Here is a 44815-nt window from a genome sequence, read left to right on the forward strand (position 1 = left end):
TATTACCATCAGCCGAACTGTTAAGGCTTCACCGATATAGTGTCGTCCACTTTATAGGTTCTTGTTTCCCTATAAAGGCTCCTATTTTTCTTGAAGGCCGTTGCTCTATCCTGCTGAGCTACTGGGACATGGAGCGGGTGAAGAGAATCGAACTCTCGACCAGAGCTTGGAAGGCTCTTGTTTTACCACTAAACTACACCCGCATATGTTATTTTATTTTTCTTCGTTAGCGCCGTTGCCCTATCGACAATATTTATTATATGTATAACCATACATAAAGTCAACACCTTTTTTAAAAGAGGATAATTTTTCTTATCCTCTTTTAAAAACTGCTTGTTCAACTAGCTGTCCGTCTAGTGTTTCAAAACGAACTTCCATTTGATTTTCATCCATTTCTAATAAAGCAAATGTTTTTTCTACACGCTGACGCGGTAATAAAATACTGCCTGGATTAATAAATAAAACGCCGTCGATTAATTCCGCACCTAATACGTGAGAGTGTCCGAAGCATGCAACTTGCGCCCCTACCTCTTCAGCATGGTACGCTAATGTTTGTAACGTCATTTTCACGTTATGACGATGTCCGTGCACAACTATGAAACGAACACCATCTACATCAGTTACAATTTCGTCTTGAAAGTTAGCATAATCACAATTCCCTTTTACAACATGGAAACCTTGCAACTCTTCATGAGCAGGCGTTAGCTCTGAATCACCGCAATGAATCATGATATCTACTTTCCCTTCATACTTCTCTTTTAACTGCTGTAATTCCTTCACAGAGCTATGACTATCGCTTACGATTAAAGCTTTCATCAATCTCTCTCCCTTATTCTCCTAAAAACCATTCAGGGATTTTTTCTTCTAGCTTACGTAGAGCACGTCCGCGGTGACTAATAGCATTTTTCTCATCTGAACTTAGTTCCGCCATCGCTTTTTTATATTCTTCCACATAAAAAATCGGATCATATCCAAAACCGTTTTCCCCGCGGCGCTGTTCTAAAATATACCCTTCGCACGTCCCATTTACAATGACAGGCTTTTTATCCCCTTCAGGGAAAGCCACTGCTAATGCACAGTAGAAGCGAGCTTTACGCTTATCAAACGGTATTTCATTTAATTCTTGTAAAACTTTATCAATATTCGCTTGATCATCTTTCGGCTCTCCAGCAAAACGTGCTGAATATACACCTGGTTTCCCGTTTAAAGCATCTACAATAAGACCTGAATCATCCGCAATTACAATTGCATTCAATTGTCGACTCAAACTGTCCGCTTTTAAGATTGCATTTTCTTCAAATGTTTCACCAGTTTCTTCGACTTCTTCAATATGAGGAAAATCGTGTAATGATTTCACTTCTAAATCAAATCGCTCAAATAACTCAGCAAATTCACGTACTTTCCCCATATTTTTTGTCGCTACAACAACTTGTTTCATTTTTTCCACCTCTACTCTATATGAGATACGATGTCACCTAACGCTTCTTTTTGCATATCGATCAGTTGGAAAATGCCTTGTTCTGCAGCATCAAGTAATTCATTTAACTGCGCTCTACTAAACGTCGCTTCTTCTCCAGTTCCTTGCACTTCAACGAACTGACCTTTTCCAGTCATAATTACGTTCATATCAACGTCTGCTTTAGAATCTTCTGCATAGTTCAAATCTAAAACAACACCTTGCTCTTCAACAATCCCTACTGACGTTGCTGCTAAATAATCTTTTACTGGAATTTTAGATACTTTTTCTGCTTGTAATAACTTCTCAAACGCTAATACCATCGCTACGTATGCACCTGTAATAGAAGCAGTTCGCGTTCCACCATCCGCTTGAATAACATCACAATCAATCCAAACCGTTCTCTCACCAAGCGCTTCTAAGTCAACTACCGCACGTAATGCTCGTCCAATTAAGCGCTGGATTTCCATTGTACGTCCTGTTACTTTCCCTTTACTTGACTCCCTAATTGTACGTTGTTCTGTCGCACGTGGAATCATCGCATATTCAGCTGTTACCCAGCCCTTTCCTTCTCCACGCATAAATGGCGGGACGCGCTCTTCAATTGTCGCTGAGCAAATTACCTTTGTATCCCCAACCTCAATTAACACTGATCCTTCTGGATGTTTTAAATAATTCGTATGAATATGTATATGGCGTAATTCTGTTTTTTCTCTACCATCTACTCGCATAAAAATAACCTCCTCATAACTACTTGTTAGTATAGCCAAATTTAAATGTATGATATGTATACAATAAAAGAAGAGGAACCCAAAAAGCAATTCCCCTTTCTTACTTAAGTATATCAAATTATTGGCGATTAAAAACTACCTGTATTCACGTTTTCTGGACGATCTACAGGTTTTATTAACTTTCCGCCCTTTTCATCTATAAGATTTGCTTTACCATTTACTTCAATAGAAACGCTTTTCACGCCTTTCTTTTCTGTTAAAGATAAAACTAATGACTTCAATACGTAATTTGAAATCATATTTTTATCTGGGTTTATAAATATATTTTCATTAAAGTTTAATGTAAGATTTCCATCTTGTAATTTCGGATTCGTAATGAGCTTAACTCCTGGATTGAAATCGTTCAGAAGAGATTGATGAATCGGCCCTTTTACAAGTTCATCTACAATTGCTGCATAATCATTTTCTTTTCCTTCTACAACGCGGCGTGTTACTGGTACGTAGTATTGCTGTTTATTATTATTTTGTGCCATAAAATAAAGTGTTACTGGTTTTGTATTTGTTACATCCGCTACTTGCTCATCATCGAAGTTAATACCGTTCGCACGGCTCACCCCTTCACCAAGCGGTGTACCACCAACAGGCATCTTCGCTAATTTTTCACCATTTATTTGGAACTGCACTTGTTTTATTTCTTTAAATTGCGTCAACGTCCATGCAATAGATTCAACGATTTGACGTTCTTCCTCTTTTGCATAGTTTTTCATTTCTTTAGAAAAATCAATGACTGCCGTCCCATCTTTTTTCAAGTTTAGGGTCATCGATGTATTCGCCGGAATGACTGCACGGAACCCATTCGGTAACAAATTCGTTACCGGTCCATCTTTCACAAGGTACTCTAACGTTTGCTGAATAACCTCATTTGCTTTCGGAGTAGGTATAGCTAACGTTTGCGGTACAACATAGCCATTTTTATCAACAAGGTATAGTTCTCTATTCACCGTTTGTCCTTGCTTATCTTTCTTAGATACTTCTTTCTTTCCACCCTCTGTATACGTAACTTGTTTTGGCGGATCAATTTGCTCCGTTGCTTTCTCTTGATTTATAAAGCCACACCCTGTTAGTAAAACAGCGCTCACAGTAGCACCAACAACCCATTTAAAAGTGGATTTAGGCATGCCATTCCCCCCTAAAATCTAAGTTTGTACTATTATGTATACGAGCTGTTTCATGTTTTAGAACAAGCTGTGCTCCCTATAAACAAAAAAACTCCTGATTTCTCAGGAGTTCACTTATATGAATTCTATTATTATTCTTTTTCTAAATAAATATGTTTTACATTTTCAATCGGTTGACCGAACCATTTTGATGCAATTTCTTTAAATAGGCCTATTTTTCCTGTTGTTAAGAAGAGATGATCACTTTGTTCCTCTCCCTCATTCAACATTTTACTATGGTATAAAATGGTACTTACTTCACGTGCCGTTTCATCACCAGAACTAATGAGTTGCACTTTATCTCCCATTACTTGTTTAATAACAGGACCTAAAATTGGATAATGTGTACAGCCTAAAATAAGCGTATCAATATCAGTGTTTTTCAGCGGTTGCAACGTTTCTCTTACAACTTCATACGCCATTTCACTTTCGAAATTACCGCTCTCTACAAGCTCAACAAAAGGTGGACACGCTAAACTTTCTACCATAACACGATTATTAATAGACTTTAACGCTTCTTCGTATGCACCACTTTTCACCGTTCCAATCGTTCCAATAATCCCAACATGATACGTGTTTGTCATTTTTAAAGCTGTACGTGATCCTGGGTGAATAACTCCTACCACTGGAATTGGTAATTGTTTCTGCATCTCTTCTAATACAACTGCAGTTGCTGTATTACATGCAATAACTAACATTTTGATATTTAAATCTAGTAAATGCTCCGTCATTTCCCACGTAAATTGACGCACTTCTTCTCGAGAACGTGGACCATAAGGGCAACGTGCTGTATCCCCTAAATATATAATGCGCTCTTTCGGCAACTGACGAATTAATTCCTTCGCCACTGTTAAACCGCCAACTCCTGAATCGATAACACCGATTGCTCTATTCAACTTCATCACCCGTTTTCTCATTCATCATCTTATTTTATCATTATATTTTTCACACTTTAAGTTCGCTCACTTAAACTGCTTCTATATGAAAATTTTCATTTGTACCTGTATAGACTAGGACCTTTTTTATTTTGCTCCTTTTTTTCATAATTTGCAAGACAGAAAAACAACCGACCTTCTATATGAAAGTCGGTTTCTTCTATAATAAAGTACATCTTTAATGCTCCATCTTTTTTTGGAAAGAAGACATTCCTATTAATAAGAAGAAATGAGCAGAAATTAACATGACGATTAAAATAAAATTGAAACGATAACTATTTGTAGATTCCATAATTTTGCTCGCAACAGCTGGTCCAAATGCCATACCGAAAAAGTTAATTAAATTATATAAGCCAAGACCGACTCCAACTTTAGCTGCATGTAATGTTTTCGGTATAAATGTGTTCAATGATACTTGAATGGCAGAATAACTCATAAATGTCAAAATAATCGCCAATACAATAACGACTATACTTCCATTCGGAATAAACCCTAAAATTAAAAAGCCAACAATCATAATGACAGACGCTACATAAATCATATTCACATTTCCAAACGAAGGGACAATCTTTCCAGTAATAAAACTAGACACAATACCAAAGAGTGATGCAACAAATAATACAATTCCGATAACAAATGGAGACAATCCGTGCTCTCTTCCTAACAGTAATGGCAACAATAATAAATTAGCACATAACGCCACATTAATTATAAATCCGACTGTTATTAAACGAAGAAATGCTTTGTTCGAAAACAACTCAATATCGATAAATGGATGCTCCGCTTTCTTCATACGAACCGTGAATAAAAATAAAGAAATTATCGATAACACAAATAGCCAACGATTCATATCGATACCTAGTAAAACAGTCGTAATGAATGCAAATAGTAACGCCGCTCCAATATAATCAAAATGAAACGTTTCATCCGTATGCTGCATTTCTTCTGGCATAAATTTTATAAGCAAGAAAATCCCCACTACTGAAATAACCATAAATAAAAATAAATATGGCCACCCTAGTGTATTTGTAATAGCCCCGCCAACTAAAGGGCCAATACCTACTGCTAATGCAATAGAAGAACTAATCATCGCTAACGCACCAGGCTTCTTATGAGGAATAACTAATTTGGCCACTGCAATCATACTAAGCGCAATAAACGCTGCACCCCCGCTCGCTTGCACTAATCTTGCAAGAATGGTAATCACATAAGATTGATTCATAAATCCAATAATAGAACCCACTACAAATATGATAATCGAAATAATTAATAGTTTTTTTACACTGTAACGATCAGCAAGCTTCCCATATATCATTGAACCAATACCGACAACTAAAGAATAACCTACTACAACCCAACTTACTTTCGATTGACTAATAGATAAATCATGAGCAATATCCTCTAACGCAACATTAAATAAAACCGCATTCATCGGTCCTAATAAAACGATAAAACATAATGTGAAAACAAACCATTTTGAATGATTGTTTATATCTTCCCCCATGTGTAACACCTCTCCTGATTGTAGTAATTGAAAACGAAAAATGAAGTTGTTTAGCTCTTCTATTATCACTAGACAACTTCATCAAATGTATACATTTATCGCGCGACAAATTGAATTCGAAACGAAACATGTACGTTGTTCGATATTCATGGAACTATCATAGTTTCAGCATTACAGTTTGTCAACGAAAAATATACAAAATAAACTAATTTAGTGTTTTTAGTTTACTTTGTTCAAAAATTGTTATACACTAATTTCGAATCCGATATAAGGAGGACTAACACGGTTATTCAAATTTGCAATTTCTAACTTAATAAAATAATGAACTTGTATACGGAAGAAACATTACAGGAGGATTATGATGAAGAAAAAAATGTTAGTTGTATTAACGAGCGTTGAAAAATATCCAAATTTAAATCGAGCTACTGGCCTTTGGCTTGGTGAAGCTGTTCATTTCGTTAAAAAAGTTGAAGAAGCTGGTTACGAAGTAGATTATGTTAGCCCACAAGGTGGTTATACACCGATTGATCCGCATAGTTTAGCAATGGCGGAGAACATCGATTGGGAATGGTATCAAAAGAAAGAATTTATGAATCGTCTCGGTTCTACAATGAAACCGAGTGAAGTAAATCAGGAAGACTACGCTGCGATTTATTACGCAGGCGGTCACGGTGTAATTTGGGACTTCCCTGAAAATAAAGAACTCCAAATGATTAGCCGTAGCATTTATGAAAATGGCGGAATTGTTTCCTCTGTTTGTCACGGAGCTGCCGGTTTATTTCATATCACATTAAGTAATGGGGAACGCTTAATTAGCGGTAAAAAAGTAACAGGATTCTCAAATGAAGAGGAAAAACTAGCTGAATTAGATCAATTCGTTCCATTTTTAACAGAAGATGAACTCATTAAAAATGGAGGACTTTACGAAAAAGCTGCACAGCCTTGGGAAGCTTTTGCTGTAGAAGATAATCGTGTTATCACTGGTCAAAACCCAGCTTCAGGCGGTCTAGTAGCTGAATTAGTATTACAACACATAAACAAATAACATGTAATAAAAAAAGCAGATTTTCCACTACTATAGGAAAATCTGCTTTTTTTACGAAATCATTTGCAAAATAGCCATAACTTCTTTTTCAATTTCCGAATCATCAATTGCTTCTATATACTCCGGTTTAAACAGTTGATACTTCTTTAGTTGATAAAAATCAAGTATCGCTTTCTTTAACGTAATATCGTACTGAATACAAAAAGAATGATCTATTATACGTCTTAACATCACATCATCTTGCACCATAAATAATTGTGCGTTCATTTTATTAAAGTAACCTTGTTCCATACCAGCTTCAAAAAACATTTGCAAATTATGATTACGATTTTGTTGTGCAGCGACTAACCGATCAGATAAGTGCGGATATGCCTCTTTCAAATCTTGTAAAAAGACATCTGAAATGTATGTCACACATTTTAAAGAGTGAATAAACGTCTTTTGGAAACGTTCTGCAAAAGACATACTTTCATCTTGATTATCCGCATCCCCTTCAAGAAGATAGTTCATAAAATCTTCTACCACAGCTTCAATAATCTCATCTTTTGAAGAAAAACGTTTATATAAAGTAGCTTTACTAATATCCATATACTTCGCAATTTCATCTATTTTCAATTGACTAAAACTCGTTTTTCTAATAACGGGCTTTATTTTATTAATATAAGTATTTGCACACGCAACTTTTCTCATTAAAAGAGCCTCCCCTTTTGTCCATACAAAATAGTATAGCAAATTCACGATTAATTATAAATGAAGTCACTATACTCAATACATCTTTTTAGTTTAAGGGGTCATTTATCCTATAAAAAAAGTGCCCGCTACCTTTATGAGTAACGAGCACTTTTTCTATACTTTATTTACAGCTCTTCTTATAGCTTTCCCTATTTCCATACTAGACTGCGGATTTTGCCCTGTAATTAAACGCCCATCTACTACGACGTGCGGCGTAAAATTTGGAGCAACATAAAACAAAGCCCCTTCTTCTTTCAATTTATTTTCTAACAAAAACGGCACTCGCTTTTCTAAATGTACAGCTTTTTCCTCATCATTTGTATAACCTGTTATATGCTTACCCGCACTAAAAAACGAGCCGTCCTTATTTTTCACACCGACTAAAGAACTTACTCCGTGACAAACAGCCGCTACAATTCGGTTGTTGTTGTACATATTCACAATTAAATTTGCAACATATGGATTACCTGGAAAATCTACAATCGCCCCGTGTCCACCACCAAATAAAACCGCATCATAATCCGAAAAATGAACATTTGAGATTGGTTTCGTATTTTGCAATAAAGAAGCGACATGCTTAAATTCACGAGGTATCTCGTTCGGAATAGAAACTCTATCAATCGGCACTCTACCGCCCTGTATCGACACAATATCAACATCAAACTTAGCCTTTTTAAACAAGTTATAAGGAGCTGCGAGCTCTTCCAGCCACAAACCAGTCGGGTGTCCATTCATATCATGAGCGCTTGTTGAAACTAACAATATCCTTTTCAACATATCCCCTCCTTACTACTTATTTATGTATGGAGTGTTCTTATCATTCATATAACGCATGAAACAAAAAAATAGCCGACTCTTTTATATAAGTCGGCTTTCTTTTTATAACTCGAGCTCTCCCATACGAAGAAGCTCAACAACTGCTTGTGAACGTCCTTTAACCCCTAGCTTTTGCATTGCGTTTGAGATGTGGTTACGAACTGTCTTTTCACTGATAAAAAGTTCACCTGCAATTTCCTTCGTTGTTTTATCTTGAACCAGTAATTCAAATACTTCTCTCTCTCTCTTTGTGAGTAAAGGTTTAGATTGATACGCTTTTTCCTTCAACTGGTATAACCCTCCTTGCTTAAGCCAGAGCTGTGTATGTGTAAGTTGGGTGTTTATTTAGTCAAGATATTGTATGAACGAAATGTGCGGGTGGTGAATGAAAATGGGCTTTATTTCACATGTTATTTTAGACTTTTATACAGTGCGTTCACTCTTTGTATCCACTTACTTTTCGGTACGCCATATTTGTTCTAGTAATATGCTGACAACTGTACCTACGAACAAACCATTTCCAAATATATATTGTATGACAGACGGCAAGGACTGGAGCGCTCCAGACGGTAAAAACATAACGCCGCTACCAAATAATACTGCAACGCCTAAAATTGTTACATTCCTTTCATTAAGCTCCACTTGTTTTATATTATTTAACCCAATTCCAATTAACTGTACGAAAGAAGCCATTAAAACCGCAGATGCGACAGCGGATGGTAAAGATGCTAAATAACGAATAATACTTGGGAACAGCGACATTACGACTAGTAACATACATGCTAGTAAGAACGAACGTATATATTTTTGTTTCGTTAAACGTATAAATCCTGCCGTTGCCGGTAACGGCACGACACCTACAGTTGAAAATATGGAAGAAATGATGTGTGAAATGCCTCCAACCCACGTTCCATCCTTCAACTGTTTCTGTTCAATAGTCGCTTTTTGAATGGTAGCTTGATTAATCGCTATAATAGCTGCCACTGTATTTGAAACTAAAATACATACCATAACGAAACTTGATACTGCCATACCTGTATTCCATTTTGGAAGTCCCCAAGCAAATATTTGCGGAAGTTGCACAAAATGAGTTACTTGAGATGGAATCGTCACTTTTCCTGCAATGAGAAAAAGAATCCACCCACTAATTAATCCTATTAAAACCGCATAACTTTTGACAAAACCTTTCCCAAAATTAGATAGTATAATAACGAAAAGAAATATACTAAACGCAATTATCACTGTAAATGCATCAATTTGAGAAACAGTAGCAGTAATCCCTAGCATTCCTTTTAGGAATACACCGCTTAATTGTAAGCATAATAAAAGTAAAAACGTCCCTGTCACAAGTGGCGTAAATAAAAATAAAATACGTCCGATGAAACCAGTTACTCCTAGTCCTATTAAAATAACACCTGAGATTATCATTCCTAATTCTAAAATTTGCAATGTACTGTGTAATTGATCTTGCCCGACAGTTGCGTAAGCAAGTACGGTAAATACGCCAACCCATGATCCAGCTGGTCCATCTGCAATTGGTAGTCTATGTCCAAGCCACCCTTGTAAAAAAGAAGATATACCAACTACAAAAAATGTACGCTGCATTAAATAAAATATTTCCTCCGTCGTAAGATGAAATAATCCGCCAACGACAATTGGTAATGCGATTGAATTCGCTAATAAAAAGATAAACCATTGCAAAGTTCCCATAATATGATTTTGGTTATGTTGATTGTCCAAATTTTTCATCCCTTCCATACATTTCACATAGAAATACACACTATACTATTACGTAGCTTTTCGAAACAAAACTTTTTGTCCCTTCGATTTCTTCCCGTATCCAAATGTCGCAGTGTACACTCCACAAACGATAAAAACAGCTCCAATTATTTGAATAGCTGTTACACTTTTCTGCAATATAATATAGCCTACCACCATCGTAACGAATGGTTCTAAATTTAAAAACATGGCTGCTGTTGATGCTTGTGCTTTTCTCAATTGATTATTCCAAGCCAATGTACAAACTCCATGCATAAGTATTGCTGTCACAATAAGAAGCGACCAACTCTCTATAGAGTATTTCAACGTTATGTGAGAAAAGGTAAAAGCAAGAAACGGTAGCATAATTAAAAAACCAAAAATTGAAGAAAAGAATGTAATCAAAAACATATCATCTCTGTTCCCCAATTTCCGAATTAAAACGATAGATAAAGAAAAAGATAGCATCGTTATAAAAATCCATATTAACCCTTCTGAAAAGACAAATCTCTGCCCAACACCAATTACAAAAAACACTCCAAAAGTAGCAATTCCCCCTCCTATTACTAACTTAGCTGTTAACGGTTCGTTTAAAATAAATACCGCTAAAATAGAAGTCATGACAGGAGTAAGTGCTAATATTAGCGCAGCTGTTGTTGGATCTGCTGTTTGTAACCCTTCATAAAAAGACCATTGATTAATCGCGACACCTATGACTCCAATTAATAATACACCTTTCATTTCATTCTTTTCTATATATAAGCCTTTCTTACACATAATAGCGTACGCTAGAAAAAACAAATTAATAAATAGTAAGCGAAGTGTCGTTAACAACACCGGATGAAATGTATTCACTAAAATCGCACCAAATATAAAATTACTCCCCCAAACTACTACACATATAAACAGTAATATATATGTACGTGTCATCTATTCCCCTCCTTTTCTCGTAAAAAAGAAGGATTCCTATTCTTTCATTAGGAACCCTTGAAAAAATATATATAAAGTGAAACTTTAATCAGTGGGGGTTTTGTTCATCCCCCACTGATTATTAGTTGAACCAATCGGACTTTTACGGACAGTTGATCCCCCACCTAACTTCTTTGCTTCCGCTGAATTTTGAGGTGGGGGTCTTACTGCCCGTTAAAGCGGGATAAATTAGGGAGATACGTAAATTAAATCAATACGCCTTGAACATGTTGCAAGGAACCTGCTACTATTTTTCCACCTTTCATCACAGCAGGTCGCTGTGCACGTCTAGCTATCGCTTCTGCTGAACAAGTAGCTTGTAAGAAAACAAAATCAGCTTTATCTCCTACTTTAGGCCAAACTTGATTTCCGTCTTGATCCAATGGCGTTTTTCCACCTGTAATATAAGTTAAAGAAGAAGCTAAAGACTTTTCATCAATCCAGCGATACTTTTCCGCTAAACGCCCTACTCTTTCAAAAATATCAGCATTTCCGAATGGTCCCCATGAATCAAACATACTATCGCAACCTAAAGAAACGGAAACACCCTTTTCTGTAAGTAATGGTACTGGCGGCATATTTCTGTTAATTGGTACCGTCGTAATAATAGACATTCCTCTTTCAGCTAATAAGTCTGCCATATCTGCTCCTTCTTCTTTAGATACATCTCCTAGGCTAAACGCATGACTGACCGCAACACGTCCGTCCCAACTAGCCTCCTCTGTATACTGAGCTAACTTTTTAATTGTATAAATACCTAAATGCCCTGCATCATGTAAATGCAAATCAACATCGGCATTTGCTTCTACAGCAATTTCCATCATATCAAAAAGTGATTTTTCAATATTATTATCTACAGTAGCTGGATCTACACCACCTACTAAAGTTGCGCCCATTTTCATCGCTTCTCTCATAAGAGAATGCGCTTCTGTACGAAGTAAACCATGCTGCGGGAATGCTACGATTTCATATGTAAACGCATCTTTCATATTCTCTAAAGTTTGACGTACAGATTCTAAGTTTTTAAGACCGATATACGGATCAATATTTACATGCGTTCGTATATGAGTCGAACCAGCATTTAAAATGTTGCTTAGTAATAACTCTGCTCTCTCTCCAGTTGTTTGAGCTAAAATTGGTAACTCTTGCTGTTCTAACTCTAATCTCTCAATAATATTTTTTACTGGTGTACATGCTTCCCATGGACCACCAAGTCTTGTCTTATCAAGGTGAAAATGATTTTCCACAAACGACGGAAGAACAAGCAATTCTTTCGCATCTTTCATTTCATATTCCGTTTGAAGCGGTACATCCGCAAGTACAATCTTTGCAATCTTTCCATCTTGTATAAGTAAATGATGCAAAGCTGTTTCTGTACCTGTAACTACTTCATTATTAAACTTGTAACCTGTTTCTAATCGTACATTCGTTAACCAATACACATTTTGCATTTCAATCATCCTCTCAAACAAGATTATTTATAGCCGTTTTTTCCAAACTACCAGCAACAACATTCCCTTTATATTAAACCGCACAGCGCTCTGTTTGTCTTGCTACTACCTCGGCTGAACATGATGCTTCTGTAAAGACGATATTTGCTTCATCCCCAATTTTTGGCCATTGACGATTTCCTTGATCATCTAATATAGATTTCCCACCCGTAATAAACTGAAGTGCTTTCCCTAAAGAGCGCTCATCAATCCATCTAAATCTCTCCGCTAGACAATTTGCCTTTTGCAACATATCTCCTGTCCCAAACGGAGACCAATGATCAGTTATACTATCATTTCCTAGCGAAACTTTTACACCTTTACGATTTAATAACGGAACTGGAATTACATGTCTACTAATTGGAACTGTTGACGTTATATCAATACCTAATGCCGCAAGTCGTTCAGCCATTTCCTCCGCTTCTTCTACAGATACATCTCCAAGTCCAAGAGCATGACTAATCGTAACTCTTCCTTGCCACCCTGCTTCTTCTGTTAGTGCAGCTAATCTCTTCATTGTAAATGTTCCAAGTTGATCCGCATCATGTAAATGAATATCAATGTCTGAATCAAACTCTACTGCAATATCCATAATTGTATTCAATGATTTTTCAATATTACCATCTACTGTGGCTGGGTCTACTCCACCTACTAAATGAGCTCCCATACGCATAGCATCTTTTACAAGCTCTACGGAATTACTTCTTAACAAACCGTGTTGCGGGAATGCTACAATTTTTGCTGATAACTTATCTTTATATGTTTCCAGTGCCGCAATCGTTGCTTCTAAATTCCCAAGACCAATTACAGGATCAATATTGCAATGTGTTCGAATATTTGTCGCTCCATTTTCAAGAAGTAATTGCAACATTTTCTCCGCTCTACTCTTTGCAGTTTCTAATTGCTTCGGAAGAATAGTTTGCTCCTCATGAATACGAGTGAATATACTTTTTACTGGTGTACATGCTTTCCATGGTCCACCATAATACGTTTTATCAATATGAATATGCATTTCTTCAAATGCTGGTAATGCCAGTAAACCATTTGCATTTACTACTTCACCATCTTGCTCTGATACAATTCCAGGTAATATGTTCGTAATCTTTCCATCTTCAATAAATAAACTACAAATTTCTGTTTCTGTACTTGTAATTCGCGCTTCCTCATATACGTACCCACATTCAAGTTTTACATTCGTTAACCAATATTGTGATTTCACACTCACTTTGTCAATCTCCCTTCGCAATATGATTTTTCTACTTACAAACGAAACAAAAACAGATAAAAATTTCTATCAGTGTAAAATCATTTTTACACTGATAGAATTTTCTATTTTACTGTAGTTCTACACCTTCCAGTCGCAAATACCCAGATGGATCAATCCAAAATCCTTTTATATTTTTCGTAGTTGCCGCAATATGATTAATCCCTCGAATTGGTACTAGTAAAGCATCCTTTAATTCAATCTCTTGTAACTGTTTGTATAATTCTTTTCTCTTCGTCTCATCTTTTTCTTTTCTAGCTTCTTCTATTAATTTATCTACTTCCGGATTACTATAGAAAAATTGGTTACCAGTTGCTCCGTGTGAACTAGAATGGAATAAATTATATTGATTATAGTCACCATCACCTGTTGCGTTTCCCCATCCTCCAACAAACATCGCATGTTCTGATTTATTCGTTGCAGCTAAAAACGCACCATATTCCATAACTTTAATTTCTACATCAACGCCAATCCCTTTTAATTGAGATTGAATTACTTCCACTAACGCCATTCTAACTTTGCTGTCATTCGTCCAAATTGTTGTTTTAAATCCATTTGGATAACCAGCATCTGCTAATAATTTTTTCGCAGTATTAATGTCATACTTATATCCTTTTACGTCTTTCGTATAACCGAACACTTTAGGAGTCATTACGGAGTTTATTTCAGTCCCAACATTGTTATATACCCCTTTTAAAATCCCTTTCGTTTCAATTGCATGTGCAATCGCTTGACGAACGAGCGGGTTGTCAAATGGCTTTTTCTGTACATTAAATCCAATATATTCTACACCTAAACCTTCATTTTCAATTAACTCCATAGATGGTGAATTTTTCACACGTTCTACTTCAGTTACAGGTAAATTCTCTGCAATGTGAGCTTCACTAGTTTCAATCATTCCAATACGTGTTGCATCTTCTGGTACTACTTTGAATACCACTTCATCAATCTTTGATTTTTCACCCCAATAATTTTTATTCTTTTCAAGGCGAATTTCTTCACCTGGTTTCCATGATTTAAAAGTATATGGACCTGTCCCAACCGGATGCTGCGCTAAGCCTTTCCCTTTTTCATCAATTGCCTTCGGACTTAAAATACTTCCTTCATTACTTGCGAAAATAGATAAAAGAGGTGAGTATGGGTATTTCAATACGAACTGTACTGTATATTCATCAATTACTTTTATTTCTTGAATCATGGAATAAACAGTTGCTCGATTTGAACCTACTTTCGGGTCTAATACACGTTCAAAGTTTTTCTTTACTGCCTCAGCATTAAATGGTGCACCATCTTGGAATGTCACTCCTTGTTGCAACTTAAATTCCCAATTTAAATCATCAATTTGTTTCCATTCCTTTGCTAACATCGGCTTAAAATCCATGTTTTTATCTCGCTGTACAAGATTTTCATATACTTTATGGTACACAACACTTGCGGAAGGGATGTTTGTAATAAAATGCGGATCTAAATTATCAGCATCTGACAGTCTAGCAATTGTTAAAACACCGCCTTCTTTTGTTCCATTGCTTCCTGATCCTTCATTTCCTGTCTTCGTATTAGATGAACACCCCGCTAGAAAAACTGAAAGACATAAAATTGTGATAAAACAAATCACAAGTCCCCTTTTGAATCTCATCGCCCTTCCCCCTCCACTTTCTTTTATCTCTACATCCTAAAGTGAAACCTTACATCTAGCTTTCTATCCCCTACTTTCTAATAGCAGATCATTCCACCACCCTTTCTTTTTCAATTTCGTCTATGTATTTGTAATTATAAATAACTTTGCGAAAAAAGTTTTTAAACATCTTTACTTCTATTTGCACTTTCTTTACTTATTGAATTTTCTGAATTATTTTGAAACATCTTTACTTCTATTTGCACTTTCTTTACTTATTGTTTTAAACTCGTTGACTTGTTTTAATTTTCTGATAATTTAATCATAAAGAAAGAAAGGGAGGTATAAAAAATGGAAGTTCGTCTTTCTAAAGAAGAAAATACTTCTTTGCAAACAATTCAAACGAAGAACACATCGAAATGGATCATTAGCTATCGAAAACTGAAAAAAAATAAGATGGCATTTATCGGGGGTATTATCGTTCTTTTCTATATTTTAATAGCTATATTTGCCCCATTGTTAGCACCCTACAATCCATTTGATATTCAGTTAGTTAACAAATTACAACCACCATCTATGGAACATTGGATGGGAACAGATGATAAAGGCAGAGATATTTTAAGCCGCCTTTTACACGGGACACGCCTTTCGTTACTTGTTGGATTTTCTTCTGTATTTATAGGGGCATTGTTCGGCATTATTCTTGGTATCATTTCTGGTTATTACGGTGGATGGTTTGACACAATCATTATGCGAATCATTGATATTATGCTAGCTTTCCCTGGTATTTTACTTGCTCTTGCCATTGTAGGCGCACTAGGACCAAGTCTTGTGAACGTAATTATCGCTATTGGCTTTTTCTCAATCCCTATGTTCGCTCGTATCGTTAGAGCTTCTACATTAACAGTAAAAAAATTAGAGTATATCGATGCTATAAGAGCACTAGGGGCAAATGATTTTACTATTATTATGAAACACATATTCCCTAATATCTTATCACCTATTATCGTCCAAGCTACTTTACGCTTAGCTACAGCAATTTTATCTGCAGCTGGATTATCATTTTTAGGACTTGGAGCGCAACCACCTTCACCTGAATGGGGTGCCATGTTAAGTAATGGGCGCGACTTTTTATTTACCGCACCACATATTGCAATGTTTCCTGGAATCGCAATGTCTACACTCGTAATCGGTTTAAACATGTTTGGTGACGGATTACGTGATGCACTAGATCCGAGACTTAAAAAATAGAAAGGGGCATTATACATGCTAATGTTTATTTTTCGTAGAATACTACAATTAATTCCCGTTCTTTTCGGCGTTGTATTCGTCGTTTTCTTAATTATGCAAATGGTACCCGGTGACCCAGCTCTCCTTATCGCTGGTGAAGGGGCATCAAAAGAAACTGTCGAGCAAATACGCCATCAATTAGGATTAGACAAACCCTTTATCATGCAATATTTCTCTTATATCGGAAATATATTACAAGGAGATTTCGGGGTTTCAATTCGTTCTAACCGCCCAGTGTTAGACGAAGTATTAATCCGCCTTCCAATCACTATTGAACTCGCACTGTGTAGTATCGTCATTACAGTTGTAATTGGGATGATTGCTGGTATCATCTCTGCTACAAAGCAATATTCTTGGACAGATGTTTCTATTATGATTATCGCTTTGTTAGGTGTCTCATTACCAAGCTTTTGGTTTGGACTTATGCTCATTTTCTACTTCTCTGTCCAAATTCAAATATTCCCGGTTTCTGGTTGGGGAACTTGGATGCACATGGTTTTACCAGCACTTACACTTGGTGCATCTGGCGCAGCAATTGTAGCACGTATGACTCGCTCAAGTATGCTTGATGTTATACGCCAAGATTATATACGAACAGCAAGAGCAAAAGGGGTAAAAGAAAGAGTTGTTATATATAAACATGCTTTGAGAAACGCATTAATTCCCGTTATTACTGTTGTTGGATTACAATTTGGTGCCCTTTTAGGCGGTACAGTTTTAGTAGAATCAGTTTTTGCTATAAATGGACTTGGAAGATTGATCGTAGACGCTATCCGAATGAGAGACTTACCAATGTTACAAGGAGGCGTATTAATCGCCTCGGTCATCTTCGTTCTAGTCAATCTTATTGTTGATATTTTATACCGTCATTTCAATAAACGTATTGAACTTAATTAAGGGGGTGCACAAACATGAATAAAAAGGAAGAGGTATTACAAGTTAAAGATTTAAAAACACATTTCTTTACAGACGAAGGTGTAAGCAAAGCGGTTGATGGTTTAAATTTCTCTGTTTCTAAAGGAGAAACACTCGGCATCGTAGGTGAATCTGGTTGTGGGAAGAGTATCACTTCTCTATCCATTATGAGATTAATTGACCGAGAAAGCGGCAGTAAAATTGAGGGGAGCATTTTATTTAAAGGAAAAGATTTATTACAACAAAACGAAGCTGAAATGCGTGCAATTCGCGGAAATCAAATCTCAATGATTTTCCAAGAACCAATGACATCTTTGAATCCAGTATATTCTGTTGGGGAACAGATCGCAGAAGCAATTCGTATCCATCAAAAATTAAATAAAAAGGAAGCTTGGAATAAAGCCGTAGATATGTTGAAACTAGTTGGAATTCCTTCTCCTGAAAAGCGTGCAAAACAAGAGCCTCATGAACTAAGCGGAGGAATGCGACAACGCATTATGATTGCAATGGCACTTGCTTGCAATCCAGATTTACTCATTGCAGACGAACCAACAACTGCTCTTGATGTAACAATTCAAGCCCAAATATTATCACTTATGAAATCACTTCAAAAACAACTCGGTATGGGAATTATCATGATTACACATGACTTAGGAGTCGTGTCAGAAACATGCGATAGAGTCGCCGTTATGTACGCTGGAAAAATCGTCGAATATGCAGATATCGAGCATATATTTACTAGTCCAAAACATCCTTATACAATCGGACTTCTTCAATCTCTTCCAAGACTCGATACAGACCAAGAAGAGTTACAAACTATTCCTGGATCCGTACCGAGTCCATACCATATGCCGAGCGGATGTCGCTTTGCTGATAGATGCACACATGCAAAAGAACTATGTCACAATACTCTTCCAGAACTTCAACTCACACAAGATGGAAGTAAAGTTCGATGCTGGATGTTTACAGACCTTTGGGATAAATCATCTTCAGAAAAATTGGAGGTATTATAATATGTCTACTGCTACGCAAATAAATAAAAAAGAGTTATTACAAGTACAAAACTTAAAACAATACTTCCCTATAAAAAAAGGAATTCTAGGACGCTCTATTAACTATATTAAAGCGGTTGACGATATTAGCTTTACAATTTACGAAAAGGAAACTGTTAGTATTGTTGGTGAATCTGGTTGCGGAAAATCCACCACTGGGCGTGCAATATTACGCCTTGATGAAGCAACAAGTGGAAAAATTATTTTTCAAGACAAGGATTTACTAGAATTAAATAACTCAGCAATGCGAAAGGTTCGAAAAGATTTACAAGTTATTTTTCAAGATCCCTTTGCTTCTTTAAACCCTAGGCAAACTGTAGGGAGCATTTTAGAAGAAGCTATAGCCATTCAAAACGTATGCCCAAAAGGTGAAAGAATGGCGAAAGTTATTGAGCTGCTCGGGAAAGTTGGTCTTCCACCTGATGCAGTGAAGCGCTATCCACATGAATTTAGCGGTGGTCAACGGCAAAGAATCGGAATCGCACGCGCCTTAGCTGTTAATCCAAAACTCATTATTTGTGACGAGGCTGTCTCCGCCTTAGATGTTTCAGTGCAAGCACAAGTTTTAAATTTATTAAAGCAGTTGCAACAACAATACGGGTTAACATATTTATTCATCTCTCACGACTTAGCTGTCGTTCGTCACATATCAGATCGCATCATTGTAATGTACCTTGGTACCATTGTGGAGATTGCCGACAAACATTCTCTTTTTAACAATCCGCAACACCCTTACACAAAAGCGCTTCTCTCAGCAATTCCTACCATTAGTGCAGGAACGAAAAAAGAACGCATTGAACTTAAAGGAGACCTCCCCTCTCCTCTAAACCCGCCAAAAGGCTGTCGTTTTCATACTCGTTGTCCGTATGCCATTGAAAAATGCGCTACGCAGCAACCAAGTTTTCAATCTATAAGCGAAGGTCATAAAGTAGCCTGTCATATCATTTGATCCGAGTCTGAATAATAGAAACATTTACAACACTTTAGTATAATAATAAAAAACAAGATTGAGGTATGTATGTTAACTTATGAAGCATTTGCTGTATTAATAACTATACTTGTCTTAGCTCCAATTTTTGGAGCTATTATTTTATTATGTTTATTTATTTTTGAAAAACGAATCGATTTACTAGAAAGTGAAAAGAAAAAAATAGCACTGGAACGAGAGTTGCAACAGTCTTTATATCATCAACTTACGCAACAAATTCAGCCTCATTTTTTATTCAATACATTAAATACAATTTTGAGCTTAGCTCGTCTACAGAGAACAGATGAAGTTGTCAAATCACTCGAGATCTTTTCTCTATTTTTGAAAGGAAAATATAAAACAACAGATTTGTTAATTCCAATCTCTGAAGAACTGGCTTATACGAATTATTATATTGAGATTCAAAAAATGCGGTTTCGCTCGAGACTTTCAATAAATATTACTTCTTCTGAAGATTTACAGAATGCTTATATTCCACCTTTCGTTATTCAAACGTTAGTTGAGAATTCTTTTAAACACGGTCTTGAAAAAAAAGCTGGTCAAGCTATTTTAAATATTCATCTACACAATACAAATAACCGAATTACACTTCTAGTATCCGACAACGGTACTCAAAACGAACCATTTACTTCCCATACGGAAGAAAGCGGATACGGACTTGAAAATATAATACAACGATTTCAGTTATTCTTTCAAGAACAAACTACATTCTCTTTCCTCTCTACAAAAGAGAATGGCACGAAAGTAGAAATCACATGGCCTTTCATCACAGAAAAAAACACAGAGGAGGTAATACAAAAATGAACGTGCTATTAGTAGATGACGAACCACTGGAACTGGAACAATTAGAATTTCTTATCCACCGTCAGTTCCCTAATTGGACATTACATCTAGCTTTAGATGCGGCTGAAGCTTTACGTATAAATGAAAAATTCTCAATTCATTTGGCACTTTTAGATATTCACCTTCCGGGCATATCCGGCCTACAACTAGGTGAGAAATTAAAAAATAATAACTCTAACCTCGATATCATTATTGTAACCGCATATCAAAATTTCGATTATGCAAAACAATCTATTCGTCTAGGCGTTATTGACTACATAACAAAGCCAATTATAGAGAAAGAACTCATCGATATATTACAAAAGTACAAAGGAGATGCTAATACCCCTTCCTACTCACGTATTATTCAAGATACATTAGACATCATCCATGAAACTTTTCATGACAAACTACACTTAGCAGACATCGCAACTAAAGTACATACAAATCCGACTTATTTAAGCCGAAAATTCCATGAAGAAGTAGGGGTTTCATTTTCCGGATATATCATGCAATATCGGATTGAAATGTCACAGAAATATTTAATGGAACACCCACATTGGTGTATCTCTCAAATCTCTGAAAGATCTGGTTTTAATAGTCAGCATTATTTCAGCACTGTTTTTCGTAAGATGACCGGAATGACTCCGAAAGAATATAGAGGCGAGGGATAAATTGTGAAGAAAAACAACTCAGCTTTCACACCTTTACAATTAGGCATTGGAACTGGTACTGTTCTTTTATTATCTAAATGGGTCGCAAGTATATCGACGCTCGCTTTACCTGAATCGATTATTAATTATGGGCTAATCGCTGGTATTCTTTATGCGATGATTGGCCCTTTTACTCTTATTTTATTGGGGATTTTAATAAAAAAAATACGTTCTACATTCCCAGAAGGAGAATCCATTCACGATTACTTATCTTATAAACTTTCTCGCAAAGGATATATAATTGTATGCTCTTTCCTTGTTCTATTAAGTATAGAAAGTATGTTCATTCAAACGAAAGTTGCTAGTATTTTACTTAATGTTTTTTTCCATATTCCATATACATTGGATTCTTTCCTTTTCATTACCCTTTGTACAATATTCGTAATATTAAGTAACGCTAAGCTATTTACTAAAATGGCTATTATGCAAACTGTATTAATGTTTTCTACTATGATCATTATTCCAATTTATTTTTTTGTGCAAGATGGCATTACCCATGTATACGATGGAATCCGCTTATATCACCCGTACTTGCTATTTTATGAAAATAGAAATGGAATATATTTTCTTACTGCCGGTATTCTCATTGAAACAGGAAGAGTATTAATAAGCCCTGCATCTTGGGATAAAGCTTTCCGTATTCATCCTAAAAAAATTATTCCAACTTTTTTACTATCAGGATTTATATGGATTACTATCCCTTTGGCATTCGCTTCTCTAATTATGATAGTTATCTTTAGTGGGAGCTTAGATCATTTATACGATCTTCTAGTCCAGCTTCCAAAAAAAATAGAATTTACCATTTTATTTTATCTGCTCGTTATCGGTTCGTTAAGCGCAATAACTTCTAGTTTTATTTCTTGGATACATGGATTTACTAAACTCATTCGAGATTTTATACCGATGATACCTACAAAAATAAATTTCAAATTATATACAACTCATTTTATTTCTATCACTATCGGATTTTTAGCTTTTTTCATTACAATTACTACAAACTATACGATTTTAGAAATTATTTTTTTCTTTGGTATTCTTTATACATCTCTTATCATCACAATATTATTCGTTATTTTCAGCAAGCAAAAAATCAGCATCATTATACCGCTCATCTCGATTATTGGTGCTCTTACCGGTTATGTAGTTTACTTCTTAATCGGTCCTTTAACGAGCATTTGGGTTAGTATAGCGGTTACTCTTTCACTAAGTATTTGTTTTCTGTTTTCACATTGGATACATCAACAATTCAACTATAAAATGAAACAATAATATGAGGCCTTTTTGGTAGCTTAAATTTTGCTACCTAAGGCCTTTTTATTTTTATCGCAAACTATTATACTGCGCTATAAATTAGATTTATTGTTTATATGACCTCACATCTAAATTGTAAAATACGGTTCACTTTATAAAAAAATGTCATACAACCTCATAGTCTCCTCATAGATTTCCATATAGAATAGAAGTATATAGTTTGCTATAAAAAGGAGTTGATCGTAATATGTCAAAAAAATTATATAAATCCGAAACTGATAAAATGCTATTTGGTATATGCGGTGGTTTAGGAGAATATTTTGATATTAGCTCTACTCTCATTCGCATACTTTGGGTCATTGCAGTTTTATGTTTTGGGACGGGGTTTTTAGTTTATTTTATTTGTTTATTACTTATGCCACGCTCTTACTAATAACATTCTTTCGTATATTTGAGCATAGTGTATACAAAATCCCCTATAGATTTTTCTATAGGGGATTTTTTCATGAAGAATATTTCATCGTTAAATGTAATACCGCTACTTCATCTTCTTCATTCTTATAACTATGTTTCTTATTCGCTTCAAATTGAATAGAGTCAAACTCATTTAATTCGTAAACATCGCTTTCTACTTGAATCGATACTTTCCCTTTCATTACCGTTACAAGCTCAATAGCACCTTCATGATGAGCTTCTGGTTCATATATACTATTCGACCTTAAACAAGCACGGTGCATTTCCATACCCGTTTCTTTCGTATAACGGAACATTGTTTCTAAATGCCATGCTTGTCCTACGTCTACTGCAAATCCTTCTCCGCAGCGCGCAACCGCTACAGGTTCTCCAACAACCATCAATCTCGATAAAGGAATCGATAACCCTTTCGTTATTTTCCAAATGACAGCTAACGTCGGATTCGTTTCGCCTCTTTCAATCTTTCCTAATGTTAATTTACTAACCCCTGTTTTTTGAGCTAATTCTTCTAAACTTAATTTTTGTTCATTTCGAATTTGCCTTAATAACTGACCTACTTGCTGAATGACTTCTTTCGTTTGCATATCTTCATGTTCTTTCATCTATAAAACCACCTTAAAATATAAAATAGTTTACTTTTATCTAGATAAAGTATAGTATACTATACATAATCATTAAATTCCGAAAGGAGTGCTATACTTCATGCGCGCAATTTTATTAGGCCTTTTATCATCAGCCTTTTTTTCCGCAACTTTTATTATAAATCGAGCGATGAATGTATCTGGAACGAGCTGGGCTTGGACAGCTTCCTTCCGTTTTTTATTTGCTCTCCCTATTTTATTCCTTATCGTTTTATTTCGCAAAAACTTAAGGGAGTTATGGGAAGAATTAAAGAAACATCCATTGGCTTGGATCGGGTGGGGTTCTGTTGCTGGGATTGGTTTCTATTCTTTATTAAGTTTTGCAGCTGTCTTTTCTCCAGCTTGGCTCGTTGCTGGAACTTGGCAAGTTACTATATTAGCAGGTTTACTACTCTCGCCATTATTTTTCGTTAAAATAGAAACGAAATCAGGTACGAAACTTGTACGCGGAAAAATTCCACTTCGTAGTTTATACGTTGCATTATTTATTTTACTTGGTGTAATTTGTATGCAAACAACTGCTGCAGGTCACATTACAATAACTCAGTTCATTTCAGGGTTTTTACCTGTCGTGTTAGCTGCTTTCTTATATCCGTTCGGTAACCGAAAAATGATGGAACTTGTTGGTGGGCGCCTTGATACATTCCAACGTGTATTAGGAATGGCAATAGGCAGTCTTCCTATAACAATTTTACTTGGTATATACGGATTTTCTACTACTGGTATTCCAACATCAAGCCAAATGCTACAAGGATTTTTGTTAGCATTATGTTCTGGCGTTATAGCGACAATGACATTTTTCTTTGCTACTGACTTAGCCAAAGATAATCTCGCTCTACTTGGAGCTGTTGAAGCAACGCAAGCTGGAACGATGGTCTTTACCGTGCTTGGCGAAATTGTTTTCTTAAATGGTTCATTTCCTGGCGGGCTTTCCCTACTTGGAATGATTATTATTATGTTAGGAATGGTTGCAAATAGCATTTTAAACCGTTCTGTTCCAGTCGTTAAACAGAAAAAAACAGCATAAAAAAAGAGTATGGTTCTGTAACAAAGAACTATACTCTTTTTTATTGTCTCCCTATTGCGCCTTATCAGAATAGTATTTCATTAACGGTTTATACTAAAACCTATGTTATAATACGGTTCATGCGCAACAATAGGAGGTAAATTATGTTAAAAAAAGCAATCGCTGAATTTATTGGTACGTTTGTACTAGTATTATTCGGAACTGGAGTAGCTGTCATTGGCGGCGGAATTGAAGGAATTGGAACATTAGGAATCGCTATGGCTTTCGGTCTATCTATTGTGGCTATGGCATATAGCATCGGAACAATTTCTGGATGTCACATTAACCCAGCAGTATCAGTAGCTATGTTCATCAATAAAAGAATGAACGCTATGGAACTTTGTTATTATGTATTAGCTCAAATTTTAGGTGGTTTATTAGGAACTGCAACGTTAGTAACAATTTTAAAATCTGCTAAAACACCTTTAGATAATTTAGGACAAAACGGTTTTGGAACTCTTGGTTTATCTGGAGCATTTCTAGTTGAATTTATTTTAACTTTCGTATTCATTTTAGTGATCGTTGCTGTAACAGGTAAAAAAGGAAGTTCTTCTCTAGCAGGATTAGTAATTGGTTTCACATTAGTTTTAGTTCACTTATTAGGTATTCCGTTAACTGGAACTTCTGTTAACCCAGCTCGTAGTATCGCCCCAGCTTTATTCGCTGGCGGAGAAGCCCTTTCTCAACTATGGGTATTCATCATCGCACCAATTCTTGGTGGTATCGTAGCAGCTATCGTAGGTAAATTCATTTTAAATACTGAAAAATAGAATTTTCAATATTTCTGAATAAAAAAAGGCGAGCCCTCATTATGAGGATGCTCGCTTTTTTACTCTTTCATTTTAGACTTTAAATTTGTAACTAGTTGATCTACCGTTACATTTGCAAGTACATTTTCCATCGCTTCTTGTGCTTGCATTAAAATAATTTCTAATACTGATTGAATATTAGCTCCTACTGGACATTCAATGTTGGGATTTTCATGGAAGGAAAATAGCTGTCCTTCTTCTACAACTTCCACTGCTTTATATACATCAAGTAATGTAATTTCTTCTAAATCACGAGCAAGTGTCGTACCACCTTTACCAGCTTGTACATCAACAAGTCCTGCTCTCTTCAACATTCCTGTAATGCGACGAATCACAACTGGATTTGTATTCACACTACCGGCAATCCATTCAGAGGTACAGCGAGAGTTTCGATCTATCGCAAGTAATGTCAGCATATGAACACCTACTGTAAAACGACTACTAATTCCCATCTGCACACCCTCCTTTTTATTCATTCTATTAAAAGACGACTCTTATTATTATATACTATTTTTAATTTATACATAAAGAAAAAGCATGATTTCATTAGGAAATCATGCTTTTCTCTCATTATTGACGCTTTATAAATTTCGCTAAGTCTTTAAATTTCACTTTGTCTGAGTAATTCATTACACCATTTACGTAAATGCGGCTTGTAACAGCACTTAATATACCGATTGTCGCTAAAAGCCCTGCCAATGTTATCATAATTTCTAACATACCAGTTTCGCCAGCTACAAAGCGTGAGAATGTAACCATCGGGGTAAAGAATGGAACATAAGAGCTTATAACAACGATAGTACTATTTGGGTCACCTAATGATTTAAGACTTATAAAGAATGCTGCAATTATTAAAATTGAAATCGGTAGCATTACACCTTGCAAATCCTCAGTCTTAGAAACAACCGCACCAGCAGCTGCATACATCATCGCATACAGGAAATATCCTGTAACAAAATAAATTAAGAACATACCGATTATTTTTGCATCTAACTTTGTAACATCAATTACGCCAAATAATGAACCATTTTCTAAATCTATCCACCCTAGTAAATAAGGAACTAAATAACCACATGCTAATATGATAAGTTGCAATAACGCCGTTGAAACAACCGCTAAAATTTTTGCATACATCATCGTAAGAGGTTTTACTTTCGGAATCATAACTTCCATAACGCGAGAAGCTTTTTCAGAAGCAATATTCATCGCAATTGTGCTTCCGAACGCAACAATAAACATATATAAAGCGAATATGAAGAAATATGCAATTCCGGCAGAGGCAGAACGATCTTTTATTGCTTCTTGTTTCACGGAAATGTCCGTTTGTAATTGTTGTGCAATTTCTGGTGAAACATTATGCTTAGCAACAGTTACCGCCATATATTGTCCCTTTAAATAACTACCTATAATTGTAGAAGTTGTTTCACTAGCGAACCCATTAAACATATACGTAATTTCTGGAACTCCATTCTTTTCAGTTACACGAAACAAGCCGTCTAACTCGCCTTCTTCTACTTGTTTATGTAGTTTATTGAAATCTTCTTTTGAACCAATTGTTAATTTAGCTGATGGTAATAACTTAGTTAACTCTTCTTTTTGGATTTTATATGTAGAACTCTCTGACACAACTGCAATTTTATCTTTATCCTTATTTTTATCATTATTTGAAGTAAGATGATTGAACGCAAAAATTCCAAAAACAATTAAAAATAAAATTGCGCTCATAATTAATGATTTTTTAGATAAAAATGCTTCTCTAAAATAAAATGAAAATACGTGAGAAAATTTACGCATCGTTATTTCGCCCTCTCTACAAAGATTTCGTTTAACGTCGGCTCTAACATCTTAAATTGTCGTAAGGTAACACCTTGTTCTTGTAATTGTTGTAAAATGTTTAGAGCTTCTGCATCATCTTGTACTCGCACATAAAGAAGGCCTTGTTGTTTTTCATACGATACATGTATAGATTCTAATCCCTTCTCATTCACTTCTGTATCTTCAATCGTTAAATTACGAAAACCATATTGTTTTTTAATATCACTTAACTGGCCTTTTACGACTGCTTCGCCTTTTTTCAAAATACATACATGTTGGCAAAAAGCCTCTACTTGTTCCATACGATGACTAGATAAAATAATTGTCTTTCCGCTCTGTACTTGTTCTTCAATAATGCTAGCTAACATTCCAGCATTCACTGGATCCAGTCCGCTAAATGGCTCATCTAAAATGAGAAGTTCTGGATTATGAAGAAGAGCAGCAATTAATTGAATTTTTTGCTGGTTCCCTTTTGAAAGCTCTCCTGCTGTTTTAAATTTATATTCTGGTATTGCTAATCGATCTAACCAATGATCAATAGCAAGATCTACTTCTTTTTTCGTCATTCCTTCTAATCTACCAAAATATCGCAACTGGTCTATTACTCTACTTTTAGTATATAAACCTCTTTCTTCTGGTAAGTATCCTATCGTTACCCCACTAGTCCCAAATGGTTTTCCATCCCATGTAATAGAGCCTTCATTAGGCGTTAATAATCCGAGAAGCATTTTGATTGTCGTTGTTTTTCCTGCACCATTTCGTCCAAGTAATCCTAACACTTCACCTTTTGGTAACGAAATTTGCAAGCCGTTAACTGCTTTTGATTCCCCAAATTGTTTCGTTAAGTTTTGAATTTGTAAACTCAAAGTATAAAGCCTCCCCTTTAGTATCATTCATACTCTCTTTCAAAGACTATGTTTATTCAGGATAAAATATAGCACTACACTCCATCCTCTTATTATGTAGCATCTCTCTAATCCATCATTTGTTTCATTTAGTTAAAATTGTAAATAAAATTACATAGTTTGTCAATTATTATTGTCATTTCGACAATTAAACTTGTCAAAATAATTCCCATCATTTTTTCTCATCTTTCTAATATAGGACATACTACTATATATACAAAAGACAATATGCAAATGTTCATACAAAAAATATTATTTTTCGATATATAATATTAACTGGTTTTCTAACATCAAGGAGGGTACATATGAAGATGAAAAGGGGCATTACCACTTTATTATCTGTAGCGGTTCTATCTACATCACTTGTAGCATGTTCAGGAACACAAGAGAAAACAGTGGCGAAAGAAGAGAAAGTAAAATTAACAGACCAGCAATTAATGGCTGATTTATGGTATCAAACAGCCGGTGAAACGAAAGCACTGTACTACCAAGGATACAATATCGGTCAATTGAAACTTGATGCAGCTCTTGCAAAAGGGACAGAGAAAAAACCTGCTATCGTACTTGATTTAGATGAAACTGTTTTAGACAACAGTCCTCATCAAGCAATGAGCGTAAAAACAGGCAAAGGCTATCCATATAAATGGGATGACTGGATTAATAAAGCTGAAGCTGAGGCCCTTCCAGGTGCAATTGATTTCTTAAAATATACAGAGTCTAAAGGTGTAGATATTTACTACATCTCAAATCGTAAAACGAACCAACTAGATGCAACAATTAAAAATCTTGAGCGTGTAGGCGCTCCTCAAGCAACGAAAGAACATATATTACTACAAGATCCGAAAGAAAAAGGAAAAGAAAAACGACGTGAACTCGTTTCTCAAACACATGATATCGTCTTATTCTTCGGTGATAACTTATCTGACTTCACTGGTTTTGATGGAAAGTCTGTAAAGGACCGAAACCAAGCAGTCTCAGATTCAAAAGCACAATTTGGGGAGAAATTTATTATTTTCCCAAATCCAATGTATGGCGATTGGGAAGGCGCTTTATATGATTATGATTTCAAAAAATCAGATGCAGAAAAAGATAAAATCCGTCGTGACAACTTAAAATCATTTGATGCAAAATAAAGAGGATGGCATTCGCCATCCTCTTTATTTTACTTTCTCTGTTAAAGGCAAGATAAACACTTCTACACGCCTATTTTTCGCCTTTCCTTCTTGTGTATCATTTGGAGCAATTGAACGGTATTCTCCGTAACCAATTGCACTAAATTTTTCTGGTTGTAATTCTTTATTTTGGAGCAATACTTGCATAAAATTAACTGCCCGCTGCGTACTTAATTCCCAATTTGATGCAAATTGGGAATTTGCAATAGGGACATTATCTGTATGACCAGATACTGTAATTTCACGAGGTGACGCTGAAACAAGTAAGCTAGACATTTCTTTCGCAATCCCTAGTGATTCTAACTTCACATCTGCTTTTCCGGAATCAAACAGTACATTCTCTAATATTGTCACCATTAATCCCTTTTCAGTTAATTTAGTTTGAAAAGAAGAGGATAATTGTTTCTCATTAATATATTGATCAATCTTTTTTTGTAATGCTTTCAATTCATCCATTTCTTTTTTTTCTTTTTCTCTAGCTTCTTCTTGTTTTTTTGCTTGTTCTGCCTCAAGGCTACTTGCTGATAATTCCTTTTCATCATTTGGCTTCTGATCACTTAAAAATTCTTTGTTACCTGTTCCACCTGCTAGTTCGCTTCGAAACGCTACTGCCATCTGTTTAAACTTCGCTGCATCTATACTACTCATTGCGAATAAAACGATAAACAGTGCAAATAACAACGTTAACATATCAGAATATGGAATTAACCACGTTTCATCGATATGTTCCTCATGTTTTTTCTTTTTGCCTCTTCTATTTTTCTTACTCCGCATTTTTCTCTGCTCCTTTTTCTAGCTTTTTACGCTCAGTCGCAGATAGTGAACCTAAAATGCGGTTCTTCATAATAAACGGATATGTACCTTCTTGTAACATTAATAAACAATCAATAATTAAACGCTTTTTTTCGATTTCAGCTGCAGATTTTTGTTTTAACTTATTAGCAAATGGATGCCATAATACATAACCTGAAAAAATACCAAAAATCGTCGCAATAAACGCACCTGAAATAGCATGTCCTAACTTTTCAATATCAGTTAAATTACCAAGTGCAGCTACAAGACCGATAACAGCACCTAAAACCCCTAATGTTGGTGCATATGTACCAGCTTGAGAAAAAATTGCAGCTCCCTTTGCATGCCTTTCCTCAATTGCTTCTAATTCAGCTTCTAAAATCTGTTCTAAATCTTCTGCAGATACGCCATCAATTACAAATTTCATACCACGTAAAAGAAATTCATCTTGAATTTTGTCTAATTGTTGCTCTAAAGACAAAATACCGTATTTTCTACTTTCTGATGTCCAATGAACAAATAATTCTAGCAACTGTTCATAACTTAAATCCTTTTTATTTGAACCAAAAAGAACTTTAAATAATTTTGGAACTCTTTTTAGTTGATTCATCGGAAAGGCTATACATACTGCAGCAAATGTACCGATAAAAATAATTAATGCTGCGGCAGGATTCAATAAGGCTGTTACGTCAGCGCCCTTGACGACCATCCCTACTACCACTGCTACAAATCCTAAAATAAGTCCAATAATTGTTGCAAAATCCATTCCCATTCACTCCTAGTCTATACAAGAAGTTCTTTATTCTCGATAATCGCTACATCTTCTTATGTATATATATTACATAAAAAATTCATTTCATGAAAGATAAGAAATGAATTAAATGAAAAAATACTACAATTTCACACATTTTCTGACATTTTCTTTGCATTTCTATTACGTTACGACTCTTATATTTCTTTTTCATTAAACTAGACTTATAATAAGAAACGATACACATTTTATTAAGAAAGGACTGTGATTACAAGGCATCATGAAAAAGATAATTATTATTTCTGCCACTACTATTGTAATCGGTATCACTTCTTTCGCTTACTTTAGTTCTAAATCACCATTACAAAATAATGCGAAAGCTGTCGAAAGTCAACAGCATAGTAACCACCAAAAAGAAGAGATTCCTGCTTTTCCAAAAGCTGATCATAATGCAAAGAAGCTAGACAATGATTTTTCCGTTGTAACAAATCCAGAGTCTAATCTTGTATTAGTTAATAAACATCGAAAACTACCAGACGGATACACACCTGAAGACTTAACGAGACCAAACGTACCATTTACTAGTCCAAAAGATAAAGAAAAAACATTGCTGCGCAAAGATGCTGCAAATGCGCTTGAAAGTATGTTTGAAGTGGCAAAGAAAGAAGGACTTGAACTTACAGCTGTATCTGGTTATCGTTCATACAAACGCCAAAAATCATTACATGATACATACGTTAGACGCCAAGGAAAAGCTGAGGCGGATTCAGTAAGTGCCATTCCCGGTACGAGTGAACATCAAACTGGTTTAGCAATGGATATTAGTTCAAAATCTGCTAAATTCCAATTAGAGCCTATTTTTGGAGAGACAAACGAAGGTAAATGGGTTGCAAAACATGCTCATGAATTTGGCTTTGTCATTCGTTATTTAGAAGATAAAACAGAAACAACAGAATACTCATATGAACCGTGGCATTTGCGCTACGTTGGAAATCCATACGCTACATACATATATAAACATCATTTAACATTAGAAGAGGCGCTGGAAGACAAAAAATAAGAGAGCAATTTGCTCTCTTATTTTTCTTTCACTCTATCATTGTATTAATTTTTCCTTCCACTCTTCAGGCCACGGTTCACCTCTTCCCGTTTTTTTCGACGCTTGGACCATCATTCCACGACCAACTAAACAAACCTCTCCTTCTGCATTCTTCACCATATAATGCAAATCTAATGAAGAATTTCCAACTGATCCCGCTTTTACATACACCTTCAACTGTTCATCAAAATATATTTGTTTAATAAAATTACATTGTAAATCCGCAACAACAATCATCGTTTCTGAAGATTCATGCGTCCATTCTTGCATAAATCCAAGTTCTTTAAACAATGCGATACGCGCTTCTTCAAAATAGGTGAAGGCAACGACATTATTTACATGTCCAAACATATCTACTTCACCAAAACGAACCTTTACAGGATTGTAAAACGAAAAACCACTTTCCCATTGCTCAAAGTCTTCAATATAAGAAATCCTCTTCATTGTTCCCTCTCCTTTTCGTTTTAAAATAAACAGAATAAACAGAAAAATATAGTTATAAATATTGCCCCTTCGAAATGAAGAGGCAATATTTTTTAATAGTTATTGTCGCTACCAAAGAAATCTTTGAACGATTGAATTGTTGTATCACGGTTTAACGCCGCAATTGAAGTTGTTAATGGAATACCCTTTGGACATGATTGCACACAGTTTTGAGAGTTACCACAGTTTGCAAGTCCTCCATCACCCATAATTGCACGTAAGCGATCTGCTTTATGCATTTCACCCGTTGGATGTGAGTTAAATAAACGAGCTTGTGATAACGGTGCTGGTCCAATAAAGTCCGATTTACTATTTACGTTTGGACATGATTCTAAGCAAACACCACATGTCATACATTTTGAAAGCTCATAAGCCCATTGACGTTTCTTCTCTGGCATCCTTGGTCCTGGTCCTAAGTCATACGTACCATCAATTGGAATCCAAGCTTTAACACGTTTTAGAGCATTAAACATGCGACTACGGTCAACTTGTAAGTCACGAACAACCGGGAATGTCTTCATCGGTTTTAAGCGAATTGGTTGTTCTAATTGATCGATAAGCGCTGTACATGATTGACGTGGTTTTCCGTTAATCACCATCGAACATGCACCACATACTTCCTCTAAACAGTTCATATCCCATGCAATCGGAGTTGTTTTGTTTCCTTTTGAATCAACAGGATTACGACGAATTTCCATAAGCGCCGAAATAATATTCATATTCGGACGATACGGAATTTCAAACTCTTGGTCAAACGCTTGCGCATCTGGTCCGTCTTGTCTCGTAATGATGAGGCGGATTGTTTTCTCAGACATGTTGTTTATCCCCCTTCTCTTCACTCTTAGCAGCTACATCGTGTTTTGAAGAATAATCACGTTTACGTGGTTTAATTAATGAAATATCCACGTCTTCGTAATGGAATGCCGGTGCATTTCCTTCTCCTTCAAATTTCGCCATCGTAGTTTTTAAGAAGTTTGCATCATCACGATTTGGGAATTCAGGTTTGTAATGCGCCCCACGGCTCTCATTACGGTTATATGCACCAATTGTAATAACACGTGCTAATTCAAACATATTTGCAAGTTGGCGTGTAAATGAAGCACCTTGGTTGCTCCATCTCGCTGTATCGTTAATGTTAATACGTTTGTAGCGAGCCATTAACTCTTCAATTTTTGCATCTGTTTCTAATAATTTTTTATTTTCACGAACTACTGTAACGTTATCTGTCATCCATTCTCCAAGCTCTTTATGAAGAACATACGCATTTTCGTTACCATCGAGCGTTAAAATATTGTTAAATTTCTCTGTTTCGATTAATTCATTTTGTTCATACACAGTAGATGGAACAGCATCTGATGATTTAGAAAGACCTTTCATATATTCAATTGCATTTGGTCCTGCTACCATACCACCGTAAATTGCTGATAATAGTGAGTTCGCGCCAAGACGGTTACCACCGTGCATAGAATAATCACACTCACCTGCTGCAAATAAACCTGGAATGCTTGTCATCTGCTTATAATCAACCCATAGCCCGCCCATTGAATAGTGAACAGCTGGGAAGATTTTCATTGGTAGTTTACGAGGATCATCACCTGTAAATTTCTCATAGATTTCAATAATTCCACCAAGTTTAATATCTAGTTCTTTCGGATCTTTATGAGAAAGATCTAAGTACACCATGTTTTCACCGTTAATACCTAGTTTTTGCTCTACGCAAACATCAAAGATTTCACGCGTTGCGATATCACGAGGTACAAGGTTTCCGTAAGCCGGATATTTTTCTTCTAAGAAATACCATGGTTTACCATCTTTATATGTCCAAACACGTCCACCTTCACCACGTGCAGATTCACTCATCAGACGTAATTTATCGTCTCCAGGAATTGCCGTTGGGTGAATTTGAATGAACTCACCGTTTGCATAATATGCGCCTTGTTGATATACAGCAGAAGCTGCTGTACCTGTATTGATAATAGAGTTTGTTGATTTTCCGAAGATGATACCAGGGCCCCCTGTTGCCATAATCACGGCATCAGCTCGGAAACTTCTAATCTCCATAGTTTGTAAGTCTTGTGCAACGATTCCTCGGCACACACCTTCATCATCAATAACAGCTCGTAAGAAATCCCAACCTTCATATTTCGTTACAAGTCCTGCTACTTCGTGACGACGTACTTGCTCATCTAATGCGTATAGTAATTGCTGTCCAGTTGTTGCACCAGCAAATGCTGTACGGTGATGTTGAGTTCCACCAAAACGACGGAAATCAAGAAGTCCTTCTTCCGTACGGTTGAACATAACACCCATACGGTCCATTAAATGAATGATACCAGGTGCTGCTTCACACATTGCTTTAACTGGTGGTTGGTTCGCTAAGAAGTCCCCACCATAAATTGTATCGTCAAAGTGGATCCATGGAGAATCCCCTTCACCTTTCGTATTTACGGCACCGTTAATTCCACCTTGGGCACATACAGAATGCGAACGTTTTACTGGTACTAAAGAGAACAGTTCAACATTTACTCCTGCTTCCGCCGCTTTAATCGTTGCCATTAAGCCAGCCAAGCCACCGCCGACTACTATAAGTTTCCCTTTCATGCTCTCCCACTCCTTACTGGTTTGCTAGCTGTGGATCGATGAACGCTAATAATGCACTCACACCTACATAAGATAGACCTAAGAAAATAGCTAATGTTACATAAGTAGAGATTCTTTGTGAACGTGGAGATACTGTAATTCCCCAGCTGATGCAGAATGTCCATAGTCCATTTGCAAAGTGGAAAATTGTTGAAACAACACCAACTAAGTAGAATGCAAACATAGCTGGATTGTTTAAAATATCTGCCATCATGTCATAGTTTACCTCTTTACCTAACGCTGCTTGAATACGAGTTTCCCAGACGTGCCAAGAAATGAAAATCAGTGTAACGATACCTGAAATTCTTTGGAAGACGAACATCCAGTTACGGAAATAACCGTAAGAAACCGCATTGTTCTTAGCTGTAAATGCAATATATAAGCCATATATAGCATGGTACAGTATTGGTAAAAAGATAATGAAAATTTCTAGCGCATACCGGAATGGAAGGAGCTCCATAAAGCCTGCAGCTTTGTTAAAAGCCTCTGCTCCTCGTGTTGCAAAGTTGTTTACAATTAAATGTTGCGTCAAAAAGACACCAACCGGGATGACCCCCATTAATGAGTGCCACTTACGAAACGTATACTCGCGGCCTTTCATGTCCCCATTACCCCCCTTGAATGATTGACTGCTGTTTTCAGATTAGTTTATGGCAATAATGTTTTTTCACTATTGGCATAAGAAAAACTGAAAAAATTATTCGAAATATTTCAGCATAATTTGATACCAAGTTCATTTTACTCCTATTTTTGTCGAAGCGTCAAGAAAACGTATACATAATTTGCATATAATTTGCCAATTCTTTTTTTCTTCTTATATATTCAGATTTTCCCAAAGAAAAATCTGTTTTTATAAATGAGAAATGTTATATAATAATCCCTATAGAAAGAGGGGAATATTGTGAGTAAAAATACAATCGATACAACATCTTTAGAAGATGTTTCATTGAACGCCTTCGCTTACGAATTGCTACGTGAAGAATTACTACCTGATTTAATCGGTAACGATCTAGATGGTATTTTATACTGGTCCGGTAGAAACCTTGCAAGAAAATATCCACTAGACACAATTGAAGAAGTCATTCAGTTCTTTGAAAAAGCTGGCTGGGGCACTTTAAGCATTATTGAACATAAGCGTCGTGAAATGCAGTTCCAACTTAAAGGCACACTCATCGCTGAACGTCAAAAACAAAAAAGACATTCTTCTTATCAATTAGAAGCTGGGTTCATCGCTGAACAAATTCAAAAGCAACGAAACGTCGTTGCAGAGTCCTACGAAGAAAAGAAAAAACGTTCAGACTCTATTACATTTCTCGTAAAATGGGATATAAAAGATCTCATTGAAGTGTAGCATTACCCACAGTCAACTAGACATATCAGTTTAGTTGACTTTTTGCATTTTCATTCATTTGAATTTATTTTAAATCTTCAGAAATTATACCAAAAAATAGAAGACGTTGTAAACTACAACGTCTTCTTATCCGCTAAATAACTATAAATCGTCTCTGCGACATTTTTCGGCATACCCGCTTCGACAAATTCTGTTACAGAAGCCTCTTTCATCTTTTTTAGCGATCCGAAATGTTTTAACAATATCTTTTTTCGTTTATCTCCAATTCCAGGAATATCATCGAGTGCCGATTGAATGACAGATTTCCCGTGTAATTGACGATGGAATGTAATTGCAAATCGATGCACTTCATCTTGAATGCGCTGCAATAAATAAAATTCTTGGCTATTTCTCTCAAGCATCACAGGTTCAGGTGGATCTCCAATAATTAAATGAGATGTTTTATGTTTGTCATCTTTTACAAGACCTGCCATCGGAATATATAAACCGAGCTCATTTTCTAAAACATCACTTGCAGCCGCCAGATGACCTTTTCCGCCATCAATAATGATTAAATCTGGTAAAGGTAACCCCTCTTTCAGCGCCCTTGTATAACGGCGTCTCACAACTTCTCTCATAGACTCATAATCATCTGGTCCTTGAACTGTTTTAATTTTATATTTCCTGTATTCTTTCTTAGCTGGTTTCCCATCAATAAAAGCAATCATTGCCGAAACAGGATTTGTCCCTTGAATATTTGAGTTATCAAACGCTTCAATACGATAAGGCGTTTCAATTCCGAGCTGCTTCCCTAAATTCTCTACCGCTTTAATCGTTCGCTCTTCATCACGTTCAATTAAATAGAATTTCTCTTCCAAGGCAATCTTCGCATTTTTATTTGCCAGTTCTACAAGATCTTTTTTCTTACCGCGTTTCGGCTGTGTCGCTTCCACTTCTAAAAAGCGTTCTACTAATTCTGAGTCTATACTTCCTGGAACGACAATTTCCTTCGGCTTAAAATGACTGCTGTTTTCATAAAATTGACCGATAAACGTTAAGAACCCCTCTTCTGGTTCATCGTAGATTGGAAACATAGAAACATCACGTTCGATTAGCTTTCCTTTTCGAACGAAGAAAACTTGAACACACATCCACCCTTTATCAACTGCATAGCCAAACACATCACGGTCCACTAAATCACTCATAATCATCTTTTGTTTTTCCATAATCGCATCGATATGAGCGATTTGATCACGTAACTCTTTTGCACGTTCAAACTCTAGTTTCTCTGAAGCTTCATACATTTTTGTTTCTAATTCCGAACGAACTTCTTTATGTCCACCATTTAAAAACTTAATAATTTCATCTACAATTTCTTTATTTTGTTCTTCCGTAACTTCTTTCACACAAGGTGCTAAACATTGACCCATATGATAATATAAACAAACTTTATCGGGCATATTTGAGCACTTACGAAGCGGGTACATACGATCTAGCAGTTTTTTCGTTTCATGAGCTGATTGTGCATTCGGATAAGGACCAAAATACTTTCCCTTATCCTTTTTTACATTTCGCGTAATAAGTAATCGCGGTTGTTTCTCAGCTGTAATTTTAATAAAAGGATATGTTTTATCATCTTTTAATTGAATATTATATTTTGGGTCATGTTTTTTTATTAAGTTTAACTCCAAAATGAGCGCCTCTAGATTTGAGGAGGTTACAATATATTCAAAATCTACAATTTCCCCTACTAGCCGAAGTGTTTTTCCATCATGCGAACCAGTAAAGTACGAGCGCACACGATTTTTAAGCACTTTTGCCTTTCCGACATATATAACCGTTCCTTGCTTATCTTTCATTAAATAACAACCAGGTTGATCTGGTAAAATAGCCAACTTCTCTTTTAAATGTTCGTGCACTCGTTACCCTCCATTTCTACATGCTTAGCATTTTTATTTTCACATGAAAACATACTATGCCAAAACACCCAACATACGTTCTTTCATTGTAACGGAAAGGTGTAAAAAAGGAAAATAAAAAAGGCTACCAAATGGTAGCCTTTTTATTTTAGAAGTGTTTAGAAACTAATTCTACTAACGCTTCTTTCGGTTTGTAACCTAACGCTTGATCAACTACTTTACCGTCTTTTAATACGAAAAGAGCTGGAATGCTCATTACTTCGAATTGACGAGCAGTTTCTTGATTTTCATCCACGTCTACTTTTACTACTTTTACTTTTTCGCCTAGTTCTGCATCAATTTCCTCTAATACAGGAGCGATCATTTTACAAGGTCCACACCAAGGTGCCCAGAAATCTAATAATACAACACCTTCGCTAGTTTCTGCTGCGAAGCTTTGGTCATTTGCGTTTACAATTGCCATTTTATTTCCTCCTTCAAGTATATTCTACCAAGAGTATATCATTAACTTATATACGTGGCGAATAATATGTATCGTTATGTATTGTAACAAAAAAGTGTTCCTTTATACTATATAAAAATACGGATTAAATACTAAAAAGATGAGAGACAGGGGATCTCTCACCTTTTTCTATATATAGGGGTACTTCACTTGGAACTCAAGGGTACTCAAATCATGAATGTACTTTTAACTTTTTAAACTCTTCTGTTAAAAGAGGTACCACTTCAAATAGATCGCCAACAATACCGTAGTCAGCTACTTTGAAGATACTTGCTTCTGGGTCTTTATTAATCGCAACGATTATTTTTGAGTTAGACATACCAGCTAAATGCTGAATCGCTCCAGAAATACCGCATGCAATGTATAGGTCTGGCGTAACAACTTTACCAGTTTGACCAATTTGTAATGAGTAATCGCAATACTCAGCGTCACAAGCACCACGAGATGCTCCAACAGCGCCGCCTAATACGTCAGCTAACTCTTTTAATGGCTTGAACCCTTCTTCACTCTTCACACCGCGTCCGCCAGCGATAATCACTTTTGCTTCAGAAAGATCAACGCCTTCTGCCGTCTTACGGACGACATCTTGAATGATTGTACGTAAGTCTTTCACATCTACTGTAATAGAAGACACGTCACCACTGCGAGACTCATCTTTTTCAAGCGTTGCGATGTTATTTGGACGCACTGTCGCAAATAAGATGCCGTCTGTTACAATCTTCTTCTCAAACGCTTTACCAGAGTAAATTGGACGAGTAAAGATAACATTTCCACCTTCAACTTCTAAAGCAGTTACGTCAGAAACTAGACCAGCCTCAAGCTTCGCTGCTAATTTTGGTGATAAATCTTTCCCAAGTGCTGTATGTCCAAATACAATACCTTCTGGATTTTCTTCAGCATATACAGCTAAAAATGCTTGTGCATAGCCATCAGATGTATATGATTTTAATTTATCATTTTCAACTGTCACAACGCGATCTGCACCGTAATGAATCAATTCATTTGCAAAAGAAGCAACGCTGTCTCCAACTAGAAGACCTACTACTTCACCGCCTTCTGCAATTGTTTTTGCTGCTGCTACCGCTTCAAACGAAACGTTACGTAGCGATCCATCACGAACTTCACCCATTATTAATACTTTACGAGCCATAGATTTTCCCTCCTGCATATATAATTTCGTATTTTATTAGATTACTTTCGCTTCTGTATGGAGCAACGATACAAGTTCTTTTACTTGATCTTGCAGCTCGCCTTGTAACACTTTTCCTGCATCTTTCTTAGGAGGCAAATAGATTTCAATTGTTTTTGTCTTTGCTTCCACATCATCTTCTTCTAAATCTAAATCATCTAATTCTAATTCTTCTAGTGGCTTTTTCTTCGCTTTCATAATACCTGGAAGCGATGGATAACGAGGTTCATTTAAACCTTGCTGTGCTGTTACTAAAACTGGTAATGAAGTTTCAATCACTTCTGTATCACCTTCAACATCGCGCTCAATCTTCACGTTTGTACCGTCAATTTCAAGTTTTGTAATTGTCGTTACGTACGGAATATTTAACGCTTCAGCTACACGCGGACCAACTTGTCCAGATGCACCATCAATTGCAACGTTTCCGCCTAAAATTAAATCTGCATCTTTATCTTTTAAATATTCAGCAAGCACTTTTGCTGTCGTGAACTGGTCACCATTTTCTACATCATCTTCAATATTAATTAATACCGCTTTATCGCAGCCCATCGCTAACGCCGTACGAAGTTCTTTCTCACTATCTTCGCCACCAACTGTTACGACAGTAACTTCTCCACCTTGTGCGTCTCTTACTTGAATTGCTTCTTCAATTGCATATTCATCGTAAGGGTTGATGATGAATTCCGCTTCGCCATCGTAAATTGCACCGTTTTTAATTACGATTTTTTCTTCTGTATCAAATGTTCGTTTCATGAGTACGTAGATGTTCATTCCATTTACCCCCTTGTTTTTCAGAAAGATTCTATCAATTTTAATTTTCTGTTAATTTATATTAAAAAAATAATTGAACTACCTGCCGCTAAATGAAGGCTTACGTTTTTCTAAAAACGCCGCTACACCTTCTCTTCCATCTTCACTCGTAAATACTTCACCAAAGATTTGAGCTTCGCGTTGTACACCTTCATAATAATGAGACGATTTCGTCGTTTGCAATAACTCTAGTACAGCACGAGTCGTCGCTGGGCTTTTTCCAGCAATCTGTTTTGCAACTTTAAGCGTATCATCTAAAAATGTTTCTTCAGCAAAAACTCCGTTAACTAGTCCCCATTTTAATGCTTCTGCACCAGTAATCGGTGTACTTGTTAACATCATTTCACAAGCTTTCGCTTTCCCAACATAACGTGGTAATCGCTGTGTACCTGCAAATCCAGGAATTAATCCAAGTGTTAATTCAGGTAAACCAAGTTTTGCACTTTCAGTTGCAAAGCGCATGTGGCAAGACATAGCAAACTCAAGGCCGCCGCCAAGTGCCGCTCCATGAATTGCCGCGATAACTGGTTTTGAACATTTTTCAACGCGCTCAAACGTAACTTGTCCAAGCTGCGCTAATTCAGTCGCTTGCTTCGCTTCAGTAACAGATGTAAATTCTTTAATATCTGCTCCCGCCGAGAAGAAGCGCCCTTCACCGTGAATAACAACAACACGAATGTTATCATCCTTCTCCACTTGATCAATTAATTCAGTAACGTCATGCATAACTTGTGAAGACATCGCGTTAGCTGGCGCATGATTTAACGTAGCCACCGCGATATGATCTTCAACTCTTACAGATAGGAATTTCAACATGATCCCTCCCATTATTGACGATAACCACAAGCTGCAATAAGTAGCCCATGTACCGTTTTTGAAAGTGCGACCAGATCATACTTATGATCGCTCATTACCCAATTGGTCACAACTTCATCTACTGTTCCAAAGATCATTTGTCTTGCCACGCGAACATTTAAATCCGCTTGGAATTCACCTTGCTTTATACCAGTCTCTAAAATCTCATCAATAACTTGTAAGTAGCCTTTTAATACTTCATTTATTTTCAGGCGTAAGTCTTGATTGGACTGTCTTAGCTCTAATTGCGTAACGATAGCAAGAGGATCATTTTGCGACAACAGCAAGAAGTGCGTTTCTACCAACATGAATAACTTCGATACAGCGCTTTCAATTCCTGCTGTTTTTTGACGAATTGTTTCGACAAATTCTCCCATCTTCTCTTGGAATAAGGATATTAATATATCTTCTTTATTTTTAAAATATAAATAAATCGTGCCATCAGCTACCCCAGCTTGCTTTGCTATTTTAGAAACTTGCGCTTGGTGGTACCCATTCTCCGCAATCACAATGACTGCCGCATCAATAATTTGATTGTATTTCGGTCTATTTTTCTTCACTTTACTGTCCCCTTCAAGAAGATGACTGAATGAATAGTCATTCATATTCTTATAATACTGACTATTTAGAAAAGTGTCAATCCCATTTTTTCAAAAAGAAAGGGCCTTAGCCCGTTTGCTCATCCTCATTCTTTCTTTTCTCTTCCTCAATTAGGACACGGCGCAAAATTTTCCCAACTGTCGTTTTCGGCAGTTCATCTCTAAACTCATATACTTTCGGAACTTTATAGGCCGCTAAATATTTACGAGCAAACTGATTTAATTCTTCCTCAGAACACTCTGTACCTTCTTTTAACACAACAAACGCTTTAACTGTCTCTCCCCTATACGGATCGGGAACTCCAATCGTCACTACTTCTTGCACTTTTTCATGCTCATATAATACTTCTTCTACTTCACGAGGATACACATTAAATCCACTCGCAACAATCATATCTTTCTTACGATCTTTCACATAGAAAAAGCCATCTTCATCCATGTAGCCAACGTCCCCTGTATGGAGCCACCCATCTTGCAGTACAGCTGCTGTTTCTTCTGGCTTATTCCAATATCCTTTCATAATTTGAGGGCCTTTTACTACAATTTCACCGATTTCTCCCGGTGGTAATGCCTCACCAGTTTCATGCGACATAATCATTGCTTCTGTATCTGGCCACGGAACTCCAATGCTACCTGGCACTCGCTTTTCCCATAAAAAATTACTATGTGTAACTGGAGATGATTCTGTTAAACCATATCCCTCTACTAGTTTACCCCCTGTAACTGTTTCGAACTTTTCCTGTACTTCTACTGGCAGTGGTGCTGATCCACTAATACAAGCACGAATAGACGAAATATCGTATTCTTTTAAAAGCGGGCTATTTAAAAGAGCGATATAAATAGTTGGTGCCCCTGGGAACAATGTCACTTTATGCTTCTTAATCGCTTCAAAAACCATTTTCATATCAAATTTTGGAATAAGAACCATTTTGTATCCTTGCATAATACTTAAATTCATGACAGCCGTCATGCCATACACGTGGAAAAATGGAAGAACCCCAAGAACGACTTCTTCTCCTTCTTTGCAATTATATAACCATTGAACTCCCATCAAAGTGTTAGAAACGAGGTTTTTATGCGTTAACATAACGCCTTTCGGAAATCCAGTTGTTCCTCCTGTGTACTGTAAAAGAGCTAAATCATTTTCAGGATCACAAGGCACCTCAACATCCGTATTCACTTCTTTTTCTACTGAGTTCCAAAGGTGAATCGTTTCACTCTCTGATACTTTCACAACTAAATTTGACTGTTTTTTCTGCACAAATGGATACAATAGATTTTTAGGGAAGGGCAAAAAGTCCGCAATACGAGTTACGATAATATGCTCAATTTTTGTAGCAGATTGAACATTCGTTACTCTTGGGAACACTAAATCGAGGCAAAGAATGACTTTTGCTCCCGAGTCATGAAGTTGATATTCTAATTCTCTTTCTGTATATAATGGATTTGTTTGGACTACGATACCTCCCGCAAGTAATGTACCGTAATAACCGATTACAGCTTGCGGACAATTCGGCAACATAATGGCAACTCGATCACCCTTTTCCACACCGAGCTTTTGAAGATAATTTGCAAATCTCTTCACCTTATCATGAAAGTCTGAAAATGTAATATCCTTCCCTAAAAAGTGAAGCGCTTTCTTTTCTGGGTAGCGAGAAGCCATCTGTTCTACATATTTATGAAGCGGCTGAATATCATAAGAAATTGTAATTGGAATTTCCTCTGGATAATTTTTCAACCATGGTTTTTCCACCTTCATTCCCCCTTCAAATACATAAATGAATGTTCATTCATGAGGTTGTTTTCATTATATTATAGTCACCATAACGTTACAATCATAATATTCCGACTTTTATATAACTATGCTTCACTCCATTAACTTCTTATTATATGTACAAACTCTCCTAATCTATAAAAAAATAAGAGAGTTATTATTTAGCTTAATCTTATTATCGTTAACACAGCTCCTGGTGTAGTTGTTGATAATGTTGCAACAGCTAACAAACCAAATAGTTGCAAACTAATAGCATCTCCTGCTGCAAGAGTTGTAATAATTGTTGCGCTAAATGATGTAGTTGCTAACGCAGGAGAATTGATCGTTCCAGCAAGTGGTGCTCCATTAATTGTAATACGAGAACTGACTAATAATGAAGCCGTTATATTAATCGTATATGAAATATAATAATTCCCAGCATTTGCAACCGTAAATACTGTATTTCCCCCGGAAACCGTAATACCAGGACCGATATTTTGATTACTCGGAAGCGGGACATTCGTTCCACCAAGAAGTACCGATATCGCTGTTCCCGACGTATTATTTGCAAATGCATACGTCGCCGTGATACTTGTACCTGTAGCTCCGGTTGCCCCCGTTGAGCCCGTTGGACCTGTTGCTCCCGTT

The 44815-nt window shown here is 36.2% G+C and carries 46 protein-coding genes and 1 tRNA gene; 14 read left to right on the plus strand and 33 right to left on the minus strand.

The genetic code is table 11. The features are described from left to right. Window positions 1-129: 129 nt before the first annotated feature. From BAQ46_RS10145 to BAQ46_RS10180, 7 genes are all read right to left on the minus strand, one after another. A tRNA-Gly gene (locus tag BAQ46_RS10145) sits at window positions 130-203 on the minus strand. A 109-nt stretch (window positions 204-312) separates the two neighbouring features. Further along, window positions 313-816 (minus strand): metallophosphoesterase, encoded by a 504-nt coding sequence (locus tag BAQ46_RS10155; protein WP_000645498.1) that lies wholly within the window; start codon window positions 814-816, stop codon window positions 313-315. Between the two features lie 13 nt (window positions 817-829). Next, a complete protein-coding gene (locus tag BAQ46_RS10160; RefSeq protein WP_061132090.1) occupies window positions 830-1438 on the minus strand; it encodes an XTP/dITP diphosphatase in 609 nt (202 codons plus the stop codon). 11 nt (window positions 1439-1449) lie between these two features. Then, entirely contained in the window at window positions 1450-2187 is a 738-nt protein-coding gene (gene rph, locus BAQ46_RS10165; RefSeq protein WP_001261765.1) for a ribonuclease PH, read from the minus strand. A gap of 128 nt (window positions 2188-2315) precedes the next feature. Then, complete coding sequence (gerM, locus tag BAQ46_RS10170; protein WP_001126762.1) at window positions 2316-3365, minus strand: spore germination protein GerM; 1050 nt, start codon at window positions 3363-3365, stop codon at window positions 2316-2318. A gap of 131 nt (window positions 3366-3496) precedes the next feature. Continuing rightward, a complete protein-coding gene (gene racE / locus BAQ46_RS10175) occupies window positions 3497-4306 on the minus strand; it encodes a glutamate racemase (protein WP_000773996.1) in 810 nt (269 codons plus the stop codon). A gap of 211 nt (window positions 4307-4517) precedes the next feature. Then, the gene (locus tag BAQ46_RS10180; RefSeq protein ID WP_000503384.1) at window positions 4518-5843 is read right to left on the minus strand and encodes an MFS transporter; all 1326 of its coding nucleotides are present in this window, start codon (window positions 5841-5843) and stop codon (window positions 4518-4520) included. 361 nt (window positions 5844-6204) lie between these two features. On the opposite strand from BAQ46_RS10180, the gene BAQ46_RS10185 reads away from it, so the two are divergent. Further along, a complete protein-coding gene (locus tag BAQ46_RS10185) occupies window positions 6205-6888 on the plus strand; it encodes a type 1 glutamine amidotransferase domain-containing protein (protein ID WP_071741882.1) in 684 nt (227 codons plus the stop codon). Between the two features lie 51 nt (window positions 6889-6939). On the opposite strand, the gene BAQ46_RS10190 is transcribed toward BAQ46_RS10185, so the two are convergent. The 8 genes from BAQ46_RS10190 to BAQ46_RS10225 all read right to left on the minus strand — a co-directional run bounded on the left by BAQ46_RS10190 (window position 6940) and on the right by BAQ46_RS10225 (window position 15553). Then, complete coding sequence (locus tag BAQ46_RS10190) at window positions 6940-7578, minus strand: TetR/AcrR family transcriptional regulator (RefSeq protein ID WP_001233027.1); 639 nt, start codon at window positions 7576-7578, stop codon at window positions 6940-6942. 156 nt (window positions 7579-7734) lie between these two features. Next, window positions 7735-8397, minus strand: a complete 663-nt coding sequence (locus tag BAQ46_RS10195) for a type 1 glutamine amidotransferase domain-containing protein (protein WP_071741883.1) — start codon at window positions 8395-8397, stop codon at window positions 7735-7737. Between the two features lie 102 nt (window positions 8398-8499). Next, window positions 8500-8724 carry a spore germination transcription factor GerE gene (gene gerE / locus BAQ46_RS10200; protein WP_000659484.1) on the minus strand — a complete coding sequence of 75 codons (225 nt, stop codon included), beginning with the start codon at window positions 8722-8724 and terminating at the stop codon, window positions 8500-8502. Between the two features lie 165 nt (window positions 8725-8889). Continuing rightward, a complete protein-coding gene (locus BAQ46_RS10205; RefSeq protein ID WP_000398838.1) occupies window positions 8890-10194 on the minus strand; it encodes a purine/pyrimidine permease in 1305 nt (434 codons plus the stop codon). A 30-nt stretch (window positions 10195-10224) separates the two neighbouring features. Then, window positions 10225-11124: a DMT family transporter gene (locus BAQ46_RS10210; protein WP_048557558.1), complete on the minus strand. Its 900-nt coding sequence runs from the start codon at window positions 11122-11124 to the stop codon at window positions 10225-10227. Between the two features lie 245 nt (window positions 11125-11369). Then, complete coding sequence (locus tag BAQ46_RS10215; RefSeq protein WP_001181865.1) at window positions 11370-12614, minus strand: amidohydrolase family protein; 1245 nt, start codon at window positions 12612-12614, stop codon at window positions 11370-11372. Window positions 12615-12687: 73 nt separating this feature from the next. Then, on the minus strand, window positions 12688-13878 hold the full coding sequence (locus BAQ46_RS10220; protein ID WP_071741884.1) for an amidohydrolase family protein: 1191 nt from the start codon (window positions 13876-13878) through the stop codon (window positions 12688-12690). A gap of 109 nt (window positions 13879-13987) precedes the next feature. Then, a complete protein-coding gene (locus tag BAQ46_RS10225; protein WP_001211304.1) occupies window positions 13988-15553 on the minus strand; it encodes a glutathione ABC transporter substrate-binding protein in 1566 nt (521 codons plus the stop codon). Between the two features lie 330 nt (window positions 15554-15883). On the opposite strand from BAQ46_RS10225, the gene nikC reads away from it, so the two are divergent. From nikC to BAQ46_RS10265, 8 genes are all read left to right on the plus strand, one after another. Then, entirely contained in the window at window positions 15884-16783 is a 900-nt protein-coding gene (gene nikC, locus BAQ46_RS10230; RefSeq protein ID WP_000453816.1) for a nickel transporter permease, read from the plus strand. A gap of 15 nt (window positions 16784-16798) precedes the next feature. Next, window positions 16799-17719, plus strand: a complete 921-nt coding sequence (gene nikB, locus BAQ46_RS10235; protein WP_000928487.1) for a nickel ABC transporter permease — start codon at window positions 16799-16801, stop codon at window positions 17717-17719. 14 nt (window positions 17720-17733) lie between these two features. Beyond that, entirely contained in the window at window positions 17734-18750 is a 1017-nt protein-coding gene (locus BAQ46_RS10240) for an ABC transporter ATP-binding protein (protein ID WP_001034321.1), read from the plus strand. 1 nt (window position 18751) lies between these two features. Then, window positions 18752-19738: an ABC transporter ATP-binding protein gene (locus tag BAQ46_RS10245; protein WP_000102013.1), complete on the plus strand. Its 987-nt coding sequence runs from the start codon at window positions 18752-18754 to the stop codon at window positions 19736-19738. A gap of 69 nt (window positions 19739-19807) precedes the next feature. Next, on the plus strand, window positions 19808-20581 hold the full coding sequence (locus BAQ46_RS10250) for a sensor histidine kinase (protein WP_071741885.1): 774 nt from the start codon (window positions 19808-19810) through the stop codon (window positions 20579-20581). Next, on the plus strand, window positions 20578-21273 hold the full coding sequence (locus BAQ46_RS10255; protein ID WP_001101757.1) for a response regulator transcription factor: 696 nt from the start codon (window positions 20578-20580) through the stop codon (window positions 21271-21273). Before BAQ46_RS10250 ends, BAQ46_RS10255 begins: the two co-directional genes overlap by 4 nt. A 3-nt stretch (window positions 21274-21276) precedes the next feature. Further along, on the plus strand, window positions 21277-22581 hold the full coding sequence (locus BAQ46_RS10260) for an SLC5/6 family protein (protein ID WP_071741886.1): 1305 nt from the start codon (window positions 21277-21279) through the stop codon (window positions 22579-22581). A 229-nt stretch (window positions 22582-22810) separates the two neighbouring features. Beyond that, complete coding sequence (locus BAQ46_RS10265) at window positions 22811-22996, plus strand: PspC domain-containing protein (RefSeq protein WP_000038791.1); 186 nt, start codon at window positions 22811-22813, stop codon at window positions 22994-22996. A 70-nt stretch (window positions 22997-23066) separates the two neighbouring features. On the opposite strand, the gene BAQ46_RS10270 is transcribed toward BAQ46_RS10265, so the two are convergent. After that, complete coding sequence (locus BAQ46_RS10270; protein WP_000658051.1) at window positions 23067-23639, minus strand: helix-turn-helix domain-containing protein; 573 nt, start codon at window positions 23637-23639, stop codon at window positions 23067-23069. 100 nt (window positions 23640-23739) lie between these two features. Here BAQ46_RS10270 and BAQ46_RS10275 point away from each other — a divergent pair, with 100 nt between their 5' ends. Both BAQ46_RS10275 and BAQ46_RS10280 read left to right on the plus strand, forming a co-directional pair. Further along, window positions 23740-24705 carry a DMT family transporter gene (locus BAQ46_RS10275; protein ID WP_061132084.1) on the plus strand — a complete coding sequence of 322 codons (966 nt, stop codon included), beginning with the start codon at window positions 23740-23742 and terminating at the stop codon, window positions 24703-24705. A gap of 143 nt (window positions 24706-24848) precedes the next feature. Then, the gene (locus tag BAQ46_RS10280) at window positions 24849-25514 is read left to right on the plus strand and encodes an MIP/aquaporin family protein (protein ID WP_000913198.1); all 666 of its coding nucleotides are present in this window, start codon (window positions 24849-24851) and stop codon (window positions 25512-25514) included. 59 nt (window positions 25515-25573) lie between these two features. Here BAQ46_RS10280 and BAQ46_RS10285 read toward each other — a convergent pair whose 3' ends face one another. From BAQ46_RS10285 to BAQ46_RS10295, 3 genes are all read right to left on the minus strand, one after another. Next, window positions 25574-26005, minus strand: coding sequence for an Rrf2 family transcriptional regulator (locus tag BAQ46_RS10285; RefSeq protein WP_000512998.1), 432 nt, complete (start codon window positions 26003-26005; stop codon window positions 25574-25576). Window positions 26006-26123: 118 nt separating this feature from the next. Next, complete coding sequence (locus BAQ46_RS10290; protein WP_001224962.1) at window positions 26124-27347, minus strand: ABC transporter permease; 1224 nt, start codon at window positions 27345-27347, stop codon at window positions 26124-26126. A 2-nt stretch (window positions 27348-27349) separates the two neighbouring features. After that, complete coding sequence (locus BAQ46_RS10295; RefSeq protein WP_000058124.1) at window positions 27350-28234, minus strand: ABC transporter ATP-binding protein; 885 nt, start codon at window positions 28232-28234, stop codon at window positions 27350-27352. 344 nt (window positions 28235-28578) lie between these two features. Between BAQ46_RS10295 and BAQ46_RS10300 the strand changes: the two genes are divergently transcribed. Next, complete coding sequence (locus tag BAQ46_RS10300; RefSeq protein WP_071741887.1) at window positions 28579-29406, plus strand: 5'-nucleotidase, lipoprotein e(P4) family; 828 nt, start codon at window positions 28579-28581, stop codon at window positions 29404-29406. Between the two features lie 24 nt (window positions 29407-29430). Here BAQ46_RS10300 and motB read toward each other — a convergent pair whose 3' ends face one another. Beyond that, complete coding sequence (gene motB, locus BAQ46_RS10305; protein WP_001256745.1) at window positions 29431-30219, minus strand: flagellar motor protein MotB; 789 nt, start codon at window positions 30217-30219, stop codon at window positions 29431-29433. After that, a complete protein-coding gene (gene motA, locus BAQ46_RS10310) occupies window positions 30209-31003 on the minus strand; it encodes a flagellar motor stator protein MotA (protein WP_000344858.1) in 795 nt (264 codons plus the stop codon). The genes motB and motA overlap by 11 nt, the downstream gene beginning before the upstream one ends. Before the next feature lie 265 nt (window positions 31004-31268). Here motA and BAQ46_RS10315 point away from each other — a divergent pair, with 265 nt between their 5' ends. Further along, window positions 31269-32048, plus strand: a complete 780-nt coding sequence (locus tag BAQ46_RS10315; protein WP_071741888.1) for a M15 family metallopeptidase — start codon at window positions 31269-31271, stop codon at window positions 32046-32048. A 36-nt stretch (window positions 32049-32084) separates the two neighbouring features. Here BAQ46_RS10315 and BAQ46_RS10320 read toward each other — a convergent pair whose 3' ends face one another. The 4 genes from BAQ46_RS10320 to sdhC form a co-directional block, all read right to left on the minus strand. Beyond that, window positions 32085-32531: an acyl-CoA thioesterase gene (locus BAQ46_RS10320; protein ID WP_000822738.1), complete on the minus strand. Its 447-nt coding sequence runs from the start codon at window positions 32529-32531 to the stop codon at window positions 32085-32087. Window positions 32532-32623: 92 nt separating this feature from the next. Next, window positions 32624-33385 (minus strand): succinate dehydrogenase iron-sulfur subunit, encoded by a 762-nt coding sequence (gene sdhB, locus BAQ46_RS10325; RefSeq protein ID WP_001291826.1) that lies wholly within the window; start codon window positions 33383-33385, stop codon window positions 32624-32626. Further along, window positions 33378-35171: a succinate dehydrogenase flavoprotein subunit gene (gene sdhA, locus BAQ46_RS10330; protein ID WP_071741889.1), complete on the minus strand. Its 1794-nt coding sequence runs from the start codon at window positions 35169-35171 to the stop codon at window positions 33378-33380. The genes sdhB and sdhA overlap by 8 nt, the downstream gene beginning before the upstream one ends. 13 nt (window positions 35172-35184) lie before the next feature. After that, complete coding sequence (gene sdhC, locus BAQ46_RS10335; protein WP_000678352.1) at window positions 35185-35811, minus strand: succinate dehydrogenase cytochrome B558; 627 nt, start codon at window positions 35809-35811, stop codon at window positions 35185-35187. 300 nt (window positions 35812-36111) lie between these two features. Between sdhC and BAQ46_RS10340 the strand changes: the two genes are divergently transcribed. Beyond that, on the plus strand, window positions 36112-36561 hold the full coding sequence (locus BAQ46_RS10340; protein WP_000042220.1) for a YslB family protein: 450 nt from the start codon (window positions 36112-36114) through the stop codon (window positions 36559-36561). A gap of 113 nt (window positions 36562-36674) precedes the next feature. Here BAQ46_RS10340 and uvrC read toward each other — a convergent pair whose 3' ends face one another. The 8 genes from uvrC to BAQ46_RS10380 all read right to left on the minus strand — a co-directional run. Continuing rightward, window positions 36675-38459: an excinuclease ABC subunit C gene (gene uvrC, locus BAQ46_RS10345; protein ID WP_000544272.1), complete on the minus strand. Its 1785-nt coding sequence runs from the start codon at window positions 38457-38459 to the stop codon at window positions 36675-36677. 148 nt (window positions 38460-38607) lie between these two features. Further along, entirely contained in the window at window positions 38608-38922 is a 315-nt protein-coding gene (gene trxA, locus BAQ46_RS10350; protein WP_001018943.1) for a thioredoxin, read from the minus strand. A 211-nt stretch (window positions 38923-39133) separates the two neighbouring features. Next, window positions 39134-40111 (minus strand): electron transfer flavoprotein subunit alpha, encoded by a 978-nt coding sequence (gene etfA, locus BAQ46_RS10355; protein WP_071741890.1) that lies wholly within the window; start codon window positions 40109-40111, stop codon window positions 39134-39136. A 36-nt stretch (window positions 40112-40147) separates the two neighbouring features. Further along, window positions 40148-40921: an electron transfer flavoprotein subunit beta gene (etfB, locus tag BAQ46_RS10360; RefSeq protein WP_001029030.1), complete on the minus strand. Its 774-nt coding sequence runs from the start codon at window positions 40919-40921 to the stop codon at window positions 40148-40150. A gap of 78 nt (window positions 40922-40999) precedes the next feature. After that, entirely contained in the window at window positions 41000-41776 is a 777-nt protein-coding gene (locus BAQ46_RS10365) for an enoyl-CoA hydratase (protein ID WP_000911295.1), read from the minus strand. Between the two features lie 11 nt (window positions 41777-41787). Continuing rightward, on the minus strand, window positions 41788-42375 hold the full coding sequence (gene fadR, locus BAQ46_RS10370; RefSeq protein WP_000742222.1) for a fatty acid metabolism transcriptional regulator FadR: 588 nt from the start codon (window positions 42373-42375) through the stop codon (window positions 41788-41790). A gap of 106 nt (window positions 42376-42481) precedes the next feature. Continuing rightward, entirely contained in the window at window positions 42482-44167 is a 1686-nt protein-coding gene (locus tag BAQ46_RS10375) for a long-chain-fatty-acid--CoA ligase (RefSeq protein ID WP_071741891.1), read from the minus strand. Window positions 44168-44349: 182 nt separating this feature from the next. Further along, on the minus strand, window positions 44350-44815 hold a 466-nt coding region (locus BAQ46_RS10380), incomplete at its 5' end, for a BclA C-terminal domain-containing protein (protein WP_071741892.1).

This window comes from Bacillus paranthracis (genome assembly GCF_001883995.1).
Lineage (GTDB): Bacteria > Bacillota > Bacilli > Bacillales > Bacillaceae_G > Bacillus_A > Bacillus_A paranthracis.

Bases quoted from the DNA above. Each gene is read 5' to 3' on its own strand.
- etfA (WP_071741890.1), bottom strand. From the start codon at position 40,111: ATGGCTCGTAAAGTATTAATAATGGGTGAAGTTCGTGATGGATCGCTA.
- nikC (WP_000453816.1), top strand. From the start codon at position 15,884: ATGGAAGTTCGTCTTTCTAAAGAAGAAAATACTTCTTTGCAAACAATT.
- BAQ46_RS10280 (WP_000913198.1), top strand. From the start codon at position 24,849: ATGTTAAAAAAAGCAATCGCTGAATTTATTGGTACGTTTGTACTAGTA.
- BAQ46_RS10365 (WP_000911295.1), bottom strand. From the start codon at position 41,776: ATGTTGAAATTCCTATCTGTAAGAGTTGAAGATCATATCGCGGTGGCT.
- BAQ46_RS10205 (WP_000398838.1), bottom strand. From the start codon at position 10,194: ATGGAAGGGATGAAAAATTTGGACAATCAACATAACCAAAATCATATT.
- BAQ46_RS10300 (WP_071741887.1), top strand. From the start codon at position 28,579: ATGAAGATGAAAAGGGGCATTACCACTTTATTATCTGTAGCGGTTCTA.
- racE (WP_000773996.1), bottom strand. From the start codon at position 4,306: ATGAAGTTGAATAGAGCAATCGGTGTTATCGATTCAGGAGTTGGCGGT.
- etfB (WP_001029030.1), bottom strand. From the start codon at position 40,921: ATGAACATCTACGTACTCATGAAACGAACATTTGATACAGAAGAAAAA.
- BAQ46_RS10225 (WP_001211304.1), bottom strand. From the start codon at position 15,553: ATGAGATTCAAAAGGGGACTTGTGATTTGTTTTATCACAATTTTATGT.
- BAQ46_RS10155 (WP_000645498.1), bottom strand. From the start codon at position 816: ATGAAAGCTTTAATCGTAAGCGATAGTCATAGCTCTGTGAAGGAATTA.
- motB (WP_001256745.1), bottom strand. From the start codon at position 30,219: ATGCGGAGTAAGAAAAATAGAAGAGGCAAAAAGAAAAAACATGAGGAA.
- rph (WP_001261765.1), bottom strand. From the start codon at position 2,187: ATGCGAGTAGATGGTAGAGAAAAAACAGAATTACGCCATATACATATT.
- trxA (WP_001018943.1), bottom strand. From the start codon at position 38,922: ATGGCAATTGTAAACGCAAATGACCAAAGCTTCGCAGCAGAAACTAGC.
- BAQ46_RS10265 (WP_000038791.1), top strand. From the start codon at position 22,811: ATGTCAAAAAAATTATATAAATCCGAAACTGATAAAATGCTATTTGGT.
- nikB (WP_000928487.1), top strand. From the start codon at position 16,799: ATGCTAATGTTTATTTTTCGTAGAATACTACAATTAATTCCCGTTCTT.
- sdhB (WP_001291826.1), bottom strand. From the start codon at position 33,385: ATGTCTGAGAAAACAATCCGCCTCATCATTACGAGACAAGACGGACCA.
- gerM (WP_001126762.1), bottom strand. From the start codon at position 3,365: ATGCCTAAATCCACTTTTAAATGGGTTGTTGGTGCTACTGTGAGCGCT.
- BAQ46_RS10285 (WP_000512998.1), bottom strand. From the start codon at position 26,005: ATGGGAATTAGTAGTCGTTTTACAGTAGGTGTTCATATGCTGACATTA.
- motA (WP_000344858.1), bottom strand. From the start codon at position 31,003: ATGGATTTTGCAACAATTATTGGACTTATTTTAGGATTTGTAGCAGTG.
- sdhC (WP_000678352.1), bottom strand. From the start codon at position 35,811: ATGAAAGGCCGCGAGTATACGTTTCGTAAGTGGCACTCATTAATGGGG.
- BAQ46_RS10245 (WP_000102013.1), top strand. From the start codon at position 18,752: ATGTCTACTGCTACGCAAATAAATAAAAAAGAGTTATTACAAGTACAA.
- BAQ46_RS10190 (WP_001233027.1), bottom strand. From the start codon at position 7,578: ATGAGAAAAGTTGCGTGTGCAAATACTTATATTAATAAAATAAAGCCC.
- BAQ46_RS10215 (WP_001181865.1), bottom strand. From the start codon at position 12,614: ATGCAAAATGTGTATTGGTTAACGAATGTACGATTAGAAACAGGTTAC.
- BAQ46_RS10195 (WP_071741883.1), bottom strand. From the start codon at position 8,397: ATGTTGAAAAGGATATTGTTAGTTTCAACAAGCGCTCATGATATGAAT.
- BAQ46_RS10270 (WP_000658051.1), bottom strand. From the start codon at position 23,639: ATGAAAGAACATGAAGATATGCAAACGAAAGAAGTCATTCAGCAAGTA.
- BAQ46_RS10160 (WP_061132090.1), bottom strand. From the start codon at position 1,438: ATGAAACAAGTTGTTGTAGCGACAAAAAATATGGGGAAAGTACGTGAA.
- BAQ46_RS10180 (WP_000503384.1), bottom strand. From the start codon at position 5,843: ATGGGGGAAGATATAAACAATCATTCAAAATGGTTTGTTTTCACATTA.
- BAQ46_RS10185 (WP_071741882.1), top strand. From the start codon at position 6,205: ATGAAGAAAAAAATGTTAGTTGTATTAACGAGCGTTGAAAAATATCCA.
- BAQ46_RS10290 (WP_001224962.1), bottom strand. From the start codon at position 27,347: ATGCGTAAATTTTCTCACGTATTTTCATTTTATTTTAGAGAAGCATTT.
- BAQ46_RS10320 (WP_000822738.1), bottom strand. From the start codon at position 32,531: ATGAAGAGGATTTCTTATATTGAAGACTTTGAGCAATGGGAAAGTGGT.
- BAQ46_RS10250 (WP_071741885.1), top strand. From the start codon at position 19,808: ATGTTAACTTATGAAGCATTTGCTGTATTAATAACTATACTTGTCTTA.
- BAQ46_RS10240 (WP_001034321.1), top strand. From the start codon at position 17,734: ATGAATAAAAAGGAAGAGGTATTACAAGTTAAAGATTTAAAAACACAT.
- BAQ46_RS10210 (WP_048557558.1), bottom strand. From the start codon at position 11,124: ATGACACGTACATATATATTACTGTTTATATGTGTAGTAGTTTGGGGG.
- BAQ46_RS10275 (WP_061132084.1), top strand. From the start codon at position 23,740: ATGCGCGCAATTTTATTAGGCCTTTTATCATCAGCCTTTTTTTCCGCA.
- BAQ46_RS10315 (WP_071741888.1), top strand. From the start codon at position 31,269: ATGAAAAAGATAATTATTATTTCTGCCACTACTATTGTAATCGGTATC.
- BAQ46_RS10255 (WP_001101757.1), top strand. From the start codon at position 20,578: ATGAACGTGCTATTAGTAGATGACGAACCACTGGAACTGGAACAATTA.
- sdhA (WP_071741889.1), bottom strand. From the start codon at position 35,171: ATGAAAGGGAAACTTATAGTAGTCGGCGGTGGCTTGGCTGGCTTAATG.